The organism is Psychroserpens sp. SPM9, from assembly GCF_025153525.1.
Classification (GTDB): Bacteria; Bacteroidota; Bacteroidia; order Flavobacteriales; family Flavobacteriaceae; genus Psychroserpens.
Genome location: NZ_JANZNR010000010.1, coordinates 1 through 50,423, shown reverse-complemented (window position 1 = coordinate 50,423; position 50,423 = coordinate 1). Strand labels below are relative to the sequence as shown.

Sequence of the window (50,423 nt, the reverse complement as noted above, 5' to 3'; positions counted from 1 at the left end):
GAGTTTGTGTGGATGTGTTGCCGTTGCCATCATCGTAAGTCCAGGTCACAATCGTTGTTGTCCCTTCTCCTGAAATTGGTAATGTAGCATCATGAGTGACTGTCACTGTGCCTCCACAATTATCCGTCGCTGTTGGTGCGGTTAAACTGGTTACTTCACATTCCGCGGTGACATCTGATAAGTTAACAGCATCTGGTGTTGGTACTGTCACATCATCGATAATTACATTTTGAGTTTGTGTGGATGTGTTGCCGTTGCCGTCATCGTAAGTCCAGGTCACAACCGTTGTTGTCCCTTCTCCTGAAATTGGTAATATAGCATCATGAGTGATTGTCACTATGCCTCCACAATTATCCGTTGCTGTTGGTGCGGTTAAACTCGTTACTTCACATTCCGCGGTGATATCTGATAAGTTAACAGCATCTGGTGTTGGTGCTGTTACATCATCAATAATTACATTTTGAGTTTGTGTGGATGTATTGCCGTTGCCATCATCGTAAGTCCAAGTCACAATCGTTGTTGTCCCTTCTCCTGAAATTGGTAATGTAGCATCATGAGTGATTGTCACTGTGCCTCCACAATTATCCGTTGCTGTTGGTGCAGTTAAACTCGTTACTTCACATTCCGCAGTGATATCTGATAAGCTAACGGCATCTGGTGTTGGTGCTGTTACATCATCAATAATTACATTTTGAGTTTGTGTGGATGTGTTGCCGTTGCCGTCATCGTAAGTCCAAGTTACAACCGTTGTTGTCCCTTCTCCTGAAATTGGTAATATAGCATCATGAGTCACTGTCACTGTGCCTCCACAATTATCCGTTGCTGTTGGTGCGGTTAGACTCGTTACTTCACATTCCGCGGTGATATCTGATAAACTAACGGCATCTGGTGTTGGCGCTGTTACATCATCGATAATTACATTTTGAGTTTGTGTGGATGTGTTGCCGTTGCCATCATCGTAAGTCCAAGTCACAACCGTTGTTGTCCCTTCTCCTGAAATGGGCAGCGTCGCATCATGAGTGACTGTCACGGTACCACCACAATTATCCGTTGCTGTTGGTGCGGTTAAACTCGTTACTTCACATTCCGCTGTGATATCTGATAAACTAACGGCATCTGGTGTTGGTGCTGTTGTATCTACGACAGAAAACGTCGCTTTATAATTTAAGGTACCATTGTGAGCAAAATGAGTTCCTGCTCCACCTCCACTAGCAGTAAAAGTATAATCGGCTGTTGTATAGACTTCAATATAGTAGGTTCCCAGAGCTAAACCACTTATGATATTGATATTTGCTCCGCTTTCTTCCCATGTTTGATTGGTTTCTCCAGGCGCACATTGCCCTGATGGTAAATCGTTACTCAAAAAAGGCAATGAAACACTATCTGTAAAAGGTGGTGGTGTACTAGAGGTTAAATATATGCGGTAGTTAAGAAATCCGTTGGTAATATCGTCGGTATCACATTTATAGACTTTGTTTTGGGCACCATTTAGAATTAATGCACCATCACAACTAAAATTTCCTAGGTTAGTGCCTTCAAAATCTATGTTTCCTGTAGTGGCTTGTAAATCGTAATAGACATTTCCTGAGCCACTATCTAAAATAGCATAGCTCTCATAAATTCCAGATTGCGCAAACGTGGCTGAAATTCCTAAAAAGAAAAATACTATTGCTTGCACTATTATGCGTATTCCGTTCATTGTCAATATCCTTTTAAGTAAATTCGACATAGTCATACGTTTTCTCCATAGGAAGAAAACATTAATCACATGCTAAATTTGGTTATTACTAAATGGCTATTAATCAAATGAGGGAATATATAAAAATACAGCAAAGTTCTTTGACTCAACTATTTACTCGCCAAAACACCAAAAAAGTCTTTAATTGTTGATTTTTAAGATCATAATGTAAGAAAAACAATACAACAAAGCTTTAAACTTGTTTTAATTTCCAATGGCCTTTCTTAAACCAAATGATAGCAATGATAGCAATTAAAACTTCCGCTAAAACAATGGCTAAAAACACACCTACAGGTCCGTAATCTAAAGTGATAGCCATAAGGTAAGCAAAAGGCAATTGAAAAAGCCAAAAACACACAAAATTGATAACTGTTGGTGTCATGGTATCTCCTGCGCCATTAAATGAATTGATGACCACCATTCCGTAGGCATAGAAAATATAACCTGCAGCAACAACTCTTAGACAAAGGCTTCCGTTTTCAACCACATTAGATTCTTGAGTAAACCAAGAAATAATTTGTGGTGCGAAAACCAAATAAGCCACAGAAACTATTGCCATAAAATATGCACAATATTGACCTGTTTTCCACACGGATTGTTCGGCACGTTTAGGTTGTTTGGCTCCTAAATTTTGACCGACTAAGGTAGCTGCCGCGTTACTCATTCCCCATGCAGGCATAAAAGTAAACATCATCACACGAATCGCAATGGTATACCCAGCGAGGACTTCGCTACCAAATTCACTCATAATACGCATTAAAAACACCCAAGAAGAGGTTCCGATTAAAAACTGGCCAATACCACCAAGTGACACTCTAATCAGGTTGATCATGACCGTTATTCTTAAGACAAGGTCTTTAAATCTGATTTTAATTCTGCTCCAGCCATAAAATAAAACAATGAGTTGAAAAAGCACTGCAGAGCCACGACCTATAGTTGTAGCAATGGCTGCACCTTCAACGCCATAGGCAGGAATTGGTCCAAATCCGAAAATAAACATAGGATCCAGGATGATATTTAATCCATTAGAGAGAATTAATGTCCACATCGCCATCGATGCATCACCAGCACCTCTAAAAATTGCATTGATTAAAAACAAGAGCATAATGGTCACATTTCCACCCAATAGAATTTGAGTATAGCCATAACCTTCAGCAATTAAATCGGGTTCTCCGCCCATAAGTGCTAAAATTTCCTTCGGAAACAGAATTCCGAATACACTAATAATTGCAGCAACCAAGACGCCTAAAAAGATCACCTGAACCGCTGCTTGTGATGCGCCTTCTTTATCTTTTTCTCCTATACGCCTTGCGACTATAGCCGTTGCTGCCATACTAAGCCCAATGGCTATAGCATACACTAACGTAATTACAGACTCGGTGAGTCCAATTGTGGCGACAGCATTAACACTAACTTTAGAGACGTAGAATATATCTACTACAGCAAAAATAGATTCCATAAGCATCTCTAAAATCATAGGAATAGAGAGCATAAATACTGCTTTTCGAATGCTACCTGAAGTAAATTCTTGTTCTTTACCTGAAACCGCTTGTTTAAAGTAATTGAATAATTTTGTAATTGAAATAGTTGGTTTTGACATGATTGTAAATTATAAAATACAGACTACCAAAAGCTGAAAAGCTGATGGCTATTTTTGAGAATCACTTAAAGTGATGTATCGCGAAGTGTGGACTTAAACAATCATAAGACGTCAAAGATGGAAATTATTTTTCATATTTCAAAACGAATTCTAAATCTGAGGATTTTTTATGGGCTCTTTGATCTTAAATATAACAGTTCACCGAACATAAGTGCAAATAATCCAATGAACCGTTAATTGTCTGCCGAAAGTATTGATTATCAATACACATTTATATATATTCGTTTCGCTAATTAATTCAACCAATATGTTTAAAGCTGCCTTATTTGATATGGACGGCGTTATCGTAGATTCTGAACCTCTACATCACAAAGCTTATTACCAAATGTTTAGTGATGTCAATATTACTGTTTCAGAAGACTTGTACGCTTCGTTCACCGGACAATCCACATTAGAAATTTGTAAACAACTCATCGAGCATTTTAAATTACCTCTTGGTCCACAAACTTTAGTAGATATTAAACGTCATCACTTTAAAAACCTCTTTGAAAACGATACCGCATTACAACTTTTAGATGGTGTATTAGATCTAATTAAAGACTATCATAGTCATGATATGGCTTTAGTTCTAGCCTCTTCGGCTTCAATGGCTAATATCAATCGTATTTTTGAACGTTTTGATTTGGATCAGTATTTTGTAGCTAAAATTAGTGGTGCCGATTTAAAAGCTTCTAAGCCGCATCCTGAAATTTTCATCAAAGCTGCCGAATTATCTGGTTATGATGCAAAAGATTGCTTTGTTATAGAAGATTCTACAAACGGAATTGCTGCAGCTAAAGCAGCAAAAATTTACTGTGTTGGATATGATAGTTTGCATAGTGAAGATCAAGATTACAGCAAAGCCGATATCGTAATTTCAAATTTTAAGGAAATCACCTTTGCTAATTTAGAAAGAAGACTGGCTGTGGTTTAATCACTTTACTTCTTAAAATTTTTGTTGGTTAAAGTCTAAAAATCTCTTTTAGAATTACCCAGTATTGGGTATGGTTTGATTTGGTGCCACCCGCTATATTTGAACATTAACAAATTAAACACAAGATTATGAAAATTGAATTTGAAGTAGATAGATCTGAAGCTTTGGTGCTTTTAAAAGGGCTTAAGCATTTGATGGGAATTACCTCTAATCCTAAGACTATAAAAATCATTCATGATATCATTAAGGAAATTGAGGAAGATGGTAAAGCCAATGATTTTGTATTTGAAAATTTAGATAAGGAGACCGCAAATTATCGCAATATGAACTTTCCTTTTAAGATGATGTCTCATCTTAAGAATGATCTCAAAATGAATGACCCATTCATAAATTCAACTTATGGTCTTAGGCAACGTTGTCAGAAGGTCTTGACAAAACTTACCCATAGTACGAAACCCGGCAAGCCCATACCGCATGTTTCACTATCAAAGGTAAAACAGTGTAAAACCGTTAAGGATTTGGTTCATTTAATAGTCGAGGATTATGAAAACATATAAAATATTTTTAGTGCTTATATTGTGCGTTTCAGTTTGTTATGCACAAGACAACACAGAACAAAAAGCGCCTCAGTCTATAAGCATAAATTTGGGACAATCCTCCCAGAATAAGTTTACAAAATCTAATCCTGCACAAGTGATTGCAACGTTTCCCAATAACGATACCATAGCAGATTCATATTTAATCAACGGTTTTTTGGAAATCGAATACTTAAGACAACGTACAAACACATTCTCCTACACTCTAGGAATAGCCTATGAGGTTCAAAAAAACACCTTAATTAATAAAAAACAGGATGTACAACAAATTGGCATTACAGCATCTCAGATTATAGCCAATAATTACGACGATACTCAAGGTCAATATATTGTTAGTGAAAATGTTAAGTACTCTCAAGATTTTGTCAATAAAACAAAAGCATTTCAGGCACATTTAGGATTAAAATACGAAGACTTTAGACCAACACACATCTTCTTTGTTGATGGTGCCATTCCTCTTTTAGGCTTTAACGGTGAAAAGGATGGACTTTTGAGTTTTAGATGGGACTATAATTTGGGATTGGGCTATATTGGTGGCGATGAAGACGTCTTAATGGCAAAAGCCAATTTTTCAATAAGTGCTTTTCCATTTTATGGAATATTGAACAATTGGTTAGACCAACCGGAAATCATCTATACAACTTACGTTATGGATTTACGAACACCATTAATCGGGAATACTGATTTGAGACTAAATCCGAAACGAACATTTTCATTTGGACTGGCCTATGTAATCAATAAAAAGAATAAAATAGCCTTAGGCTACAATATTAATAAAGGTGCAGATCCATTTGCTGGTTTGGACAATCAGGATTTTGACACATTGACCTTTCAGGTCACAATGTCATTTGGTTCCAATTAAACAACTGTAACTAAAACTTAATTTTGATTGCTTATTGAATTATAAGGGCATTTTATATATTTATAGACATATATTGCTGCATTTATGTCTGATAAAAACACGTTAGTAGATTCCATTCAAAACCTGATTCAAGCGATCCTAAAAGCGCTTGGTCATGATACTACCAGAAAACGCACCTGGCATCAGCATGTGGTGCCTTATGAAGATGGTTGGGCTGTTCGTCGTGAAGGTAATAAACGTATTACTTCCAAACACCGTAAACAGAGTACCGCCATTAATAAAGCTAAGACGCTGGCGAAACGCTATAAGGCTGATGTGATTATTCATCGTGAAAGCGGTGGGATTCGGGATCGGGTAAGTTATCGTGATTGATTGTGATTTTTAGTTGCTTATGTGTTTTATAAATCTTTTTTTCATTGCTAAAAAAAGATACAAAAAAATATAGGCTGCACTTTTAGTTCTTGAAAACCTAGCTACAAGCTCATTCCTGCGCATCGCAAACGCTTCGCTAGGCGATGCTCCACTACCCACTACTTGACCTTGTCTTGGTATTACTACGTACTAAAACTGATGCCGTTGACCTATTACCTAACCGTTGTGCATATCTTCAATAGTGTTGTATGTCTTAATCGTATTGGGTATTGGGTATTGGGATTAGATGCGTTATAAAGTCGACTAGAAAAAAACACCAAAGCCATTGCCTTGAGGGATCCAGTCCGTTAGGAACTACACTTTGGTGCTAAGCGATTTGAATCTAAAATTCGGTTACGCTATTTAAAAGTAATCATTTTATAGATTATTACGCTTTTTTACTTCCTCCGCCTCAATAAAGTTTTTATATTTAGACTCTCCCAATTTGATTATGTAGTACTAATTGAATTTGTATTAGTTATTTTTTAATATTATTCGAAATACTAAAAATATGTCTGAAATAAGTAATCTCATTAAAGAACTTATAGAATTTAGAAATTTAAGAGATTGGAAACAATTTCATAACTCTAAAGATTTGGCTTTAGCTATAAACATTGAAGCTGGTGAATTATTAGAATTATTTTTATGGAAAGAAAATGAAGATTTTGTAAAAGAAAAATTAGAAGAGGAGTTAGCTGATGTACTATCATTTTGCCTACTTCTAGCAGAAAAACATGACTTAGATGTATCAAAAATCATACAGAAAAAAATAAGACTAAATAACAAAAAATACCCTATAGAAAAAGCTAAAGGAAATTCAAAAAAGTATAATGAATTATGAGCTTATCGTTTGAGTTATCTGTTGAAGTTTCTGAACAATATGATTTTAATAAAGAATCTTTACTAAAAATAGAATCAAATACTTGGGTAAAAAACAAATGGCCTTTAGTCTATTTTATTCAAAACCAATTTACAAGAGTTGCGTATGTTGGAGAATCTACAAATGCTGCAAATAGAATAAAAAATCATTTATCTAATCCCAAAAAGTCCAATCTAAAAAAAATATCCATTATTGGCTCTGATAAGTTTAACAAATCAGCCACACTTGATATTGAATCTAAACTAATTCAATATATATCTTCAGAAGGAACTTACAAATTACAAAATGGCAATTACGGGTTAATCAATCATAATTATTATCAGCAAGATTTATATAAAGATTTGTTTAAAGAAGTTTGGAATAAACTTATTGAAAAAAAAATCATAAGTAAATCTCTTTCTGAAATTGAAAACACAGAATTATTTAAATATTCTCCATATAAATCATTAAACGAAGATCAATACAATTCGGTTATACAAATATTAAATGCTTTAGTTATCAATGAAACTAATATGATATTCGTAAAAGGAAGTGCTGGTACTGGAAAAACTATATTAGCTACCTATTTTATCAAATTACTAAATTCAGATGAACTAGATTCTAATTTAGAAGACCTAAATGAAAACGAAATTCATGAGATAAATTTAATAAAGAATTTTTCACTAAAATACCCCGATAAAAAAATTGGCCTTGTTATAGCCATGACTTCTCTCAGAGAAACACTAAAAAATGTTTTCAGGAAGATTCCAGGATTAAAAGCTTCTATGGTAATAAGCCCTTCAGACACATTTAAACAATACTATGATTTATTAATTGTTGACGAAGCACATAGACTAAGACAATACAAGAACATTGGTTGGATGGGTGTTTTTAAAAAGAACAATAGAAAATTAGGGTTAGATGATACAGGTAACGAATTAGATTGGATTATAGCTAATAGTAAAAATCAAATTTTATTCTATGATTCAGCACAATCAGTTAAACCTTCTGATATAGGACCTAAAAACTTTAAAAACTTATTAAATAAAACAAACACTTCTGTTATTGAACTTAAATCGCAAATGAGAGTGATTGGAGGTAACGATTATATAACATTTGTTGATGATTTATTAAATTTAAAAAACCAAGAATTAAATTTTTATGCATCAGAAGATTATGATTTAAGAGTTTTTGACAATTTGAATGATTTATATGAAGAACTCAAAAAGAAAGAAGAAGAATGTGGATTATCAAGATTAGTTGCTGGTTATTCTTGGCCATGGAAATCTCAAAATGATAAAGACAAAGTAGACATCAAAATTGACAATTTAGAATTTCAATGGAATAATACAGATAAAGATTGGATAAATTCTAAGAATGCTTTTAATGAGGTTGGTTGCATACATACTACGCAAGGTTATGATTTGAACTACACAGGTATCATTTTTGGAAATGAAATTTATTTCAATAATCTTACAAACAGTATTGAAATAAATAAAGAAGAATATTACGATAAAAACGGAAAAAAGGGTATTAGTGATTTAGATGAGTTAAAAAATTACATTATTAACATATATAAAACTCTGATGTTTAGAGGTATAAAAGGAACTTTTATTTATGCTTGCGATGAAAATTTGAATAACTATTTCAAAAAGCACATTCCTTCATTTGAAAAAAAATTAAAATTTAGGTTTATTGACGAGAATGATGTAATACCTTTTGTTAATTCTGTTCCATTATTAGATTTATCTGTAGCTGCAGGGGAATTTAGCGATTTACAAATCGTTTCTAACTTCAAATGGATTGAATTACCTAATCATATTTCAACAAAAAAAAATTATTTTGTATGTAAAGTAGTAGGTGAATCTATGAATAAAATTATTCCTAGTGGCTCTTACTGTTTATTCGAAAAAGATCCTGGCGGATCTAGAAACGGAAAAATAGTTTTGGTACAACACCACAATATTCAAGACAAAGATTATGGTTCAGGATTTACAGTTAAACATTATCAAAGTAAAAAAACTGTTAACCATGAGGGCTGGAGACATGAATTTATAACTTTAAGTCCTAAATCTTTTGATGACAGATTTGATGACATAATATTGTCAGAAGATGAATTAAGGGAATTAAATATATTTGGAGTTTTCGTATGTGTTATTTAACAAACTTATACTTAAAAATACTCCAAAATAATTGAGATTGATAATATCATAGGCAACAACTTATATGACATTAATCTTAAAAACATAAAAAGTAGTTTGTAAAAACAGATTTCGGCAACCCCTTGTATGTATGGATTACATAAAACTAGAAACTCTATTAAACACATCTAAGAATATAATCAACACGCATCTTAAAGTAATCAAAGCTAAAGGTGAAGACTTTAATATATTTTCTATTCTAAACATGGAAACTAATGAAACTAAAACGCATTCAGGTATGCTAGTTGCATTATTAAATCCAAAAGGAAATCATTATCATGGTACAAAGTTCTTAGGTTTGTTTTTAAAAGAAATTGGCTATGATTATACAAACGAAAACTTAAACCAAGTATTAGTTAAAGCTGAATATCATTTAGGTACCATCTCAAAAGATTATGAGAATGGAGGTTTTATTGATATCTTAATTTTGTTTCCTTCAGGAAAAACCATCACCATAGAAAATAAAATACATGCTGGCGACCAACCAAAACAGATGTATAGATATAGTTTATTCAATAAAGGAAAATCATCGTTGTATTATTTAAACTTATTCGGTGATAAACCTTCAAAAAACAGCCTTCATTTACTGACAATTGATGATTATCACATTATATCATATTCTAATGAAATTTTAAATTGGTTAGAGCAATGCTTGAGTGTTGTCGACCAAGGCTCTATTATTGAAACATCTATAAAGCAATATCAAATTGTATTAAAAAAACTAACGCATACAATGGATAACAAATTAGAGAAACAGTTTAATACACTTATTTTAGAAAATTTAGATGAAGCTAAATACATTCATGCGAATTATCAAAAAGCAGTTAATTCAGTTAGAGAAAAATTAAGATTTGCTGTTTTAAAAAAAATCAACCAGATGTCTTTACCAGTAAATGCTCGCCTAGGTAATGACATAAACAGTAACTATTCACAACTATGGCTTAGTTCCGGTGAACTCCATGATAAAAATGTACAATTTGGGATAGAATCTTTTTCTGGAAAAGGCAATACTGAAGGAAGAATGTTTATAGGTATTCTTGACAAAAAAAGAGAATACAATGCTATTTCTGATGGAGACAGACGCTTAAATTCTTTTTGGCCAATAATACGTTACCTTAAAACTACGGAAGGCAATCCCTTAAATTTAACAAGCACTAGGATTCTTGAAAAACTTAGTAGTGATGCCAATTATTTTGAACAAATGGTTAATTCTATTTCAAATGAAACTAAAAACTTTGTTGAAACTTATCATACTCATTACTTTCTTAATCAAAAAACCAAGTAAATATTAGATAGCTCCCCAAAATCATTAATACCTAGAAACCACAAAAAAAAGAGGTCTTAGTTTTGTTGTATTAATAATCTTAAACTATTGAAATCATACGCACACAAAACAATCACAAAGCGCATCAATCTAATACTAACAAAGGGACTTCTGGATCAAACCAAGCCTATAGCAAAGCCGAAGGAAACCTAGGTACACTATATACACTTTTGTAAACTAACGCTTAGAATTCACAACACTTATAGCCCAAGCAATCGTTAGCACTATAGCCAAACAAGTTAAAATAAATAGTAGTGTATCAGCATTCATCATATGAGGTATTACAATTTGCATATTAGAACAACAAAACTCGCCATAAAAAAAGTAGCCTATTAACTGATATGAATAAATTCTGTGCTCTATCTTTGTAAAAAAGAATTTTGCCATGTCGGAAGACAAAAAACCAGACCAGATTGTATTTAATGAAGATACGCAACGTTATGACGCTGCTTTAAAACCTTATGCCACCAATGTTGGTGCGCCTTCTATCCAGGTAACCGATAATTCGACCTGGAAAAATAGAAACATCAACAAGGCAAATAAGCAAATTAAAGCCAAGTACCTGGAGCTTAAAGCCGAATATGAGCGGATGATGACCGCATTAGAACACAACAATCTTGTGTATAATTCGCGCTATAATTTTGAACCGCTTGTTGGTGAAACTTATCACCTGTATCGCGATAAACAACAGCAGCCTTTTTTGTCGATTATTGCGCCTTCCGATTGTCATTTTGACTTTATAGGCAGTTTTGAACTCGATAGTGAGTTTGTCTGGAAAAAAGTAGACGATTAATTAGGGCTCTCCTTTGGATACCGCCAATAGATATTCATACTCTATTGCTTCTTTAAAAGGGCGTTTTGCTCTTCCATTAAATCGTTGAGTTTGGCAAGTAACTCAATATCTTTTGGGGTTTTTACTACTTTATTTTTAGGATCCTGTGCTTTATCTCGTAAACGATTCATCGCTTTTACCACAATAAACACCGTGACGCCAACAATTAGAAAATCTAAAAAGGTTTCAAATAATACGCCGTATTCTATAGCTACTTCTTTTGTAGTTTCTTCGCCACTAACGTTCACTACCGCCTCTCTCAACACGTATTTTTTATCCTGAAATTCGAGTCCGTCAGTCATTAATGACAAAGGTGGCATAAATACTTTTTTGACCAATACATCGATAACTTTGTTAAATGCTGCGCCTATAATGATCCCAATAGCCATATCCATCATATTCCCTTTCACGGCAAACTCTTTGAATTCCTTTAATAACTTCATTGTCTTTAATTTTTAGATTTTTGAACCCCTAAAACTAATCGATTTTTAAGACATCCAAAAGCGCTATCACAGCAATTTTTAACGTGTTTCCGCAGTTATTACAATATCGTTTAAAAAACCGATATATCTAAATATCTGTAAAAAAGCAGATATATTTTATTATCTGCTAAAAATATGATATATTTGAATTTTACAGTATATAAACCATGGTCGCAATTATAACAGGAGATATTATCAATTCTAGAGAAACAGCACCTCAGGAGTGGCTCAACGAACTGAAAGCTGTCCTTAATCTTTTTGGCAATGAGCCCAAATCTTGGGAAATTTATCGTGGTGATAGTTTTCAACTAGAAGTGTCACCAAAGGAAGCTTTAAAAGCTGCTTTTTTAATTAAAGCATCCATCAAACAATTTAAGCATAACGATGTGCGACTTGCCATAGGCATTGGCGAAAAGCGCTATGCTTCTGAAAAAATAACAGAATCTAACGGTAGTGCTTTTGTGAATTCGGGACTGTGTTTTGAACAGTTAAAAAAGCACACATTAGCTGTGAAATCGCCTTCCGAAACCTTTGATTACCAACTTAATTTAATGCTTGAACTGGCATTACTCGTTATGGATCAATGGAAACCTGCAACCTCAACGATTCTAAAATATACCTTAACATACCCAACATTAAATCAGGAAGCGATTGCTCAAAAACTTCAAAAATCACAAAGTAATATTAGTGAAGGATTAAAACGTGGTGGTTATGACGAACTTTCTAAACTCCTCGCCTATTACGAATCTCAAATTCAAAGCTTATGCTAATTCTTTTTATTAAACTCATTCTGGCGCATCTTATTGGTGATTTTTTATTTCAACCCGTAACATGGGTCAAACACAAAAACAAGCATAAGCACAAATCTAAGTTTTTATATTACCATGTAGCAGTGCATGCCGTTGCATTGGCGGTAGTCTTAGGGTTTGATACCAGCTATTGGCTCGGATTTATAATCACTATCCTGAGCCATTATGGGATTGATGTTTTAAAACTCCATTTTAGAAACAGCAACAATAATCGGTGGCTTTTTGCCTTAGACCAACTGGCACACCTCCTGGTTATTGCTGTGGTGGTCAACATCTACACTCCTTACCTATCGCAATTAGAGACCCTAAACTACAATAAGTTCTTATTGCTTATGGCTTGCCTGATTGGCGTCACAACCATGGCTTCCATTGTGATGAAAACCATTATTTCGAAATGGAAAATTGAAGATAAAAGCGCTAAAAAAGAGGCTCTAAAAAACGCTGGTACTTATATTGGCATTCTGGAACGGCTCTTTGTGTTTCTGTTTGTTGTCCTCGGATTTTGGGAAGGTATTGGTTTTTTACTTGCGGCCAAGTCTATATTCCGATTTGGTGATTTATCACGAGCCAAAGACCGAAAACTGACCGAATACGTCCTTATTGGTACATTGATTAGTTTTGGAATGGCCATGCTGATTGGTTTGGTGTACACCACACTCATCACCATGCTATAATCCTTATTTCAGCACCCAATATTCAGGCTTATTTTTTATAATACTTTTTATATTTTAAACGGGCAAAAAAGCCGAGAAGTGTTATAAAGCCTAAGGTAATCGCAATGTATTGGTAGCTTAAAATTTGTTGACCCGACTGGTAAGAATGCAGTCCAGACAAGTAAAAATTCACCCCAAAATACGTAAAAAGAATACTTCCGAAAGCAATGATTGATGCTAAATTAAATCCGTAGCGCCCTCGAAGTCCGGGAATCAATCGCATGTGAATTACAAAAGCGTAGACCATAATACTTATGAGTGCCCAAGTTTCTTTAGGATCCCAACCCCAGTAACGTCCCCAACTTTCGTTTGCCCACATACCACCAAGAAAGTTTCCAATGGTTAGCATCACGAGACCTACAGTTAAAGCCATTTCGTTGATTATGGTTAATTCTTTGATATTAAGTGCCATCTTGGCTTTGTTGTCTTCCGTAGTAAAAATCATAAGGAGTAAGACGGTAATTCCGAGTATCATCCCAAGCGCAAACGGACCGTAACTCGCTACAATCACAGCAACGTGAATCATAAGCCAGTAACTATCTAAAACAGGAGATAAATTGGCAATGGCAGGATCCATCCAGTTCCAGTGTGCCACCATAAGAATCATGGCAGTTACAAAGGCACCTGCAGCTGTGGTTAAATAGGATTTGTTCTTTCCTTTTAGGACATTGCTAACAATAGACATCGGACTTTTACCTGCGGAATTAGATAAGAGCAAGCCAAAGAGCATGGTCGCCCAGGCTACATAAATCATAGATTCGTAAGCATCACTCCAAGGCGCATGACCAGAAATATACCAACGTACAATCAAGCCTGCGGTATGCAGTAAGAATAGTCCAAAAATAACAACACCTAGGCCTTTTACTGCAACATCAACCCATTTGTTTTTGCTGCTAAAAATCTGTACAATAATCAGTACAAATAATAAAGCACCAGCGTACATATACCAACTGTAAAGCTTTTTAAAGATATCGTACTTGTTGTATAAAATTTCGGTTTTGATCTTATCATCAGAGAGCATGACCTCACTTCCTATTTTTGACTGGTTGTTTTTAAATCCGCCTAATAAGCGATTCGCCAGATCATAATCTCCGGTTTGCTTGGCTTTGTATAGTTCGCCTAAATAAAACCTAAAGCTGTTCTCAATCACTTTTCCGTAGATGGTATCTTTAATCACATCCCGATAGCTTTCTTTGTATTCTACAGGTGAAATCCAGGTGTTTTTTTCATCATCAGGCACCGGAAAAATCTTAATAGAACGACCGTCAAGTGTATTAAACAAAAGACTCATTCGGTCATAAGCTTCTTTAAATTCTTTCTGAAATCCGTTAGGCACTTCCGCAGCATAAGCTTCTTCTAAGTAAGGTCCTAGTTTATTTCGGCCATCATCGGTTAAAAAATCGGTAATTGACACATACTTCTGGTCTTTACTCACACCAATAATACTTCGAATCGAATCGCCTTTTCGCTTTGCTAAATAAATGATAGGAACATTATACCAGAACAACGGACTCTCCTGCATCGATAAGAGCACCTGATTGGCATCAAACTCTTCGTAATGATCCATTTTACTGAGCTTTCTTAAGACTTCAGACGCGTAGGTATTCATAGGCATCATACGTCCGCTATAATCCTGTATCACCAGTTCTCCAAATTTATCGGCATGAGCTTTAGGTGTGATATTGGCTCTAATTACCGAATCGATTTGTGCTTTTGTTGGGCGTTCAATTTTAGTAGCGGTATGGTTATGACCATCACCTTCAAAATGCTCTTGTTGAACGGGAGCATGGTTGTGACCATCGTCTTCACTGTGCTCTTGTGCAAATCCGAACATTCCGAAGCCAAGTAAGAAAACACCAAGCAGTTTTGCTTTTTTTATTTTTACTTTCTCAAGCATCTTTTTAAGATCGGCAAAGCGTGTGCCTTTACTAAACAGAATTGCCATCAAGCCAAAATAAAGCAACATATAACCAAAATAAGTCACGTAAGTTCCCCATTGGTCATGGTTTACAGAAAGTTTGGTTCCCTTTTCATCTGGAAAAAAACTAGCTTGAAAAAAACGATAGCCTTCTTCATCTAGCACATGGTTCATAAAAATTTTGTAATCGTAAGGCGTTTCATTAGGTTTAATGACTGTGATATCACTGGAAAAGGCAGAAAAATTATCTTGAGTTCCTGGGTAGCGCTCTGCTCTAAAATCGTTGAGTTTGATACTAAACGGCAATTCTTTGACTATAGAACCGTATTTGACCGCCACATCTAAACCGCCAACTTTAATCTGTTCAAAGCGTCCGTTAACATATTGTCCGCCCAATAAATTCACCGTTTTAGTTTCGCCATTAACCGTAACATCGGCCACAACACCATCTTCACGACTCGTTAATAAAGCTGATTTTTTAACCACTCCAAACGTCCCTTTTACCACAGGTTTTGGAAATACCATTGCCATATTACCAATTTGATAACGAGAACGCAACATCAAAGGTTGTATGGAATCTTTAACAAGTGTGCCTGAGGCTTGAGTTGCCATGGTTAAATAATCTCCTCCAAATGGCGATTCTATAAATAACTTATCGCCTTCTGTTGTAATATTTATAGCACCTTTTTTAGGATTATTTAAAGTAAAAACAACATTGTGTATGAGTTCATCATCACCATCTTTAATGTAATGACTATGGGAAGCTTCGTCGCCTGCTTCTACTAATTTCAGGTAAGATTCACCAGCATCATCTGCAATAATATCAAGTTCGGCATCTTTAACAAACTGCTTTACTTTTATAGACACAGGAGTGCCATTGTATTCAGTATGTAATTCTAAATCATTATCTAAGCGCTCAGAAAAATCAACACGCTCCTGAATCACACGTCTTTGCTGTTGCCCGTTAACAACCAAATCGCCATCAATAAAAGCTGTAAGATAAATATCGCGTGTTAAAAACGTATTTTCTGTTTCACCTTCACGAATAGGCATCCAACCTTCATAGCCAATATATCGTGTAATTCCGGCACCAATGAAAATAAAAATAAAGGCTAAATGCAAAATTAAAGTGGCCCATTTTTCTTTTCTTAATAAGCGGTATCTAAAAATATTTCCGACGAAATTAATCACAAAAAGCACCATAATCGTTTCAAACCACCAGGCGTTATAGATGTAATGTCTCGTGAAAGGTGTTGGCGAAGTTTCTTGTCCGGCATCTAAAAACGTACCAGTAATCATGGCAATCGCATAAACAATAAATAAGGTTCCGGTAAGTCGAGTAGAAAAGAGAATATTCGCAAGTGTCTTTTGCATGGCAGGAAGGCTTAATTTTTAGTTGTGCAAAGATAACCAATTTAGTTCGTTTAGTCTCCGCTAAAGCGTATCAAATAAGTGTTAAAAATTTAGAGGTTTTGCAATTTTTCAGAATTAATTTCAAGAACTACAATCCAACTACTTAAAAGCGTATAATCAGAGCCTATTTTCGACTTTGTCTGGCCTCAAAAATCTTTAAATACATAAAGGTTCCCATTTTGCGTGCTCTGCGCTTTGCGTTTTCGGTTACTTCGCCTTCAAACAAGGCATCCAGGGTTTCATACCATAAGTTGAGCCAGATACCAAAATGCATTTCGGTAATACTTTTATCATGCGCCTGATCGACCTTTACATGAGCTTCTAAAGGATTGCCATAGTATTTTTGCTCGAGTTTACGGGTCATGAATAAACTCGTTTCCCAAAAGGTGGTCAAGTGTTGTAAATGTGCCTCCCAATCTTTAATGGTTTCATTAAAAAAAGGGCCAAGAATAGTGTTCGCTCTAACTTTATCATAAAATGAGCTTACTAATAAAAATACATCCTCACGCGAATCAATGTCTCTTTTCATAAGTCAAAGATAGCCACAAGTGAGAAAATAATAAATGATATTTATCATATTGTATTTCTATTGTATTTTTGCGTCATGATTTCAGTTGTAATTTTAGGAGCCGGAAATGTTGCTCATCATTTATACAAAGCCTTTTCTTCTTCGGAAAACGTAACCGTTAAACAATGGTATAATCGACATATTGACGCAATATCGTCTTATAAACATGACCTTAACATCACTGATGATATAAGTCAACTCGTTGAAGCCGATGTTTATATCATTGCCGTAAGTGACGATGCGATTGCGAAATTATCGGAAAAACTCCCGTTTGAGAATCGATTTGTGGTTCATACTTCAGGAAGTGTAAGTGCTTATGATATTGACAAAAAAAACAGACGTGGTGTGTTTTACCCCTTGCAAACCTTTTCTAAGGCTGCCGATATCGACTTTTCGAAAGTACCTGTTTGTCTGGAAACCTTGACACGAAAGGATTACATGCCCTTAAAAACATTAGCAACCGCCATTACTCCTATCACCAAACGCGTAAATAGCGATCAACGTGCAGCACTTCATTTGGCCGCAGTATTTGTCAATAATTTCACCAATCAACTGTATAGAGTTGCCCATGAGATCACCGAATCTAAAGGCGCAGAATTTGATTTACTCAAACCCTTAATTTTAGAAACGGCTACCAAAGTACAAGAGCATTCGCCTTTTGTATCTCAAACTGGTCCTGCCAAACGCAACGACAAGAAAACCATAAAAAAACATTTGAAACTGCTCGAAAATGAGCATCATAAAGAACTCTACAAACTACTAACTGCTTCAATACAGAAAACCCATGGACGATAAAAGTTACAAAGAATACTTAGCACAAATTACTACCTTTATTTTTGATGTTGATGGCGTATTAACCGACGGCACTGTGACTGTCATGACCAATGGCGATATGTTACGACGAATGAATATTAAAGATGGTTATGCACTTAAAACGGCCAAGGATGCCGGATTTAATATTTGTATTATTTCTGGCGGCAGCAATCTGGGTGTACAAAAACGACTTGAAGGATTGGGTATCACGGATATCTATTTAGGAGCGCATCAAAAAGTGCATCAGTTTCACGAATATATCTCAACTAACAATATTGATGCAAAAAATGTGTTGTATATGGGAGATGATATCCCTGATATTCCTGTTATGAAATTAGTAGGCTTACCGTGTAGCCCACAAGATGCTGCTATTGAAGTTAAAGGTGTTAGCAAATATGTATCTCATAAAGCAGGCGGAAAAGGAGCTGTAAGAGATATTATTGAACAAATCATGAAAGTTCAAGATAAATGGGATGGTAATTTTGACGCCAAATATGATTAAATCGCTTAAGAACATCAGAATTAACTATTAACTAACAACCCAACCATAGTGCATATTCTTAATCTCATTCGCTGGAAAAACCTACTCATGATTATTGTTGCGCAAGTACTCATCAAATATGCGCTTTTCGAATTTTTTAATACCGCTACTGCACTAACCGATTTTAATTTTACCCTATTGGTTATTATTACCTTGTGCCTGGCTGCTGCCGGAAATATAATTAATGATATATACGACTTAGAAACAGACAGTATCAATAAACCCAACAAAGTAGTAATTGGTAAACAAGTCTCTGAAAAACTAGCATACAACTTGTTTTTTGCGCTCAACATTATAGGAATTGCCTTAGGGTTTTACCTATCACATAGCATCGGTAAGAGTTCATTTTTTGCCATATTCGTGATTATTTCCTTAGCACTTTATGTATATGCGTCGTATTTAAAAGGCACAGTCCTTTTTGGGAATGTATTGATATCCTTTCTCGTGGCCATGAGTCTTATTATTGTCGGCATTTTCGATTTGCTACCAGTGACTTTTACAGATAACAGAACAACACAAATGGCCTTTTTCGATATTGTAATTGATTACGCGCTATTTGCATTTTTTATTAATCTCGTCCGGGAAATTATTAAAGATATCCAAGATATTGATGGAGACTACAAATCTGGGATGAACACCTTACCTATTGTTCTAGGACGTGAACGTGCTAATAAAATTGCATTTGCTGTTAGTATGATTCCAATTGGAATGGTTATTTATTTTATCGTAACTTATCTGTATCAACATCAAATCGCTATTGGGTATTTTTTGGTCTTTGTTATTGCGCCTTTAATATATGCGACTATTAAAATTTTTAGTGCCGAACATTACAAACATTACGAACACATTAGCACCCTATACAAACTCACCATGTTTATGGGCTTACTCTCGTTGCTATTGTATCCGTTTATTATCCAAATTAAGTAAGCATGCTTAACGACAAGCTTCATAAATATCATCTCATTCTAGCCTCTGGATCTCCCAGACGTCAGCAGTTTTTTAAAGATTTAGGACTAAATTTTGAGATTAAACTCATGCCTGTTAAAGAAGAATACCCGCATCGCTTACGTCATTTTGAGATTAGTGATTATCTGGCTCAGTTAAAATCACTCCCTTTTAAAGACACCTTAAGAGATCAGGATATTTTAATCACCAGCGACACCATTGTTTGGCATCAAGAATCTGCCTTAGGAAAACCAAAAGATCATGAGGACGCCTTCCGTATGCTGGCATCAATGAGCAATACGACTCACGATGTCATTACTTCGGTTTGCTTCACAACAAAAACGACACAAAAGACGGTCAACGCTATTACTAAAGTTACATTTAAAGCGCTTACAGATCGTGAAATTGACTACTATATTTCAACCTATCAACCTTTTGATAAAGCTGGTGCGTATGGAATTCAAGAATGGATTGGTCAAATAGGCATTACTGCCATTGAAGGCTCTTACACCAATGTGGTGGGTTTGCCAACACACCTCGTTTACAAAACGTTAAATGCTATGGTTTAAGTAGGTTTCGGTTGTAATTTTACAGAAAATTTTACAGCTATGACTAAGACAACTATGACCTTATTGCTTTTCTTCGGAATGCTGATGTCCTGCAACCAAGCTCAAAAACCAAACGATCAAGCTTTACATTCTGAACCCATTACTGAAACTTCAAACAGGCTTCCTAAAGCTGAAGCCTTTAAGCAATCGGAAGCGTTTAAAACCTATTGGTACAACGGAAAAGCCGAAATATCATCCTATCAATTAGAACAAGCTCGTTACGGAGAATTACGTAAGGGTACTGCCGTTTTAGTATTTGTTACCGAGGATTTCCTTCCTGAAAAACAGGTTAAAGCAGACCAATACAATAAAGCCAACATCCCTGTTTTAAAACTCAATGCAACCAAAAATTTTAATACAGGAATTTATCCGTATGCTACGATGCAATCGACTTTTTATCCTGTGAGCAATAACCAACATGCGCTTAAGGTAAGTTGTTCGGTTCAGGAATGGTGTGGTCATGTGTATTCCCAACTTAATAACAGAGCTCAATTTGAGTTTACTGCACATAGCTATTTTGAATCTGAAGCCGATCAAAATACAACACTAGGCAAAGCCATTTTAGAAAATGAATTATGGACACAACTGCGTTTAGATCCAAATACCTTACCTACCGGAAACATCATGGTGATTCCTTCTTTAGAATTTTTGAGATTTAAGCATTATGACTTGAAAGCTTATCAGGCACAAGCCAGCATAGATGAAAATTATTATACTTTAACTTATCCTGAGCTTGAACGCACACTAACTATACATTTCAATCCCAAATTTCCTTACGAGATTTTAGGATGGGAAGACACTTATCAAGATGGTTATGGTGCCAATAAAAAACGCTTAACAACAAAAGCTACCAAACTTAATACTATAAAATCGGCCTACTGGACTAAAAATTCTAATGCCGATGCAAGCCTCAGAGAAAGCCTTCAATTATCAAAGTAATCCCGCATTTTAATGTATCTTTGATATACCAATTTAAGTAAAATTTAAATGTTTTTTGAGACCTATCAATCGGAATTAATCATTACAGGCATTGTAATTCTCGTACTCTTTATTATTCGTTTAATAAGCCATACAGTTGTTAGAAAAATAGGCAAGAAAAGCGAAATCAACGATGCGCGTATCAAGTTAATTAACAGATATATATCTGTCACTTTTTTTATCATAGCTTTAATCATTGAAGCCTTTGTTTTTGGAGCCGAATTAAAAGACATGACCTTTATTTTTTCGTCTGTTTTTGCGGTCATCGGCATTGCGCTTTTTGCTACCTGGTCTATTTTGAGCAATGTTACTTCTGGAATTATAATGTTCTTTTCTTTTCCTTACAAAGTTGGAGATAAAGTCCAAATTCATGATAAAGACTTTCCTATTGAAGCCATTATAGAAGATATCAGAGCATTTCAGCTGCACCTTAGATTAGATAATGGTGATTTGGTAACCTATCCTAATAATTTAATCTTACAAAAAGCAGTAACCCTTGTTGAAAAAGACGCTATTGAAGGGTTTCATGATGATGGTAGTGATTCTGTGTAACTCTTACCAATAACACAGCAAAACTGAACCAAACTTTAACGTTAAAGAAAAACTAAAAACAACCGCTCGGCTGTAAGACTTCATTATATTTGGTTTTAGCTAACCCTTTTATGATGAAAACAAGATTACGCCTACTCTATTTATTAGTAGTTTCTTCTGCTATTCTATCTGCCCAACAACCTAAAAAACCAACTGCTTCCGAAATTCATGAATCCATTAAAAAATTGAACTTTTTAGGATCTGTTTTATACGTTGCAGCGCATCCAGACGACGAAAACACCCGCTTAATTTCTTATATATCTAATGAAGTAAAAGCCCGAACAGCTTACCTTTCATTGACTCGTGGTGATGGCGGACAAAACCTTATCGGACCAGAGATTAGAGAATTACTGGGCGTTATTAGAACCCAAGAATTACTTGCCGCAAGGCGTACAGATGGTGGCGAACAATTATTTACCAGAGCTAATGATTTTGGTTACTCAAAACATCCAGACGAAACCTTAGCCATCTGGAATAAAGAGCAAGTATTAAGCGATGTTGTTTTAGCGATTCGACAATTTAAACCTGATGTGATTATCAACCGGTTTAATCACCGAAATCCGGGTACAACACACGGTCACCATACAAGTTCTGCGATGCTAAGCCTCGAAGCTTTTGACTTAGTTGGCGATAAAAATGCCTATCCAAATCAGCTATCAAATGTCCAAACTTGGCAACCGAAACGTTTGTTTTTTAATACCTCGTGGTGGTTCTATGGAAGTCGTGAAAAATTTGAAGAAGCCGATAAATCCAATTTATTAGAAATTGATACTGGTGTGTATTTTCCGAGTAGCGGATTAAGTAATCCTGAAATCGCTGCCCTAAGTAGAAGTCAGCATAAATCGCAAGGCTTCGGAAGTACTGGTAGTCGCGGATCGCAAATTGAATATATTGAACTTCTTAAAGGAGATTTACCTTCTGACAAGTCCAACATATTTGATGGCATTGACACCTCCTGGAATCGTATTGAAGGCGGAAAAGCAATTGGCGACATTCTCTATGCAGTGCAAAAAAATTACGATTTTAAAAATCCGTCAGCCTCCATTCCAGAGCTAGTGAGAGCTTATAAAGCCATCCAAAATCTTACAGATCTCCATTGGAAAACAATTAAAACCAAAGAAATTAAAGACATTATTGCTGCTTGTGCTGGATTATATCTGGAGGCAACTACAGCCACAAATCATGCTTCGGCAGGTTCTACTGTCGATTTAAATATTGAAGTTATCAATCGTAGCTCAGCCCAAATCACACTTGCGAGCCTTGTGAATCCTAACGGAATCAAGATTGAAAAGAACCTCAAACTCGATAATAACACCGATTTTGAGTTCAAGGAAACTTTGACCATTAATTCCAATCAAAAAGTTTCGACACCTTATTGGCTCACTAAAAAAGGAACTCTCGGCATGTACGCTGTTGAAGATAGAGCACTCATTGGGAAACCTGAAACGCCTCGAACGCTTTCTATTACCTTTAACTTAAGCATTGAAAATTTACAAATTCCTTATACAAAGCCTTTGGTTTACAAAACGAATGATCCTGTAAAAGGCGAAGTATACAAACCCTTTGAGATTATTCCGGAAGCTTCGGCTAAAATTTCAGAAAAAGTCATTATTCTAGACAGCGACCAGCAACATGACATAGAAGTCGTGGTGAAAGCTGGCAGAGATAATCTGGAAGGCTATGTACAATTAGCCCATCCAAAAAACTGGAATGTTTATCCTGAAAAACAAAAGATTCATATCACAAATAAAGGTCAGGAAGACCGTTTAATTTTTACTGTTATTCCTCCTAAAGAACAAAGCGAAGGACTTTTTACGCCTATGGTTCATATTGGTGATAAAATTTATACCAAAGAACTCATAGAAATCGATTATGACCACATTCCGTTTCAAACGGTTCTATTGCCTAGCGAAAGTAAAATCGTACGCCTAGATATTCAGAAACGTGGTGAAAATATAGGTTATATCGAAGGTGCTGGCGATGTAGTTCCTGAGAGTTTAAAACAGATAGGTTATAATGTAGCCGTATTAAAACCTGAAGATATTTCCGCAGAAAACTTGGAGCACTTTGATGCGATAGTTGTCGGAATTAGAGCCTACAATACTGTTGAAGCCTTAAAATTTAAACAACAAATCCTGTTTGATTATGTCGCTCAAGGCGGAAATATGATTGTACAATACAATACAAATCGCGGACTTAAAGTTGATGAAATTGCGCCTTACGATTTAAAATTATCAAGAGATCGTGTGACTGATGAAACTGCTAAAGTTGAGCTTCTGGCAAAGCAGCATGAAGTTTTAAACGTTCCGAATAAAATTACTGAAAAAGATTTTGAAGGATGGACGCAAGAACGCGGACTTTATTTTCCGAATGAATGGTCTGATGACTTTACACCTATTTTGGCAATGAACGATCAAGGTGAATCCCAAAAAACAGGAAGCTTACTTGTGGCAAAACATGGCAAAGGTTATTATATCTATACAGGATTAAGCTTTTTTAGAGAATTTCCTGCAGGCGTTTCGGGCGCTTATCGCCTTTTTGCTAATATGCTGTCACTTGGAAAAAACAATATAGAGACGAACCTCCCAATTAAAAACTAATCATTACTAAACTACCCAATAATTATGAAAGACTATAAATGGAATAAGATGTACACTTTAGTACTCGCTGCGAATGTCCTCTATATTATTGCATTTTATTTCATAACCAAAGCCTTTTAGCATGCAAACATTAGACTGGATTGTACTTATTAGCACCCTATTACTCATTGTTGCTTATGGCACCTACCAATCAAGAGGTAGTAAAAACGTAAAAGATTATTTAAAAGGTGGAAGCACTTCAAAATGGTGGACGATTGGTTTATCGGTTATGGCCACACAAGCCAGTGCCATTACCTTTTTATCAACACCTGGTCAAGCCTTTAACGACGGAATGGGCTTTGTACAATTTTATTTTGGCTTACCCATTGCGATGGTGGTGATTTGCATGGTGTTTATACCCTTATATCACAGATTAAAAGTCTATACCGCTTACGAGTTTTTAGAAAACCGATTCGATTTAAAAACCAGAACCTTAACAGCTATACTGTTTCTTATTCAACGTGGATTAGCCGCAGGAATTACCATTTTTGCACCTGCCATTATCTTATCTGCTGTTCTAGGTTGGAATTTATTATTACTGAATATTATCATTGGAATCCTCGTCATTATTTACACCGTTTCTGGCGGAACAAAAGCCGTTAATGTGACACAAAAACATCAAATGATAGTCATTTTCACAGGCATGTTAATTGCTTTTTTTCTGATTATTGACAAACTTCCAGAAGGCATTACTTTTTCAAAAGCCTTAGATATTGCTGGTGCCAGCGGTAAAATGGAAGTTCTTGATTTTTCATTCAGTTTAGACAATCGCTATACCTTTTGGAGCGGGATTATTGGTGGTACCTTTTTAATGTTGTCTTATTTTGGCACAGATCAAAGTCAGGTACAACGCTACCTCTCAGGAAAATCGCTGAAAGAAATGCAAATAGGCATGATGTTTAACGGCTTGCTAAAAGTCCCAATGCAATTCTTTATTTTACTCGTAGGTGTCATGGTATTTGTGTTTTATCAATTCAATCCATCGCCTGCAAATTTCAATCCGACAGCTACCGAAGTGGTTCTAAATTCTGAATATGCCGATGACTACAAACGCATTCAGCAACTTCAGGAAGAAGTATTTGACGTTAAGAAAACGACGATTGAAAATTATACTTCTGAAGCGCATTCAGAATCGCTTAAAAATTCTATTGCACAATTAAATACTGCCAACGACGAACTTCGTGAACAAGCCAGAGTGCTTATCGAAAAAGCTGGAGAAGCTCAAAACCTAAAAGTTGAAAGTAACGACAAAGATTATGTGTTTATTCACTTTATATTAAATAATTTGCCGCGAGGATTAATCGGACTCTTACTCGCTGTTATTTTAAGTGCAGCTATGTCGAGTACCTCCAGCGAATTGAATGCTTTAGCGAGTACGACTACTATGGATTTGTACAAACGTAACACATCTGAAAAGTCGGAAACCGAAATGGTAAGCGCTTCAAGATGGTTTACTTTAGCTTGGGGAATTATTGCCATTGGCGTTGCCTGTGTGGCTAATCTCGCCGAAAATTTAATTCAGCTCGTTAATATTATTGGTTCTATTTTCTACGGAAATGTACTCGGTATTTTCCTGCTGGGATTCTTTTTCAAGTTTGTAAAAGCCAATGCTGTATTTACAGCAGCTTTGATAACTCAAGCCGTGGTGATAAGTTTATTTCTTCTTAATGAATACGAATACATCAATCTACCCTTTTTATGGCTGAATTTTGTAGGTTGCCTGATTGTGATTGTGATTGCGATTCTACTTCAAACCTTAAGTACTGACAAAGATTATGCAGAAGCCTAAAATCATCAATTGGGGAATTATAGGTCTTGGTAAAATTGCCTACAAATTTGCGCAGGATTTAATCAACACTAACGATTCTCAATTGTATGCAGTAGCTTCTCGAAGTCAGGAAAAAGCAGATCAATTTGCAACATTATATAAGGCAAAAAAAGCCTACAACACTTATGAAGCTCTAGTCAACGATTCAAATATTGATGCCGTTTATATTGCTACGCCTCATGCCTTTCACAATGAACATTCGATTTTATGCTTAAACCATAAAAAGGCTGTTTTATGCGAAAAACCCTTTGCAATGAATAGTACTCAAGTAGAGGAAATGATTGCTACAGCCAAAGCTAATAACACTTTATTGATGGAAGCGATGTGGACTTATTTTCTTCCGCATTACCAATTTGTACTCAAGCATATTAAAGAACAAACCTTTGGAAAAATTGTAAAAATTAAAGCTGATTTCGGATTTAAACCTGAGTTGGATTTCAGTTCAAGAGTCTTTGATAAATCCTTAGGAGGCGGCAGTTTACTTGATATAGGCATCTACCCTATTTTTGTGGCATTATCCACACTCGGAAATCCCATTCAGATTGAATCGAAAGCCACATTTTTTGAAAATGGCGTCGATTCGTCCTGCTTGATGCTATTTGGTTATGATTATAATGTTGAAGCCCATTTAAAAAGTACCTTATTAGAGAAAACGCCAACCGAAGCAATATTTTATTGTGAACGCGGTACGATTAAAATTAATTCCAGGTTTCATGGTCCATCAAGTGTGACGCTCACTTCCGAAGACAAAGAAGAGACCATCGATTTTAATTACTCAAGCAATGGTTACCATTACGAAATTTTACATTTTAATCAACTCTTAAGAGCTCACAAAACCGAAAGCGATATCATGACTTTTGATTTTAGCAGAAAACTGATACAATTATTAGACACAGTCCGTTTTCAAATTGGGCTTAATTACTGATAAAAAAAAGACCCTTTGAAATTTCAAAAGGTCTGATTATTAAGTTTATACTATCCGAAGAAAATTACATCGCTCCCCATTCTTTTAGAGACGCCATATTTTGCTTGACGTAGTTTTCATTTTCAGCTTCCTTAGCAGCAGCCATTGACTTCTTTGCCAATTCAATAGCCCCTTTTTTATCACCAGCAGCAGCATAAATTAAAGATTGTTGTCTTACTTGCCAGAATCCAGGCTTTTCAATCATAGACATCGCTTTGTCAATCCACTTTTTAGCTTGATTGATGTCTTTTCCAGAGTTTAAATAATATACTGCAGATGCATAATAGTCATTAGCACTTGGTCCTGCCATTATTTTATCGATAGCAGCCGTAACTGTTTTATCTGTTGGTACCGTAAAAGGAATTGCCACATATGATTTATCCCAGATGATATCAATCGTACCACCAGTTGCAGTAATATTATTAATGTCGATAGTCATCGTCTCAATACTAAATGGAACGTCTATAACATCTACTTTAGCAGTTGCCACCACTTTACTGTCGTCCCAGTTTTTAGGAACACCCCAGTTTTCAGTCTCGCTGTAAAACATCACATCCCATTGTTTTGCTGAATTTAATTTTGTAAACATCGCATAAGATCCTGCTTTAACCTCTTGACCAGCAATAGTCACATCATCACTAAACGTGATAATTGTATTTTTGTTAGCGCCTGTTCTCCAAATACCTCCAAAAGGCTCTAAGTCTCCAAAGATGGTTCTTCCTTTGACACTCGGACGCGAATATTCAATCGTAATGTCTGTTAATCCAACCTTTTGTTCAAACTTAGCTGAAGGGCTAGATGCAGGTGTTTCAATTTGTGCATATGAAGTGAAAGACAGAGCAAACACTGCAAATACGAGTAATAATTTTTTCATTGTATTAGATTTAATGATTAGTTTTAAAATTCAAGTAAATTTACGAACAAGCTCAGCCTTTGTTTGTTAATAAAACCTTAAATTAAGGCTCCTACTACTTTATCTAAATTAAAAATTAAGATTGTAAAGAATTTTCAAGCCGTATTCTCGACCCTATAGTTACAGCTCTTGTTAATTTTTGTTTAACGTTACAGGTAAATAATTAAACATTATGTATCTTTACATTATATTTTAAATGTCATGGCTAAAAAAAAAAACTATATCAAAGCAAAATATTGTGACTTTCTATATGGATCACCTGTTAGAACACAATAGTCAACCAAAAAATGTGTATGCATTTGCGAAGGCAAATAATTTTGATGAACCTCTATTTTATGAGCATTTTGGTTCTTTTCAAGCGGTTTCCAAATATATCTTTAAAGTATTTTTTGATAACACTCTTAGCATTTTAGAAACTAATGACGATTACATTTCCTTCAATGCCAGAAACAAACTATTGAGTTTTTATTTTACATTTTTTGAAAACTTAACCGCTAACAGAAGTTATGTAAAGCTGGTACTTGAAGAGCATAAAAACGGCTTAAAAGGATTAGCACATCTTTCAGAATTAAAACAAGCATTTACTAATTATATCGAACACCTTGATATTGATATCATAGAAACAAAACAAGAACACATCGATAAAATTCAACGTCGTGGACTAAAAGAATCAGCATGGTTTCAATTATTGCTAACACTAAAGTTCTGGCTGGATGACAGTTCTCCTGCATTTGAAAAAACAGATGTTTTTATTGAAAAATCTGTGAACACCAGTTTTGATGTGCTTGATGTTGCACCATTAAAAAGCCTTATCGATTTTGGAAAGTTTTTATACAAAGAAAAAATACAAATGAATTAATCTGCGCCTTATGAAAACCATTAATAAAATCCCAACGTCCAAAATACAAAGAGCTACTAAACTTGTTTCTACTGGCGCAAAAGTAGGTGTGAATTATCTCAAATATTACGGTGACAAAATCACTAAAACAGAAATTGAGGCCAAAGAACGTCTCGACCAAAATAATGCTGAAGATATTTATGACGGCTTAAAACAACTTAAAGGCAGTGCGCTTAAAGTTGCACAAATGCTCAGCATGGAAAAAAGCATTTTACCTCAGGCTTATGTAGAAAAGTTTTCTCTGGCGCAGTTTTCTGTTCCTCCATTATCACCTCCTTTAGTTCTTAAAACATTTAAAACTTACTTCGGAAAATCACCAAACGACATTTATGATACCTTCAACGCAACTTCTGTAAATGCTGCCAGTATAGGACAGGTCCATATTGCAGAAAAAAACGGGAAGAAACTTGCTGTGAAAATCCAATATCCAGGAGTTGCCGAAAGTATCACATCAGATTTGGCTATGGTAAAACCTATAGCGATGAGCATGTTTAATATCAAAGGAAAAGATTCAGACAAATATTTTAAAGAAGTTGAAAGCAAACTCATTGAAGAGACCGATTATATTCTAGAAGTTAAACAGAGTAAAGAAATTGCTCAAAATTGTGCTCATATCCCGAATCTTTTATTTCCTAAATATTATGAAGACTTATCTTCAGAGCGAATCATCACTATGGATTATATGGTTGGTGAGCACCTTTCTGAATTTACAGCTCATAATACCAATCAGGAATTTTCAAACCAATTAGGTCAGGCGCTTTGGGATTTTTACATGTTTCAAATTCACAAATTAAAAAAGGTACATGCCGATCCGCATCCTGGTAACTTTTTAGTATCTGAAAGCGGACAATTGATTGCACTCGATTTTGGCTGTATGAAAACCATTCCGAACGAATTTTATAGCCCATATTTTGAATTAGCTGAAAAAGACAATATTAATAATCGTGATTATTTTATTGAAAAACTATACCAACTTGAAATATTACGACCAGACGACACGCCTAAAGAAATTGCTTTTTTTACCGATATGTTCCATGAAATGCTAAGCCTTTTCACACAGCCTTTTCATGCTGAAACCTTCGACTTTTCTGATGGTGATTTTTTTGGAAAAATAGCCGAATTGGGTGAACGTTATTCAAAAAGTACGGAACTCAGAAAAATGAATGGTAATCGTGGTTCTAAACATTTTATTTACATCAACAGAACATTTTTTGGACTATACAATCTGATGTTTGATTTAAAAGCCAAGGACATCAAAATCAATAATTTTAAAACCTTATAATGACTTATATTAGCAATGAAGCGTTGAACAACTTTCATCATGTATACCGCATTAACTTAATTAATAGTTGTTCGGGTTACAAATCGGCTAATTTATTAGGCACAAAATCTAAAAATGACATAGAAAATGTTGCTGTATTTAGTTCTGTGACACATATAGGCTCAAATCCGCCTATGCTTGGATTTTTCTGCAGACCAACAACGGTATTGAGACATACCTATGAAAATATAAAGTCTACAGGATTTTATACCATTAACCATGTTCATGAACCTATTTTAGAAGATGCGCATCATACGTCGGCCAAATACGATTCAGATATTTCCGAATTTGATAAAACACAGCTCATTTCAGAATATAAACATGAGTTCTATGCGCCTTTCGTCAAAGGTGCTCCGCTCCAATTAGCCATGAAATTTGTTGAAGAATATCACATCAAAGCTAATGATACCATCCTTATCATTGGAGAAATTATGGGATTACATGTTGATAATGCATTACTTGAAGATGATGGGTTTATAAATTTATCAAAAGGAAATGTAGCCACAATTAATGGTCTGGATGGCTACGCAATTCCCGAATTAAAATCACGCTTTGCATACCAAAGACCAAAAACTGATTTGTCATGAAAATTCTGGTTACTGGAGCAACAGGTTATATCGGAAAGCGTTTAATTCCGTTATTAGTAAATGACGACCACCAAGTAGTATGTGCCGTAAGAGACAAGTTACGAGCCGATAAAAGTTATGCTGAAGAAGCCTCAATCGATGTTATTGAAGCCGATTTTTTAAAACCTGAAACACTTCATTCTATTCCGGATGATATCGACGTTGCGTTCTATCTCATTCACTCCATGTCTAATTCCTCTAAAGATTTCGAATCTCTTGAAGAACGCTGTGCAAAAAACTTCAAAAATCAACTTGAAAAAACAACAGTTAAACAAGTTATTTATTTAAGCGGGATTACAAACGAAGATAATTTATCTAAGCATCTTCAGTCGCGTAAAAATGTTGAAAATCTACTGCAGTCTGACGCCTACGCACTTACCATTTTTAAAGCAGGAATTATTGTTGGTTCTGGAAGCTCTTCTTTTGAAATCATTAGAGATTTAGTCGAAAAGTTACCGTTTATGATTGCTCCAAAATGGCTAAATACCAAAACACAACCACTTGCTGTAAGAGATATTTTGAGCTTTTTACATCGCAGTGTTGGTTTTGAAGATGTCTATAACAAATCATTTGATGTGTTTGGTCCAGAAGTTTTAACCTACAAACAAATGCTCTTACAATTTGCCGAAGTGAGAGGATTAAAGCGTTATATATTAACAGTACCAGTAATGACTCCAAAATTATCATCCTACTGGCTATATTTTGTCACTTCCACTTCTTATAAACTAGCAACCAGTTTGGTTGATAGTATGGGTGTTCAAATTATTGGAAAACCCAGTCATATAAACACCTTGCTTCAGGTAGATCCCATTTCATATAAAGCAGCTGTAGCACATGCCTTTGAAAAGATAGAGCAAAATAGTATCGTATCCAGCTGGAAAGATTCTATGGTGAGCAGTGGTCGTTTAAAGAATAACCTTCATAAGTATATTAACGTTCCAAAATATGGTTGTTTTCAGGACTATAAAGAGCGTCCGGTTATAAATTCAGAAAAAACTATTGACAAAATCTGGCGTATTGGTGGTACCACAGGATGGTATTATGGCACCTTTTTATGGAAAATTAGAGGTTATATAGATAAACTTCTTGGTGGTATTGGTTTGCGTCGCGGACGAACAAGTCCGACACAACTTGATGCTGGTGATGCGTTGGATTTTTGGCGCGTCATATTTGCCGATAAGGCTCAAAAAAAACTTCTACTCTATGCTGAAATGCGCCTTCCTGGTGAAGCCTGGCTAGAATTTAAAATTGAAGATGGTTTACTCAAACAAACAGCCACATTTAGACCTCGCGGACTTTGGGGGCGCTTGTACTGGTATAGCGTTTTACCGTTTCATGGCTTAATCTTTAAAGGTATGATTAATAAGCTTGTCGATGTCTAATCATAAAAAACAATACCTTCCAGAAAAACAGTGTCCAACCTGTGGCCTCACATTTAACTGGAGAAAGAAGTGGGCAAAGAACTGGGAACATGTAAAATATTGTAGTCAAAAGTGCAGAAGAAACAAGACAACATAGGATTAATTTGGTTTAAAAACGACTTAAGAGTTCAAGATAACTATACACTCAATCAGGCTATTTCAAATCATAAGCACCTTATAGCTTGTTATTGTTTTGATCCTAAACAGTATACCATTTCTAAATTTGGTTTTAAAAAAACCGAACGCTACAGAGCTCAATTTTTGATTGAAACCATCAACCAGTTAAAAACCAACCTAAAGCAACTCAACATCGAGTTGTTTATAACCATAGACACCCCTGAAAACGCTATAAAAAACTTAGTAGATATCTTCTCTATTTCCTCCATATACTTACAAAAGGAATGGACAGATGAAGAAGTCCAAACATTAGCAAGAACAAAATCCAGCTTACCGAATACGATAATATTTCACGAATATTACGATCAGTTTTTATTTCACCCAGATGACATTCAGATGTCGTTTGATGAGATCCCTGAAGTCTTTACCAGGTTTAGAAAAAATGTGGAGTTAAACAGTACAGTTAAACCTGTCACTATCAATTCTCCATCTGAACAAATTAGTGAGATTACTAATGACACTTATGCTCCTACACTTCAGGAATTAGGTTTTGAAGTGTTTGACAAACACCCTAACAGCGCTTTTCCTTTTCAGGGTGGCGAAACAAATGCCTTACAAAGACTTGACGATTATTTTTTTAAATCTAAAAAAATAGCCTCCTATAAAAAAACACGAAATGGATTAGTTGGAGTAGATTTTAGTTCAAAGTTCTCACCTTGGTTAGCCAATGGTAGCATTTCTGCCAGAACCATTTATTGGCAAATTAAAACATTTGAAGACACACACATTAAAAATGAATCAACCTACTGGCTCATTTTTGAACTTATATGGAGAGACTATTTTAAATATATTGCTTTGAAACATCAAAATGACATTTTCAAACTTGGTGGTATTCTCCATAAAGATTATGATTGGTATCAAAATGAAAATCAAATCAAAAAGTGGATTAACGGAACTACACCATCACATTTTGTAAATGCGAATATGATTGAACTCGCCAAAACCGGCTGGATGAGCAATAGAGGTCGGCAAAATGTAGCGTCTTACTTTTCAAAAGACATGCATTTAGACTGGCGTATTGGTGCCGCTTATTTTGAATCCATGCTTATCGATTATGATGTACATAGCAACTACGGAAACTGGATGTATGTTGCTGGTGTTGGAAATGACCCAAGAGACCGAAAATTCAATGTCAAATTACAAGCCGAGCGTTATGATGCCAATGGTGAATTTCAAAACTTATGGTTATAAGACACACTATTTTAAATGAAGACATTAAGACTCATATTAGGTGACCAACTCAACATTAAGCATTCGTGGTTTAAAACCACTAACAAAGATGTGATTTACTGTATGTTTGAAATGCGCCAGGAAACCGACTACGTTAAGCACCACATTCAAAAAGTAATTGGCTTTTTTGCTGCCATGCGTGAATTTTCAAAGACTGTTGCTTCTGAAGGTCATCATATCGAATACTTCAAAATTAACGACACACAAAATACACAAGACCTTACTAAAAACTTAAAGTTACTAATAGAGCGTTACGATATCGAATATTTTGAATATATCCAACCTGACGAGTACCGTTTAGACCTTCAGCTTAAAACTTTATGCAAAGCACTCCAATTTGAATCAAAAGCTGTTTCCGCAGAGCATTTCTACACAAAACGTCAGGACTTAGCTCAATTTTTTAAAGGCAAAAAACAATATCTCATGGAAAATTTCTACAGAGATATGCGCAAAAAGCATGATATTTTGATGATTAGTGATCAGCCAGAAGGAGGACAATGGAACTATGATAAAAGCAATAGAAATACTTGGAAAGGCGATGTTGACATACCAACTTATAAGTTGTTCAAAAATGACGTTTCCAAAGTAAAAACAGATATAGAAACAGCGCAAATTGAGACATTTGGACGCTTAGAAACTAAAACGTTCTCCTACCCTATTACAAGACCTCAAGCGTTAAAACAACTTAAATATTTTTGTGAAACACTTTTAGTTCATTTTGGCGATTATCAGGATGCGATGCACACAGATGAGACGTATTTATTTCATTCACGCTTATCATTTGCTATGAATTTAAAATTGTTATCTCCCAGAGATGTTGTTACTACAGTAATGAATTACTACAGGAAACATGGCGATGCCATTCACATTTCGCAAGTTGAAGGATTTATAAGGCAAGTTATTGGCTGGAGAGAATATATGAGAGGCATGTATTGGGCTTTAATGCCTGAATATAAATCTAAAAATGAATTAGAGAATCACCATTCACTAGCTGATTTTTTCTGGACTGGAGATACTAAAATGAATTGCCTTAAACACGCTATCAATAATTCGCTTGACAATGGTTATGCGCATCACATTCAACGGTTGATGATTACAGGAAATTACGCTTTACTCACGCAAACCAATCCTGATGACGTTGATGCCTGGTATCTTGGAATCTATGTAGATGCCATAGAATGGGTACAATTACCAAATACCAGAGGCATGAGTCAATTTGCTGATGGCGGACAAATTGCCACCAAACCTTATGTCTCTTCAGGATCATATATCAACAAAATGAGCAACTATTGTAAGTCTTGCCACTATAATAAAAGTAAAAAAATTGGTGATGATGCTTGTCCGTTTAATAGTCTGTATTGGAATTTCTTAGATGATAAACGAGATCAATTAGGTAATAATTTTAGAATGGGAATGATGTACAATCTTTTAGACAAAATGAGTCCGCATGAGCTTCAGCAGATAAAAGAAAAGGCGCAACATATTATTACACACCAAAACAGCTACTAACAAGGCTAAATTTTAAAATCAACACAACTTTCAATCATCTGAAAATCAAATATATACATTTAAAATAATAGATTCAACTTATAATTATGTTAATTTTTGTTTAATGATTATTAAAAAATATTAAACATTTCGTAAATTTGAGTCAAATAGTAATTATAATTTGATACTCAATTCCACTCATACTCAGAAAGAACACAAGCCTATCATTGCTGATTTGATTGGTAAGCCTTATTCGTTTTTTGAAGCACTCAAAATGAGAGGCGTTGGTTCTAAACGTATGATTATTGAGCAGGTGAGCCCGAACATGGAACCGTATTTAAATACTGTTTCTGATATCAATTATGCTAATATAGAAATGCGACCAAATGGGATATTAATCTTTATTAATAAAGGTCTTAAAAATTACACTTGGGTGATTCCTTATTATCAGCTCGTTTTGTATAAAACTAATGGTACGAGCATTCATGCTCAGGGAAAATTCATTCATTTTAGCAACACTAAAACATTTAAAGAGAATACTGCTTTCTTTAAAAAACTAATGAATGCCAAAATAAAGCACGATGAACAATACAGTTTTCAGTTTTAAAATGTATGGAATTAGATATAAGAACGACAGATAGAATTATAGAAATGGCTTGGGAAGATCGTACCACATTTGAAGCTATACAATTTCAATTTGGTTTAAAAGAACAAGATGTTATTGAACTGATGCGAAAAGAAATGAAACTGAAAAGTTTCAAAATGTGGCGCAAGCGGGTTCAAGGTCGAAAAACCAAACACGAAAAACTTCGGTCATTTCAAGAAGGTCGTTTCAAATGCTCCAGGCAAAAGCAAATCACCCATAACTCCATTTCAAAACGATAACGTGCTTTGACTTAAGAGATGAGTTCTTAAGGACAGCACACTAAAAAGACATTATGAATACCAAAACTTTAAAATCAAAAATTAACGGCCAGAGCCTTGCAAATTTCTCTACTGAAGACATTGGCGAAGATCATATGTATACTGGTCTGCAAACTCCTATGAAAGCAGACGCTTTTAAATTAAGTGATGACGAAAAAAAACAACGCATAGCTATTCTGTTTGAAGAAGTCATGGATGTCATGGGTTTAGATTTAACTGACGACTCTTTAAAAGGCACACCTAAACGTGTAGCCAAAATGTATATTGACGAAATATTTTCAGGATTAAACCCTAAAAACAAACCACAAATCGCCTTATTTGATAACAAATACCAATACCATCAGATGTTGGTTGAAAAGAATATCACGTTTTATTCAAATTGTGAACATCATTTCGTTCCTATCATTGGCAAAGCTCATGTTGCTTATATTTCTTCCGGAAAAGTTATAGGATTATCAAAACTAAACAGAATTGTTCAATATTACGCTAAACGACCTCAGGTTCAGGAGCGTTTGACCAACCAAATTGCCGAAGAATTAAAAGCTGTCTTAAATACTGAAGATGTTGCTGTCATCATTGATGCTAAACATTTATGTGTGTCTTCCAGAGGCATAAAAGATGATACTTCGGCAACGGTAACGACTTATTATGGCGGACAATTTAATACCGCAGAAAAAATCGCAGAATTACACAACTATATAAACAATTAATATTATGGATATTATAAACAAAGCCTTAGAATTTGAGCAAAGAAAAATGCGATCCTTATCTACTAGCGATCGTGTTAAAATCTCCCGTGAAGCCAAAGCATTAATTTTGGATTTAAATCAAATATACAAGCAGAAAAAAGACCAAAACATCATGGATATCATGAAACGTCTTACTGCCATAAAACAAAAAGTAGAGAAACGTTTAAAAGGCGCTCCTTTAACAGCATAGAGCAAATAATGCTCTAATTATGATAAAGCGTAATAGGTAGTGAATAGTTAATCTATTACGCTTTATCATATAACCAAAACACACATGAAAACATACATCATCATTGGAGGCAGTAAAGGTATTGGTAATGCATTACTAGAGCATTTAATCGAGTATCATAACGTTATCAATATCAGTAGAACACAACCACAGCAATCACATTCAAATTTGATCCATTATGACTGTGATATCCTTTCAGACAAACTTCCTGAAATTAAAAAAGCTGACGGATTGGTTTACTGCCCTGGAAGTATCAATTTAAAACCAATAGGCAGATTGAGTCTCGAAGATTTTAGGGAAGATTATGAAATTAACGTCATTGGTGCCGTAAAAGCTATACAGCATTATTTAGGTAGTTTAAAACATAGCGAATCACCTTCAATTGTGTTGTTCAGTACTGTCGCGGCAAAATTGGGCATGCCTTATCATGCTAGTATTGCTGCTGCTAAATCTGGTGTTGAAGGCTTGGTGAAATCTTTGGGTGCCGAATTAGCGACAAGCTTGAGAATTAACGCAATTGCTCCAACGGTAACAAACACCGAATTAGCATCTAAATTATTACGTAACGATAAAATGATTGAAAATATTACCGAGCGACATCCTATGAAAAAATTCTTACAACCTAAAGAGGTCGCTGAAATGGCAGCATTCTTATTATCAGAAAAGTCTAATTCTATTTCTGGGCAAGTCTTTGAAATGGATTGCGGTATTGTTAGCTTTAAAATTTAAGTCGGATATGAAATTTTTAAAGCTACTTGTCAGCTTCTTGGTTATCAACTTCAGTGCGCTTGGGATTGGCAGTTATCTTATGAATAATGGTCCTAAAAGTGAGTGGTATGAATCGCTGTCAAAAGCACCTTGGACACCTGAGGGATGGGTTTTTGGAGCTGCATGGATAACCATCATGGTTTGTTTTTCAATTTATATGGCTTTATTGTATTCCATACGTCCAACGTCCAACGTCAAGCTATTATTCACTTTACAGTTCTTACTTAATGTAGGCTGGAACTTTATATTTTTTAATCAGAAACTTACCATATTAGGCTTAATTACTATAATTCTTTTAACCGTTATCGTTGCAGCGTTTTTATTGACATACTTAAAAGATTTAAAAGTAAAATCGGTACTCATACTTCCCTACCTTATCTGGTTATGTATAGCCACCTCACTAAATTTATACATTGTTTTATATAACTGATATGAAAATTTACAGACTACAAAAAAAACAAAATTTACCAATCACAGTAGATACTGCTTGGGCGTTTTTGTCAAACCCAAATAATCTTAAGACCATTACACCAGACTACATGGGCTTTCATATTTTATCTGGAGCAGACAGACCTATGTTTGCGGGACAGATTATTCAATATATAGTAACACCTGTTTTAGGTATAAAAACGAAATGGGTTACTGAAATCACTCATAGTATAGATAATCATTACTTTGTTGATGAACAGCGATTTGGTCCTTACGCCTTATGGCATCATAAACATTTTATTAAGGAAATAGAAGGTGGTGTTGAGATGGAAGATATTATTGACTATAAAGTCCCTTTCGGAATTCTTGGACAGCTAGTACATCCTATCTTAGTCAAACCTAAACTGGATGAAATTTTTAACTATCGCACCAAGAAATTAGAAGAATTATTTGGAACCTATACCACTTAAATCCACTTAACACTTATGACACAACCCATAAATATTTTCTGGTTCAGGCGTGATTTACGCTTAGATGACAACGTAGGATTTTTTCAAGCTTTAAAAAGTGAATATCCTGTCCTGCCCATTTTTATTTTTGATTCTGAAATTTTAGAACAACTTCCAAAAGATGATGCGAGAGTAACGTTTATTCACGATACTCTACAAGATATGCGCTCCACGCTTCAAGAAGCGCACGACAGCAGTATTGCCATATATCATGGAAAACCTCTAAACATTTTTAAAGAACTCATAGAAACCTATAGCATTCATACAGTTTATACTAATCATGATTATGAACCTTATGCTAAAGAGCGTGATACTGAGGTGAATGATATACTATCTGAAAATAATATCACATTTAAAACCTTTAAGGATCAGGTAATTTTTGAAAAAGATGAAGTTGTTAAAAAAGATGGCGATCCTTATGTAGTGTACACACCTTATATGAAAGTATGGAAAGAAAAATTCAAATCCCATGATTTGGAAATTTTCTACACCAATACCTATCTCGATAACCTTGTTAAGCATACACGTTTACCTAATTTAAGTTTATCTGATATTGGTTTCCAAACTTCAAATCAGGTTATTGCAGCATATACAGTTACACCAACACTTATCCAATCCTATGAAAGCACCCGAAATTTCCCAGCTAAAGATGCGACTTCAAGATTGGGTCCGCATTTGCGTTTCGGAACCGTGAGTATCCGGAAAATGATTAAAAAAGCGATTGCTGAAAACAACGAAGTATTTTGGCAAGAATTGATTTGGAGAGAGTTTTTTATGCAAATTTTATGGCATTTCCCACACACCACAACAAATGCTTTTAAATCTAAATATGACAGAATTGAATGGCGTAACAATGAAGAAGAATTTAAATTATGGTGTGAAGGAAAAACGGGATATCCTTTAGTAGACGCAGGGATGCGTCAGCTTAATCAAACTGGATTTATGCATAACCGCGTTCGTATGCTAGTTGGAAGCTTTTTATGCAAACATTTATTGATTGATTGGCGTTGGGGCGAAGCCTATTTTGCCGAAAAACTACATGATTACGAAATGGCTAGTAATGTAGGTAACTGGCAATGGGTTGCTGGATCTGGCGTTGATGCTGCTCCTTATTTTAGAATTTTCAACCCAACAACCCAAATTGATAAGTTTGATAAAGACAGGCAATACATCAAAACCTATGTTCCCGAAGTTGATACTGACGAATATATCGACCAAATAGTAGATCACAAAGTCGCCCGAGAGCGCTGTTTAAAGACTTACAAAGCAGCGGTTAGCTAACACAAGATTAACATTCTTTTAAATCTATCTAAGTCATTTTTAAGTAACTTTAAGTACTATTAATCTAAAATCAATTAAAATGAATACCAAAGATGTTGCTCAAAAATGGGTGAGTATGTGCAGAGAAGGTAAAAACCTGGAATGCGTAAACGAATTGTATGCCGACAATGTGGTAAGTAGAGAAATGCCAGGAATGCCAGGAGAAATCACTGAAGGCAAACAAAATGTTTGGAATAAAAACAAAGAATGGCTAGATAATGTAGCCGAATTTCATGGTGGCGAAATTGGAGAACCGACGGTAGCCGACAATCACTTTACAAGTAAAATGACTTTTGATGTGACTTTTAAAGATCGTGGTCGTCAACAAATGGAAGAAGTGGCTGTTTTTGGTGTAAAAGATGGAAAGATTGCCAGTGAGCAGTTTTTTTATTCAATGGAATAAAATGCTAATGAAATTTAAATTATTGTGTCTGGCATTTTGTTGGATCGGAATTGTATATGCTCAAGACGATCAGAGTATTTCGAGTATGGACTTTGTTCAAATTCAGAATAACAACACCGCTGAAGCGAAATACTATTACGAACATAACTGGAAAGTGCTTCGGCAGTTAGCCTTAGAAAAAAAGTATATTGCTTCGTTCCAGATTATGGAAACGGAACCTACAGAAGAGGCGCCATTTCATTTAATTCTGATAACCACGTATCAAAATAAATCGCAATTTGATGCTCGTGAAAAACATTTTCGGGAACTTATTGACGGTTTAGGTGACTTGCAATTATTGAATAACAAGAAACCTACCGAATTTAGGAAAACTCTGTTTGGAACCGACGCCAAACATTTGAATTGATATTAAACAAAAAAGCCTCGAAATTTCGAGGCTTTTTTTATAAGTATTAAAAGACATTAGTTTCCGTCTACTCTAGTGATTTTCGCACCAATTGCACGTAAACGTTCGTCTATATTTTCATAGCCTCTATCAATTTGTTCAATATTGTGAATGGTTGAAGTTCCTCTCGCCGATAATGCTGCTATCAATAAGGACACACCTGCTCTAATATCTGGAGATGTCATGGTAGTCGCTTTTAACTGTGATTTAAAATCATGACCAATAACTGTCGCTCTATGGGGATCACAAAGAATAATTTTAGCGCCCATATCGATTAATTTATCTACGAAAAACAAACGGCTTTCAAACATCTTTTGATGCACCACAGCACTACCTCTGGCCTGAGTTAAAACTGTGAGTATTATACTCAATAAATCAGGTGTAAAACCTGGCCAAGGCGCATCAGCAACTGTTAAAATGGAACCGTCAATATAGTTTTGTACTTCATACCCATCTACATGCGCAGGAATATGAATATCATCACCTTGACGTTCGACAGTAATACCTATTTTTCTAAAAACATTAGGAATTTGTCCTAAGTCGTCCCAACTAACATTGGTTATGGTCAACTCACTTTTTGTCATAGCAGCCAAACCAATCCAACTTCCAATTTCAATCATATCAGGAAGCATTCTATGGTCTGTCCCTCCTAGTTTATCAACACCATCAATAATAAGCATGTTAGACCCAACCCCTTTAATATTCGCTCCCATTCTATTGAGCATTTTACAAAGTTGTTGTAAATAAGGTTCACAGGCAGCGTTATAAATGGTAGTGGTTCCTTCAGCTAAAACGGCAGCCATTACAATATTAGCGGTTCCCGTTACTGAAGCTTCATCCAGAAGCATATAAGTTCCGGTGAGTTTATCGGCTTCTACACCATAAAATAAGTCTTCCTTATTGTATCTAAATTTAGCACCAAGATTGATAAAACCTTCAAAATGGGTATCTAATCGTCGTCGTCCAATTTTATCGCCTCCAGGTTTTGGAATGTAGCCTTTTCCGAAGCGCGCTAATAACGGACCAACAATCATAATAGAACCTCTGAGACCTTTTCCATCTTCTTTAAATTCGGCAGACTCTAAATACTTTAGGTTTATCTCATCTGCTTTAAACGTGTAAGATCCTTTAGAAACTTTATTGATTTTTACACCTAGCTTTTTAAGTAAAGCAATCAGTTTGTTAACATCAATAATATCTGGAATATTATCTATTCTAATTTCTTCAGCAGTTAGAAGAACTGCACATAAAATTTGTAATGCTTCGTTTTTGGCGCCTTGAGGTTGGATTTTTCCTTTTAACTGGTGACCTCCTTCAATAATGAATGTTGACATGAATTGTAATTAGTAGCGTTTTCTGTTTCGGTTAGAGTTGTTCTTTTTGTGATGCGATTTCTTTGTGTTAGAATATTTCTTTTTATTACGCATCAAACTTGTAACATCTGAAAGGTCTTCTTCACTCCCTTTAAGATTAATTTTACCTCCAGACAATTCGTATAAATGATTAAAAATCACATCATCTTCAACAGTATCTTTATTCCAATTCAAGAAGCATTTCTTCATATGATTGGCAATCGTATAGATCAACGCCTCTTTTAATTCGCCATCTTCCCAGGTATTAGCCACGTCTATCATGGTTTTTATATTGTTTCCGTAGAAGCGATATTTAGGGAAATTTTGAGGATATTTTAAAGGTTCTGGGCGCTCATTTAATTCTTCTTTCGAAGGTTTAGGATAAGGCGAATCTGCATCGAGTTCAAAATCGGCAATAATAAAAAGTTGATCCCAAAGTTTATGCTGAAAATCTGGTACATCACGTAAATGAGGCTGTAAATTTCCCATCACATTAATAATGGATTTTGCAACCTTGTTACGTTCTTCTTTTGTTGGTAATTGTTTCGCGTAGTTTACCATTTTTTGGAGATGTCTTCCGTATTCAGGAATAATCAAATGTTCACGCTCTGTGTTGTATTCTATATCGTCTATCAAAATATATATTTGTGTAGTATTTGTAAATCGTGCATGAAGTACTTCTGCATGTCTGCAAAATACAAAAAAATAGTTATTGAAACTCCATTTTACAAAGAAATAACACCTTCTACTGTATTGGCAACTTCTTTATATTTTTCAATTACGGCATCTGGGTCTTTCATTTGTAAATTTACAGACACACTGGTATAGGTACCTTTACCAGATTCTTTAGTCGTAATTACGGCGCCTAAATTATCAAATAAATCTTCTATTTGCTTGATTTTATTAGCCTCTGTAGGCACAATAAATTTATAGAGATATTCTGAAGGCCAACTAGCGGTTTCATACAATTGGCTTCTTAGCTTCTTATAAAATTCTTCTGATTTTTTCTGTGGACTCATAGTATTTTTTCTTCGGAAACAAAGATACATTTTACTTTGCATTTTGCTTTGTCTAATTATTGTTAATTTTACAACCAAAACCTTGCCAAATTGAATACAAAAAAAATAGTTATTACTGGTGGTCCCGGAACCGGAAAATCATCTATCATAAATGAATTAATTTCAAGGGGTTACACCTGTTTTGAAGAAGTATCAAGACAAGTGACACTTGAGGCCAGAAAAGAAGGGATTGATCAACTTTTTCTCACCGAGCCATTACTTTTTAGTGAATTGCTTTTAAAAGCCCGAACGCAACAGTATATAGATGCTCAAGATAATGATGCTCACATTGTGTTTTTAGACCGAGGTTTGCCCGATGTTTTAGCCTATATGGACTATGCTAAAAGTGCGTATCCGTCGCATTTTACTGACGCCTGTGAGAATCATATCTACGATGACGTTTTTGTATTAGCGCCTTGGCAGGAAATTTTTGTTAGTGACAGTGAACGTTATGAAAACTTTGACCAAGCTGTTGAGATTCATGATGCTTTATTAAATACGTACCAACGTTTTGGTTACAAGCTTATCGATGTGCCTTTTGAAAGTATAGAAAATCGCGCTAATTTTATAATAGACCGTTTAAAACTATAGATGTCTCACCCTATAACTATATTAGAACAGTATTGGAATCACACCTCTTTTAGACCTTATCAAGAAGCGATTATCAATTCGGTTTTAGAAAACAACGACACCTTTGCTTTATTGCCTACAGGTGGTGGAAAATCGGTATGTTTTCAAATTCCGGCCCTTATAAAAGATGGCATCTGCATTGTCATCTCTCCCTTAGTCGCTTTAATGAAAGACCAAGTCAATACACTCAAAGAAAAAGGGATCAAGGCGATGGCGATTACGAGTGGAATCAAATATAGTGAGCTTGACACCCTTCTCGACAATTGCATCTACGGAAATTACAAATTTTTATACCTCTCACCTGAACGCTTACAACAAGACATTGTCAAACAGCGAATAGAACAAATGAATGTTAATCTGATTGCTGTTGACGAAGCCCATTGTATCAGTCAGTGGGGAAATGATTTTAGACCCGCTTATAAAAACATTTCTATTCTTAGGCAATTGCAGCCAAGTGTTAATGTGATTGCATTAACAGCCACAGCAAAACCAAAGGTGATTGAAGAAACCATAAAAGAGTTAGATTTTATTGCGCCGCAACTATTTAAAGCCTCTTTTGCACGACCAAACATCTCCTATCAAGTCTTGTTTAGTGAAGATAAACTCTATGATTTAGAGCAGCAACTTAAAAAGTATCGTGGTTCGTCTATCATCTATGTGAGAAGCCGAAAAATGACGATTGAAATTCATAATGTTTTAGAAAAAAAAGGATTCAGTTCGACTTATTTTCATGGCGGAATTCCAACTAAAGACAAACAAGAGCGCTTATACCAATGGATGCATAACCAAAAGGAAATCATGGTAGCAACAACGGCTTTTGGCATGGGCATTGATAAACCTGATGTAAAAACTGTATTTCATATTAATCTCCCTGAAAGTTTAGAAAGTTACTATCAAGAAGCGGGACGTGCCGGACGAAATAGTGAACCTGCTTTTGCTATTGTATTAACCAATAAATCTGATGAGCAAACTTTAAAAAATCAGTTTATAAATAGTTTACCAACGATTGATGAAATCAAACTAGTTTACAGAAAGCTGTGCAACTATTTTCAAATCTCTTATGGCGAAGGTGAATTAACCACGCATCGCTTTAACTTTAGCGATTTTTGTAAGGCTTACGATTTTAAAAGTTCAAAAACATTTAACACCTTTCAAATTTTAGATAGAAGTAGTATTATTAAACTTTCACAGCAATTTAACTACAAAACCAAATTGCAGTTTATCGTGAGTAATCCTGCGATGTTTTCCTATTTAGAAACCCATTCGCAATACAATACTGTTGTAAAAACCATTTTAAGGACTTACGGCGGCATTTTTGAACATCAGCTAGCTATTAACATCGCATTGATATCTGACAAAGCTCAGGTAAGCGAAAAGCAAGTCATTGCGATTTTACAACAATTACATAAAGATGGTATCGTCGATTTTTTATTTTCTAATACCGATTCTGAAGTTATTTTTCTTCAGCCAAGAGAAGACGATAAAACCATCAACAGAATTGCAAATCTTGTTGAAAAACAACAGGAATTAAAACGCTCCCAAGTGCATTCGGTTTTAGAATATATTACCAATGATTCGGTTTGTAAGAGTCAGCAATTGCTTAACTATTTTGGAGAAGTTTCAGAAACAAATTGTGGCATCTGCTCTGTATGTATATCCCAACAAAATACGGAAGCGCCACCATCTCCAAAAGCTATTCAGAAACAGATTATTTTAGCTTTAGAAAAAAAACCTTTAAGTTCTCGCCAATTAGTAGAACAATTACCTTACGAGAAAGACCAGTTATTAGACATTTTAAAGCTATTACTAGAACACCATATTGTCGAAATGACTTCGGCCAATACCTATAAATTAAAACATCTATGAAGAGAGACACTTTGAGAATTGTATTTATGGGAACTCCAGATTTTGCAGTTTCCACCCTAAAAACACTTGTAGAACAAGATTACACTATTGTTGGCGTAATTACAGCTCCCGACAAACCAGCAGGACGTGGCAGAAAGCTGAATACATCCGCAGTAAAAAAATACGCTGTAGCCCAAGGTTTAAACGTTTTACAACCTACAAATCTTAAAGATGAAGGCTTTATTAAAGAATTAAAAGCTCTAAATGCCAATCTTCAAATTATTGTCGCCTTTAGAATGTTACCTGAAGTGGTTTGGGGAATGCCTAAATACGGCACGTTTAATTTACATGCTTCGCTACTTCCTAATTACAGAGGTGCAGCTCCAATACATTGGGCAATTATTAATGGCGAAACAAAAACAGGCGTCACGACTTTCTTTATTGACGAAAAGATAGATACTGGAGCCATTATACTTCAAAAAGAAATAGATATCACTGCTGAAGAAACAGTAGGTTCACTTCATGACAAGCTTATGACCATTGGAAGCGATTTAGTTTTGGAAACTGTAAAATACATTGAGGAAGGTGACGTTGAAACAACTATACAACCTAAAACTGAAGACTTAAAAACAGCTTATAAGCTAAATAGAGATAATTGCAAAATTGACTGGAATCAAGACCTAAACACCATATATAATATGATACGAGGTTTAAATCCGTTTCCTGCGGCATGGTGTCAACTTGAAAATGGTGATGAAACACTAAATGTCAAAATTTTCAATATCGGAAAAGAGCGCGACACGCATAACTTTGAAAATGGAGAATTAATTGTGAGCAAAAACGAACTAAAAGTTGCAGTAAGAGATGGTTACATCCTTATCGAAGAAATTCAACTACCTGGAAAACGAAAAATGGATATCAAATCGCTTCTTAACGGTTATAATTTTGAGGAAAACGCTAAAATGCTCTAAAACCCTTATATACATTGATATTAAAAAAATATCCGACGAAATGCAAGCCTTTATTAACAAATGCTCTAAGTTATCAACAAAAATTTGCATTTCCCTTGCTATTACTTGCATAGATGGATATTACGTATAAATTTGTAGACGGATTTAACAATAACGTTTAACCCAACTATTTTTTTAACAATTTAAAATTTAAATTTATGAACAAAACAGATTTAATCAATGGAATGGCAGAAAATGCTGGAATTACAAAAGCAGCTGCTAAGAAAGCATTAGATTCATTATTAATTGACATCGAAGGATCTTTACAAAAAGGAAAAAGAGTTTCTTTAGTAGGATTTGGATCTTGGTCAGTTTCTAGAAGATCTGCAAGAGAAGGAAGAAACCCTCAAACTGGTAAAACAATACAAATCAAAGCAAAAAACGTAGTAAAGTTTAAAGCTGGTTCTGATTTAAGTAATGCTGTAAACTAGTATTTCTTTAAATAGATTACGAAAAGCTCACTATAAAGTGGGCTTTTTTGTTTTATATTCTAATCAAATTTATTGGTTATTAGTAAAATATGTTTTAGATTAGTTACATATTTCATAGTCACATGATTATAGCAAAGCCCGAAAAAGGACATCTTTTAATTGCCGAACCATCTATTATTGGTGATATTTCATTTAATCGATCTGTTATTTTATTAGCAGATTATAATGAACAAGGTTCTATTGGGTTTATTTTAAACAAGCCTTTAGAATACACACTTAACGATCTTATTCCAGAAACTGAAGCGCCTTTCAAAGTCTTTAATGGCGGCCCTGTAGAACAAGATAATTTGTATTTTATACATCAGGTTCCGAGTTTAATTCCAGATAGCATCGAAATATCACATGGGGTCTTTTGGGGCGGTAACTTTGAGGTGGTTCTTGAGCTTCTTGAAAATAAAAAACTTACGACTTCCGATATACGTTTTTTCTTAGGCTACTCTGGCTGGGATGCCAAACAATTAGAAAATGAGTTAGAATCAAATGCCTGGATTGTTTCTGAAAACGTTTACAAGAATGAGCTCATTGACAAATGCTGTGATTCCTTCTGGAAAGAAAAAATGCTGGAACTTGGTGGCGATTATTCGTTATGGTCTAACGCTCCTGAAAATCCGAGTTACAATTAAGCCAATCGGAGTTTTATATTAAAACGCTTCAAAATATCTTCGGAAACTTTAGTCGTAAATTCTTTTTTGCGGTACTTTAATATAGGCTGTACGCCTACAATCACATTAGTTATAAATAATTCGTCGGCTTTCTGAAGCTCAAAAGGTGAAATAGAAGCGGTTTCTAACACATAATCTCCCGAATTTAAAATCACATCGATGATTTGTTTTCTCATGATTCCGTTGAGACATCCGTCTTCAATAGGAGGTGTTTTTATAGTATCACCCTTCACTAAAAACAGGTTTCCGTTTAAGGCCTCAACAACAGTTTTATTAGTATTGAGCAACAAACAGTTATCAAAATCATTCTCTTCAGCATAAATACTGCCCAAAACATTAATGGCTTTATTATTTGTTTTTAATGTAGACAGCAAACCTGGAGCAACAAAATAATCTTTAAATAAATCAACGGTATATGAATCGTAAGTTGAAACCGCATAAAAGTCGCCTTCTAAGGCTTCTGCTTTAATGCTATAACTAATTATTTTTTCCTTCGGAAGGTATTTCCCACCATCTCCTCTATCGACATCGAATCTCACCCTTGCTGTAGATGTTGCGAGTCCGTTAACATTAATCGTTTTTAAAATTTCAGCTTCTAAAAATTCCATTGTAAAATGCATAGGAATCTCCATACGCATAATTCGCATAGACGCCATCAATCTAAAATAATGGTCTTCCCAAAACAAAATTTTACCATGTACAACTTTTAAGGTTTCAAAAAGCGCATCTCCATATTTATATCCTCTATTTTTGGTGGTAATACATTTTGAATCTTCTGTAAGTTGGCCATTAAAATTGATCATAAAAAAAGTCTCGATTAAAAATCGAGACAAATATAAAACTAATATGATTTACAACTTCTAAGCAGAACCTAAAACTTGTTTTAAACTTGATATTTGGTTATCCCAAAGCATTTTTGCTTCATCTACTTCATCATCATCAGCATAATCTGTTACAATTATTGAGACATCTTTAGTGATTTCATCAACCTGAATTCGTATTTCGAAAAAATAAGATTCTCCATCTTCTTCATCGGCTAACCATCTAAATTTGACACGCTCGCCGCTTTTTTTACTTAGTAGCTTCGCTTTTTCTTCACTACCATCCCATATAAAAGTGAACAATTCACCTCTAGAGTTAACGTTATCTGCAAACCATTCAGACATACCTGAAGGCGTAGATATATATTGATATAAAAGTTGTGGTGAAGCGTGAATAACAAACTCCATTTCTATTTTAACTTTATCTTCCATAGTAATCTTCTTATAGCGCTCAATATATACATTAATTGTTGAGTTTAAAACTAAAATGTTGAAAAAAATAATTTGCTTATTTTATGTTTGTACAGATAAAATTTGTTTTTATATTTGCACCCTCATAAATGGCGAGGTAGCCTTGGCTGCCTTCACTATAAAATTTTGGCGAGGTAGCTCAGTTGGTTAGAGCGTCGGATTCATAACCCGGAGGTCTCGAGTTCAAATCTCGATCTCGCTACAACAGTTAAAGGTCTTACACTAAAGTGTAAGACTTTTTTTTATGCATAATTACTAGTTGAATTTTTGAATCAATTTTTAAGCAAAAAAAAGGTAATCATATGATAAAACTTCAGGCTTCTAACTAAGAACGGATACTAGCATTTTTATCTAAACTAATTCAATAAATTTCATCAAAATAGAGACTCAAAGCTTCAAAAAATCTTAAGAATTCATCGTTTTGACACAACCAACTGATTAAAAGTGTTTTAAGCTCTTAAGTAATGATTTAAAAATCACAAAAAATGCATTTCAACGGTTTTTTTTGCATTTTATAGATAAAATTTGAAATAAAGTAATATATTAGCAGCCTAAACTAATTGACATAATTCATTAAATCCCAAACTAATGAGAAAAATTACCTGCTTAGTTGTTCTACTATTAATAGTAGTTCAAACTTCTTTTTCACAAGACATTTACAAAAGAGTCACTATTAATAATATAGATGATTCTGTAATCGAAATTTTAGACCACACTGGTGTCGATATGACTTGCGGCGCCATGTTTCTCGATGACAAGCTACAAATTGAACTTAGCGAAACAGAGCTTCGAGAATTATCAAATAAAGGAATCTCTTATACTGTCTTAATTGATGATTTAGTCAAATTTTATAGTGATCGTGCTACTAAAGATCTTCCTCGTGCTCGTTTAGAGTTGGAGCAAGACAAACTAATGTCGCAACAACTTGGAAGACATAGCGTTAGTGAGATTTTAAATAATGTTGGTCAATACGACGACTGTGACGAAATAGATTGGGCCACACCAGCCAACTGGAACTTAAACCCAA

At 34.9% G+C, this 50,423-nt stretch carries 52 protein-coding genes, 1 tRNA gene and 1 pseudogene; 43 read left to right on the top strand and 11 right to left on the bottom strand.

Going from position 1 to position 50,423, the window contains the following annotated elements; translation table 11 throughout:
* Together N4270_RS16605 and N4270_RS16600 are read right to left on the bottom strand one after the other, a co-directional pair.
* Positions 1-1,699: pseudogene (locus N4270_RS16605) on the bottom strand (hypothetical protein); the annotation flags it as partial.
* 232 nt (positions 1,700-1,931) lie between these two features.
* Positions 1,932-3,338 carry an MATE family efflux transporter gene (locus tag N4270_RS16600; RefSeq protein ID WP_260098478.1) on the bottom strand — a complete coding sequence of 469 codons (1,407 nt, stop codon included), beginning with the start codon at positions 3,336-3,338 and terminating at the stop codon, positions 1,932-1,934.
* Between the two features lie 307 nt (positions 3,339-3,645).
* Here N4270_RS16600 and N4270_RS16595 point away from each other — a divergent pair, with 307 nt between their 5' ends.
* The 8 genes from N4270_RS16595 (at position 3,646) to N4270_RS16560 (ending at position 11,357) form a co-directional block, all read left to right on the top strand.
* The gene (locus N4270_RS16595) at positions 3,646-4,311 is read left to right on the top strand and encodes an HAD family phosphatase (protein WP_260098477.1); all 666 of its coding nucleotides are present in this window, start codon (positions 3,646-3,648) and stop codon (positions 4,309-4,311) included.
* Positions 4,312-4,439: 128 nt separating this feature from the next.
* Entirely contained in the window at positions 4,440-4,868 is a 429-nt protein-coding gene (locus tag N4270_RS16590; protein ID WP_260098476.1) for a hypothetical protein, read from the top strand.
* Entirely contained in the window at positions 4,855-5,769 is a 915-nt protein-coding gene (locus N4270_RS16585) for a hypothetical protein (protein WP_260098475.1), read from the top strand. Before N4270_RS16590 ends, N4270_RS16585 begins: the two co-directional genes overlap by 14 nt.
* 84 nt (positions 5,770-5,853) lie before the next feature.
* Complete coding sequence (locus tag N4270_RS16580) at positions 5,854-6,141, top strand: DUF2188 domain-containing protein (protein WP_260098474.1); 288 nt, start codon at positions 5,854-5,856, stop codon at positions 6,139-6,141.
* Positions 6,142-6,691: 550 nt separating this feature from the next.
* The gene (locus N4270_RS16575) at positions 6,692-7,021 is read left to right on the top strand and encodes a nucleotide pyrophosphohydrolase (RefSeq protein ID WP_260098473.1); all 330 of its coding nucleotides are present in this window, start codon (positions 6,692-6,694) and stop codon (positions 7,019-7,021) included.
* The gene (locus N4270_RS16570) at positions 7,018-9,201 is read left to right on the top strand and encodes a DNA/RNA helicase domain-containing protein (protein ID WP_260098472.1); all 2,184 of its coding nucleotides are present in this window, start codon (positions 7,018-7,020) and stop codon (positions 9,199-9,201) included. Before N4270_RS16575 ends, N4270_RS16570 begins: the two co-directional genes overlap by 4 nt.
* A gap of 130 nt (positions 9,202-9,331) precedes the next feature.
* Positions 9,332-10,525 (top strand): PD-(D/E)XK nuclease family protein, encoded by a 1,194-nt coding sequence (locus tag N4270_RS16565; RefSeq protein ID WP_260098471.1) that lies wholly within the window; start codon positions 9,332-9,334, stop codon positions 10,523-10,525.
* Between the two features lie 424 nt (positions 10,526-10,949).
* On the top strand, positions 10,950-11,357 hold the full coding sequence (locus N4270_RS16560; RefSeq protein ID WP_260098470.1) for a DUF2452 domain-containing protein: 408 nt from the start codon (positions 10,950-10,952) through the stop codon (positions 11,355-11,357).
* A 41-nt stretch (positions 11,358-11,398) separates the two neighbouring features.
* Here N4270_RS16560 and mscL read toward each other — a convergent pair whose 3' ends face one another.
* Positions 11,399-11,839 carry a large conductance mechanosensitive channel protein MscL gene (mscL, locus tag N4270_RS16555; RefSeq protein WP_260098469.1) on the bottom strand — a complete coding sequence of 147 codons (441 nt, stop codon included), beginning with the start codon at positions 11,837-11,839 and terminating at the stop codon, positions 11,399-11,401.
* A gap of 206 nt (positions 11,840-12,045) precedes the next feature.
* Here mscL and N4270_RS16550 point away from each other — a divergent pair, with 206 nt between their 5' ends.
* Complete coding sequence (locus tag N4270_RS16550) at positions 12,046-12,648, top strand: transcriptional regulator (protein ID WP_260098468.1); 603 nt, start codon at positions 12,046-12,048, stop codon at positions 12,646-12,648.
* Positions 12,642-13,361 carry a DUF3307 domain-containing protein gene (locus N4270_RS16545; protein ID WP_260098467.1) on the top strand — a complete coding sequence of 240 codons (720 nt, stop codon included), beginning with the start codon at positions 12,642-12,644 and terminating at the stop codon, positions 13,359-13,361. The genes N4270_RS16550 and N4270_RS16545 overlap by 7 nt, the downstream gene beginning before the upstream one ends.
* Positions 13,362-13,389: 28 nt before the next feature.
* Here the strand turns inward: N4270_RS16545 and ccsA are convergent, their stop codons facing one another.
* Complete coding sequence (gene ccsA, locus N4270_RS16540) at positions 13,390-16,692, bottom strand: cytochrome c biogenesis protein CcsA (protein WP_260098466.1); 3,303 nt, start codon at positions 16,690-16,692, stop codon at positions 13,390-13,392.
* Positions 16,693-16,855: 163 nt separating this feature from the next.
* A complete protein-coding gene (locus N4270_RS16535; RefSeq protein WP_260098465.1) occupies positions 16,856-17,260 on the bottom strand; it encodes a group III truncated hemoglobin in 405 nt (134 codons plus the stop codon).
* Between the two features lie 75 nt (positions 17,261-17,335).
* Between N4270_RS16535 and N4270_RS16530 the strand changes: the two genes are divergently transcribed.
* The 9 genes from N4270_RS16530 (at position 17,336) to N4270_RS16490 (ending at position 27,167) form a co-directional block, all read left to right on the top strand.
* Positions 17,336-18,094: a Rossmann-like and DUF2520 domain-containing protein gene (locus N4270_RS16530; protein ID WP_260098464.1), complete on the top strand. Its 759-nt coding sequence runs from the start codon at positions 17,336-17,338 to the stop codon at positions 18,092-18,094.
* Positions 18,084-18,614, top strand: a complete 531-nt coding sequence (locus N4270_RS16525; RefSeq protein WP_260098463.1) for an HAD family hydrolase — start codon at positions 18,084-18,086, stop codon at positions 18,612-18,614. The genes N4270_RS16530 and N4270_RS16525 overlap by 11 nt, the downstream gene beginning before the upstream one ends.
* 48 nt (positions 18,615-18,662) lie before the next feature.
* Entirely contained in the window at positions 18,663-19,580 is a 918-nt protein-coding gene (locus tag N4270_RS16520) for a geranylgeranylglycerol-phosphate geranylgeranyltransferase (protein WP_260098462.1), read from the top strand.
* A gap of 2 nt (positions 19,581-19,582) precedes the next feature.
* Positions 19,583-20,167, top strand: a complete 585-nt coding sequence (locus tag N4270_RS16515; protein ID WP_260098461.1) for a Maf-like protein — start codon at positions 19,583-19,585, stop codon at positions 20,165-20,167.
* 39 nt (positions 20,168-20,206) lie between these two features.
* Positions 20,207-21,145: a septum formation inhibitor Maf gene (locus tag N4270_RS16510; RefSeq protein ID WP_260098460.1), complete on the top strand. Its 939-nt coding sequence runs from the start codon at positions 20,207-20,209 to the stop codon at positions 21,143-21,145.
* A 48-nt stretch (positions 21,146-21,193) separates the two neighbouring features.
* Positions 21,194-21,736 carry a mechanosensitive ion channel family protein gene (locus N4270_RS16505; protein ID WP_260098459.1) on the top strand — a complete coding sequence of 181 codons (543 nt, stop codon included), beginning with the start codon at positions 21,194-21,196 and terminating at the stop codon, positions 21,734-21,736.
* Between the two features lie 110 nt (positions 21,737-21,846).
* Positions 21,847-24,375, top strand: a complete 2,529-nt coding sequence (locus N4270_RS16500) for a PIG-L family deacetylase (RefSeq protein ID WP_260098458.1) — start codon at positions 21,847-21,849, stop codon at positions 24,373-24,375.
* Positions 24,376-24,496: 121 nt separating this feature from the next.
* A complete protein-coding gene (locus tag N4270_RS16495) occupies positions 24,497-26,203 on the top strand; it encodes a sodium:solute symporter (protein WP_260098457.1) in 1,707 nt (568 codons plus the stop codon).
* A complete protein-coding gene (locus N4270_RS16490) occupies positions 26,190-27,167 on the top strand; it encodes a Gfo/Idh/MocA family protein (protein ID WP_260098456.1) in 978 nt (325 codons plus the stop codon). Before N4270_RS16495 ends, N4270_RS16490 begins: the two co-directional genes overlap by 14 nt.
* A 64-nt stretch (positions 27,168-27,231) precedes the next feature.
* Here N4270_RS16490 and N4270_RS16485 read toward each other — a convergent pair whose 3' ends face one another.
* Complete coding sequence (locus N4270_RS16485; protein ID WP_260098455.1) at positions 27,232-28,080, bottom strand: DUF2911 domain-containing protein; 849 nt, start codon at positions 28,078-28,080, stop codon at positions 27,232-27,234.
* A 289-nt stretch (positions 28,081-28,369) separates the two neighbouring features.
* Here N4270_RS16485 and N4270_RS16480 point away from each other — a divergent pair, with 289 nt between their 5' ends.
* The 17 genes from N4270_RS16480 to N4270_RS16400 all read left to right on the top strand — a co-directional run bounded on the left by N4270_RS16480 (position 28,370) and on the right by N4270_RS16400 (position 41,017).
* The gene (locus tag N4270_RS16480) at positions 28,370-28,978 is read left to right on the top strand and encodes a TetR family transcriptional regulator C-terminal domain-containing protein (protein WP_260098454.1); all 609 of its coding nucleotides are present in this window, start codon (positions 28,370-28,372) and stop codon (positions 28,976-28,978) included.
* A gap of 10 nt (positions 28,979-28,988) precedes the next feature.
* Positions 28,989-30,299 carry an AarF/ABC1/UbiB kinase family protein gene (locus tag N4270_RS16475; protein ID WP_260098453.1) on the top strand — a complete coding sequence of 437 codons (1,311 nt, stop codon included), beginning with the start codon at positions 28,989-28,991 and terminating at the stop codon, positions 30,297-30,299.
* Positions 30,299-30,925: a flavin reductase family protein gene (locus tag N4270_RS16470; protein WP_260098452.1), complete on the top strand. Its 627-nt coding sequence runs from the start codon at positions 30,299-30,301 to the stop codon at positions 30,923-30,925. Before N4270_RS16475 ends, N4270_RS16470 begins: the two co-directional genes overlap by 1 nt.
* Positions 30,922-32,346, top strand: coding sequence for an SDR family oxidoreductase (locus N4270_RS16465; RefSeq protein ID WP_260098451.1), 1,425 nt, complete (start codon positions 30,922-30,924; stop codon positions 32,344-32,346). Before N4270_RS16470 ends, N4270_RS16465 begins: the two co-directional genes overlap by 4 nt.
* Positions 32,339-32,482 carry a DUF2256 domain-containing protein gene (locus tag N4270_RS16460; RefSeq protein WP_260098450.1) on the top strand — a complete coding sequence of 48 codons (144 nt, stop codon included), beginning with the start codon at positions 32,339-32,341 and terminating at the stop codon, positions 32,480-32,482. Before N4270_RS16465 ends, N4270_RS16460 begins: the two co-directional genes overlap by 8 nt.
* A complete protein-coding gene (locus tag N4270_RS16455) occupies positions 32,458-33,753 on the top strand; it encodes a DASH family cryptochrome (RefSeq protein WP_260098449.1) in 1,296 nt (431 codons plus the stop codon). The genes N4270_RS16460 and N4270_RS16455 overlap by 25 nt, the downstream gene beginning before the upstream one ends.
* Positions 33,754-33,768: 15 nt before the next feature.
* Entirely contained in the window at positions 33,769-35,301 is a 1,533-nt protein-coding gene (locus tag N4270_RS16450) for a cryptochrome/photolyase family protein (protein WP_260098448.1), read from the top strand.
* 160 nt (positions 35,302-35,461) lie between these two features.
* Entirely contained in the window at positions 35,462-35,887 is a 426-nt protein-coding gene (locus N4270_RS16445) for a hypothetical protein (RefSeq protein ID WP_260098447.1), read from the top strand.
* 5 nt (positions 35,888-35,892) lie between these two features.
* Positions 35,893-36,165: a TIGR03643 family protein gene (locus tag N4270_RS16440; protein ID WP_260098446.1), complete on the top strand. Its 273-nt coding sequence runs from the start codon at positions 35,893-35,895 to the stop codon at positions 36,163-36,165.
* A gap of 53 nt (positions 36,166-36,218) precedes the next feature.
* The gene (gene folE, locus N4270_RS16435) at positions 36,219-36,914 is read left to right on the top strand and encodes a GTP cyclohydrolase I FolE (protein ID WP_260098445.1); all 696 of its coding nucleotides are present in this window, start codon (positions 36,219-36,221) and stop codon (positions 36,912-36,914) included.
* A gap of 4 nt (positions 36,915-36,918) precedes the next feature.
* Positions 36,919-37,143 carry a hypothetical protein gene (locus N4270_RS16430; RefSeq protein ID WP_260098444.1) on the top strand — a complete coding sequence of 75 codons (225 nt, stop codon included), beginning with the start codon at positions 36,919-36,921 and terminating at the stop codon, positions 37,141-37,143.
* 84 nt (positions 37,144-37,227) lie between these two features.
* Complete coding sequence (locus tag N4270_RS16425; RefSeq protein ID WP_260098443.1) at positions 37,228-37,911, top strand: SDR family oxidoreductase; 684 nt, start codon at positions 37,228-37,230, stop codon at positions 37,909-37,911.
* A 7-nt stretch (positions 37,912-37,918) separates the two neighbouring features.
* Complete coding sequence (locus N4270_RS16420; RefSeq protein WP_260098442.1) at positions 37,919-38,380, top strand: TspO/MBR family protein; 462 nt, start codon at positions 37,919-37,921, stop codon at positions 38,378-38,380.
* Position 38,381: 1 nt separating this feature from the next.
* Positions 38,382-38,849 carry an SRPBCC family protein gene (locus N4270_RS16415; RefSeq protein ID WP_260098441.1) on the top strand — a complete coding sequence of 156 codons (468 nt, stop codon included), beginning with the start codon at positions 38,382-38,384 and terminating at the stop codon, positions 38,847-38,849.
* A gap of 15 nt (positions 38,850-38,864) precedes the next feature.
* The gene (locus N4270_RS16410) at positions 38,865-40,169 is read left to right on the top strand and encodes a deoxyribodipyrimidine photo-lyase (protein ID WP_260098440.1); all 1,305 of its coding nucleotides are present in this window, start codon (positions 38,865-38,867) and stop codon (positions 40,167-40,169) included.
* Between the two features lie 79 nt (positions 40,170-40,248).
* The gene (locus N4270_RS16405) at positions 40,249-40,611 is read left to right on the top strand and encodes a nuclear transport factor 2 family protein (protein ID WP_260098439.1); all 363 of its coding nucleotides are present in this window, start codon (positions 40,249-40,251) and stop codon (positions 40,609-40,611) included.
* A gap of 7 nt (positions 40,612-40,618) precedes the next feature.
* A complete protein-coding gene (locus N4270_RS16400) occupies positions 40,619-41,017 on the top strand; it encodes a hypothetical protein (RefSeq protein ID WP_260098438.1) in 399 nt (132 codons plus the stop codon).
* A gap of 56 nt (positions 41,018-41,073) precedes the next feature.
* Here the strand turns inward: N4270_RS16400 and murA are convergent, their stop codons facing one another.
* The 3 genes from murA to N4270_RS16385 all read right to left on the bottom strand — a co-directional run bounded on the left by murA (position 41,074) and on the right by N4270_RS16385 (position 43,427).
* Positions 41,074-42,390, bottom strand: coding sequence for a UDP-N-acetylglucosamine 1-carboxyvinyltransferase (gene murA, locus N4270_RS16395; RefSeq protein ID WP_260098437.1), 1,317 nt, complete (start codon positions 42,388-42,390; stop codon positions 41,074-41,076).
* Positions 42,391-42,399: 9 nt separating this feature from the next.
* A complete protein-coding gene (locus N4270_RS16390; RefSeq protein WP_260098436.1) occupies positions 42,400-43,044 on the bottom strand; it encodes a DUF4290 domain-containing protein in 645 nt (214 codons plus the stop codon).
* Positions 43,045-43,133: 89 nt separating this feature from the next.
* On the bottom strand, positions 43,134-43,427 hold the full coding sequence (locus N4270_RS16385; protein ID WP_260098435.1) for a DUF493 domain-containing protein: 294 nt from the start codon (positions 43,425-43,427) through the stop codon (positions 43,134-43,136).
* 90 nt (positions 43,428-43,517) lie between these two features.
* Here N4270_RS16385 and N4270_RS16380 point away from each other — a divergent pair, with 90 nt between their 5' ends.
* From N4270_RS16380 to N4270_RS16360, 5 genes are all read left to right on the top strand, one after another.
* Positions 43,518-44,057, top strand: a complete 540-nt coding sequence (locus tag N4270_RS16380; RefSeq protein ID WP_260098434.1) for an ATP-binding protein — start codon at positions 43,518-43,520, stop codon at positions 44,055-44,057.
* Positions 44,058-45,962 (top strand): ATP-dependent DNA helicase RecQ, encoded by a 1,905-nt coding sequence (locus N4270_RS16375; protein WP_260098433.1) that lies wholly within the window; start codon positions 44,058-44,060, stop codon positions 45,960-45,962.
* Positions 45,959-46,912: a methionyl-tRNA formyltransferase gene (gene fmt, locus N4270_RS16370; protein WP_260098432.1), complete on the top strand. Its 954-nt coding sequence runs from the start codon at positions 45,959-45,961 to the stop codon at positions 46,910-46,912. The genes N4270_RS16375 and fmt overlap by 4 nt, the downstream gene beginning before the upstream one ends.
* 197 nt (positions 46,913-47,109) lie before the next feature.
* Entirely contained in the window at positions 47,110-47,382 is a 273-nt protein-coding gene (locus N4270_RS16365) for an HU family DNA-binding protein (RefSeq protein ID WP_260098431.1), read from the top strand.
* Between the two features lie 122 nt (positions 47,383-47,504).
* Positions 47,505-48,065, top strand: a complete 561-nt coding sequence (locus N4270_RS16360; protein ID WP_260098430.1) for a YqgE/AlgH family protein — start codon at positions 47,505-47,507, stop codon at positions 48,063-48,065.
* Here the strand turns inward: N4270_RS16360 and N4270_RS16355 are convergent.
* Together N4270_RS16355 and N4270_RS16350 are read right to left on the bottom strand one after the other, a co-directional pair.
* Positions 48,062-48,907, bottom strand: a complete 846-nt coding sequence (locus N4270_RS16355; protein ID WP_260098429.1) for an aminotransferase class IV — start codon at positions 48,905-48,907, stop codon at positions 48,062-48,064. The genes N4270_RS16360 and N4270_RS16355 overlap by 4 nt on opposite strands.
* Before the next feature lie 57 nt (positions 48,908-48,964).
* Positions 48,965-49,357: an SRPBCC domain-containing protein gene (locus N4270_RS16350; RefSeq protein WP_260098428.1), complete on the bottom strand. Its 393-nt coding sequence runs from the start codon at positions 49,355-49,357 to the stop codon at positions 48,965-48,967.
* A gap of 167 nt (positions 49,358-49,524) precedes the next feature.
* Here N4270_RS16350 and N4270_RS16345 point away from each other — a divergent pair.
* Both N4270_RS16345 and N4270_RS16340 read left to right on the top strand, forming a co-directional pair.
* Positions 49,525-49,598 (top strand) — tRNA-Met (locus N4270_RS16345).
* Positions 49,599-49,984: 386 nt separating this feature from the next.
* Positions 49,985-50,423: hypothetical protein (locus tag N4270_RS16340; RefSeq protein WP_260098427.1), on the top strand; the 439-nt coding region annotated here is incomplete at its 3' end.

What these genes read in the sequence shown, in the direction of transcription:
- N4270_RS16600 (WP_260098478.1), bottom strand. Translation starts at nt 3,338, where the DNA reads ATGTCAAAACCAACTATTTCAATTACAAAATTATTCAATTACTTTAAA.
- N4270_RS16595 (WP_260098477.1), top strand. Translation starts at nt 3,646, where the DNA reads ATGTTTAAAGCTGCCTTATTTGATATGGACGGCGTTATCGTAGATTCT.
- N4270_RS16590 (WP_260098476.1), top strand. Translation starts at nt 4,440, where the DNA reads ATGAAAATTGAATTTGAAGTAGATAGATCTGAAGCTTTGGTGCTTTTA.
- N4270_RS16585 (WP_260098475.1), top strand. Translation starts at nt 4,855, where the DNA reads ATGAAAACATATAAAATATTTTTAGTGCTTATATTGTGCGTTTCAGTT.
- N4270_RS16580 (WP_260098474.1), top strand. Translation starts at nt 5,854, where the DNA reads ATGTCTGATAAAAACACGTTAGTAGATTCCATTCAAAACCTGATTCAA.
- N4270_RS16575 (WP_260098473.1), top strand. Translation starts at nt 6,692, where the DNA reads ATGTCTGAAATAAGTAATCTCATTAAAGAACTTATAGAATTTAGAAAT.
- N4270_RS16570 (WP_260098472.1), top strand. Translation starts at nt 7,018, where the DNA reads ATGAGCTTATCGTTTGAGTTATCTGTTGAAGTTTCTGAACAATATGAT.
- N4270_RS16565 (WP_260098471.1), top strand. Translation starts at nt 9,332, where the DNA reads ATGGATTACATAAAACTAGAAACTCTATTAAACACATCTAAGAATATA.
- N4270_RS16560 (WP_260098470.1), top strand. Translation starts at nt 10,950, where the DNA reads ATGTCGGAAGACAAAAAACCAGACCAGATTGTATTTAATGAAGATACG.
- mscL (WP_260098469.1), bottom strand. Translation starts at nt 11,839, where the DNA reads ATGAAGTTATTAAAGGAATTCAAAGAGTTTGCCGTGAAAGGGAATATG.
- N4270_RS16550 (WP_260098468.1), top strand. Translation starts at nt 12,046, where the DNA reads ATGGTCGCAATTATAACAGGAGATATTATCAATTCTAGAGAAACAGCA.
- N4270_RS16545 (WP_260098467.1), top strand. Translation starts at nt 12,642, where the DNA reads ATGCTAATTCTTTTTATTAAACTCATTCTGGCGCATCTTATTGGTGAT.
- ccsA (WP_260098466.1), bottom strand. Translation starts at nt 16,692, where the DNA reads ATGCAAAAGACACTTGCGAATATTCTCTTTTCTACTCGACTTACCGGA.
- N4270_RS16535 (WP_260098465.1), bottom strand. Translation starts at nt 17,260, where the DNA reads ATGAAAAGAGACATTGATTCGCGTGAGGATGTATTTTTATTAGTAAGC.
- N4270_RS16530 (WP_260098464.1), top strand. Translation starts at nt 17,336, where the DNA reads ATGATTTCAGTTGTAATTTTAGGAGCCGGAAATGTTGCTCATCATTTA.
- N4270_RS16525 (WP_260098463.1), top strand. Translation starts at nt 18,084, where the DNA reads ATGGACGATAAAAGTTACAAAGAATACTTAGCACAAATTACTACCTTT.
- N4270_RS16515 (WP_260098461.1), top strand. Translation starts at nt 19,583, where the DNA reads ATGCTTAACGACAAGCTTCATAAATATCATCTCATTCTAGCCTCTGGA.
- N4270_RS16510 (WP_260098460.1), top strand. Translation starts at nt 20,207, where the DNA reads ATGACTAAGACAACTATGACCTTATTGCTTTTCTTCGGAATGCTGATG.
- N4270_RS16505 (WP_260098459.1), top strand. Translation starts at nt 21,194, where the DNA reads ATGTTTTTTGAGACCTATCAATCGGAATTAATCATTACAGGCATTGTA.
- N4270_RS16500 (WP_260098458.1), top strand. Translation starts at nt 21,847, where the DNA reads ATGATGAAAACAAGATTACGCCTACTCTATTTATTAGTAGTTTCTTCT.
- N4270_RS16495 (WP_260098457.1), top strand. Translation starts at nt 24,497, where the DNA reads ATGCAAACATTAGACTGGATTGTACTTATTAGCACCCTATTACTCATT.
- N4270_RS16490 (WP_260098456.1), top strand. Translation starts at nt 26,190, where the DNA reads ATGCAGAAGCCTAAAATCATCAATTGGGGAATTATAGGTCTTGGTAAA.
- N4270_RS16485 (WP_260098455.1), bottom strand. Translation starts at nt 28,080, where the DNA reads ATGAAAAAATTATTACTCGTATTTGCAGTGTTTGCTCTGTCTTTCACT.
- N4270_RS16480 (WP_260098454.1), top strand. Translation starts at nt 28,370, where the DNA reads ATGGATCACCTGTTAGAACACAATAGTCAACCAAAAAATGTGTATGCA.
- N4270_RS16475 (WP_260098453.1), top strand. Translation starts at nt 28,989, where the DNA reads ATGAAAACCATTAATAAAATCCCAACGTCCAAAATACAAAGAGCTACT.
- N4270_RS16470 (WP_260098452.1), top strand. Translation starts at nt 30,299, where the DNA reads ATGACTTATATTAGCAATGAAGCGTTGAACAACTTTCATCATGTATAC.
- N4270_RS16465 (WP_260098451.1), top strand. Translation starts at nt 30,922, where the DNA reads ATGAAAATTCTGGTTACTGGAGCAACAGGTTATATCGGAAAGCGTTTA.
- N4270_RS16460 (WP_260098450.1), top strand. Translation starts at nt 32,339, where the DNA reads ATGTCTAATCATAAAAAACAATACCTTCCAGAAAAACAGTGTCCAACC.
- N4270_RS16450 (WP_260098448.1), top strand. Translation starts at nt 33,769, where the DNA reads ATGAAGACATTAAGACTCATATTAGGTGACCAACTCAACATTAAGCAT.
- N4270_RS16440 (WP_260098446.1), top strand. Translation starts at nt 35,893, where the DNA reads ATGGAATTAGATATAAGAACGACAGATAGAATTATAGAAATGGCTTGG.
- folE (WP_260098445.1), top strand. Translation starts at nt 36,219, where the DNA reads ATGAATACCAAAACTTTAAAATCAAAAATTAACGGCCAGAGCCTTGCA.
- N4270_RS16430 (WP_260098444.1), top strand. Translation starts at nt 36,919, where the DNA reads ATGGATATTATAAACAAAGCCTTAGAATTTGAGCAAAGAAAAATGCGA.
- N4270_RS16425 (WP_260098443.1), top strand. Translation starts at nt 37,228, where the DNA reads ATGAAAACATACATCATCATTGGAGGCAGTAAAGGTATTGGTAATGCA.
- N4270_RS16420 (WP_260098442.1), top strand. Translation starts at nt 37,919, where the DNA reads ATGAAATTTTTAAAGCTACTTGTCAGCTTCTTGGTTATCAACTTCAGT.
- N4270_RS16415 (WP_260098441.1), top strand. Translation starts at nt 38,382, where the DNA reads ATGAAAATTTACAGACTACAAAAAAAACAAAATTTACCAATCACAGTA.
- N4270_RS16410 (WP_260098440.1), top strand. Translation starts at nt 38,865, where the DNA reads ATGACACAACCCATAAATATTTTCTGGTTCAGGCGTGATTTACGCTTA.
- N4270_RS16405 (WP_260098439.1), top strand. Translation starts at nt 40,249, where the DNA reads ATGAATACCAAAGATGTTGCTCAAAAATGGGTGAGTATGTGCAGAGAA.
- N4270_RS16400 (WP_260098438.1), top strand. Translation starts at nt 40,619, where the DNA reads ATGAAATTTAAATTATTGTGTCTGGCATTTTGTTGGATCGGAATTGTA.
- murA (WP_260098437.1), bottom strand. Translation starts at nt 42,390, where the DNA reads ATGTCAACATTCATTATTGAAGGAGGTCACCAGTTAAAAGGAAAAATC.
- N4270_RS16385 (WP_260098435.1), bottom strand. Translation starts at nt 43,427, where the DNA reads ATGAGTCCACAGAAAAAATCAGAAGAATTTTATAAGAAGCTAAGAAGC.
- N4270_RS16375 (WP_260098433.1), top strand. Translation starts at nt 44,058, where the DNA reads ATGTCTCACCCTATAACTATATTAGAACAGTATTGGAATCACACCTCT.
- fmt (WP_260098432.1), top strand. Translation starts at nt 45,959, where the DNA reads ATGAAGAGAGACACTTTGAGAATTGTATTTATGGGAACTCCAGATTTT.
- N4270_RS16365 (WP_260098431.1), top strand. Translation starts at nt 47,110, where the DNA reads ATGAACAAAACAGATTTAATCAATGGAATGGCAGAAAATGCTGGAATT.
- N4270_RS16360 (WP_260098430.1), top strand. Translation starts at nt 47,505, where the DNA reads ATGATTATAGCAAAGCCCGAAAAAGGACATCTTTTAATTGCCGAACCA.
- N4270_RS16355 (WP_260098429.1), bottom strand. Translation starts at nt 48,907, where the DNA reads ATGATCAATTTTAATGGCCAACTTACAGAAGATTCAAAATGTATTACC.
- N4270_RS16350 (WP_260098428.1), bottom strand. Translation starts at nt 49,357, where the DNA reads ATGGAAGATAAAGTTAAAATAGAAATGGAGTTTGTTATTCACGCTTCA.